Origin of the sequence: Actinoplanes sp. NPDC051494 (genome assembly GCF_044454705.1) — a bacterium.
In the GTDB taxonomy this organism is placed as follows: Bacteria; Actinomycetota; Actinomycetes; order Mycobacteriales; family Micromonosporaceae; genus Actinoplanes.
The window spans coordinates 114560-170932 of the sequence record NZ_JBITDZ010000007.1; the positions used below are offsets into that span (position 1 = coordinate 114560).

The 56373-nt window shown below is 71.8% G+C and carries 52 protein-coding genes and 1 pseudogene (2 of these 53 only partly in view); 25 read left to right on the forward strand and 28 right to left on the reverse strand.

Going from position 1 to position 56373, the window contains the following annotated elements; genetic code table 11:
* Positions 1 to 169, forward strand: partial view of a hypothetical protein gene (locus ACIA6A_RS24040; RefSeq protein WP_396100077.1) — the 3' portion only. The gene continues 74 nt to the left of window position 1, outside the view; only the last 169 of its 243 coding nucleotides appear in the window; its start codon lies beyond the left edge, outside the window; the stop codon is at positions 167 to 169.
* Between the two features lie 118 nt (positions 170 to 287).
* Positions 288 to 887: a hypothetical protein gene (locus ACIA6A_RS24045; protein WP_396100078.1), complete on the forward strand. Its 600-nt coding sequence runs from the start codon at positions 288 to 290 to the stop codon at positions 885 to 887.
* A 3-nt stretch (positions 888 to 890) separates the two neighbouring features.
* On the opposite strand, the gene ACIA6A_RS24050 is transcribed toward ACIA6A_RS24045, so the two are convergent.
* A complete protein-coding gene (locus ACIA6A_RS24050; RefSeq protein ID WP_396100079.1) occupies positions 891 to 1988 on the reverse strand; it encodes a ScyD/ScyE family protein in 1098 nt (365 codons plus the stop codon).
* A gap of 33 nt (positions 1989 to 2021) precedes the next feature.
* Here ACIA6A_RS24050 and ACIA6A_RS24055 point away from each other — a divergent pair, with 33 nt between their 5' ends.
* Positions 2022 to 2717: a nucleoside/nucleotide kinase family protein gene (locus ACIA6A_RS24055; RefSeq protein WP_396100356.1), complete on the forward strand. Its 696-nt coding sequence runs from the start codon at positions 2022 to 2024 to the stop codon at positions 2715 to 2717.
* On the opposite strand, the gene ACIA6A_RS24060 is transcribed toward ACIA6A_RS24055, so the two are convergent.
* Positions 2698 to 3195 carry a hypothetical protein gene (locus ACIA6A_RS24060; RefSeq protein ID WP_396100080.1) on the reverse strand — a complete coding sequence of 166 codons (498 nt, stop codon included), beginning with the start codon at positions 3193 to 3195 and terminating at the stop codon, positions 2698 to 2700. The genes ACIA6A_RS24055 and ACIA6A_RS24060 overlap by 20 nt on opposite strands.
* A gap of 106 nt (positions 3196 to 3301) precedes the next feature.
* On the opposite strand from ACIA6A_RS24060, the gene ACIA6A_RS24065 reads away from it, so the two are divergent.
* The gene (locus ACIA6A_RS24065; protein ID WP_396100081.1) at positions 3302 to 4489 is read left to right on the forward strand and encodes a metallophosphoesterase; all 1188 of its coding nucleotides are present in this window, start codon (positions 3302 to 3304) and stop codon (positions 4487 to 4489) included.
* Here the strand turns inward: ACIA6A_RS24065 and ACIA6A_RS24070 are convergent.
* Entirely contained in the window at positions 4486 to 5061 is a 576-nt protein-coding gene (locus ACIA6A_RS24070) for an acetoacetate decarboxylase family protein (RefSeq protein ID WP_396100082.1), read from the reverse strand. The two genes, ACIA6A_RS24065 and ACIA6A_RS24070, sit on opposite strands and share 4 nt — an antisense overlap.
* Before the next feature lie 27 nt (positions 5062 to 5088).
* Complete coding sequence (locus ACIA6A_RS24075) at positions 5089 to 7017, reverse strand: substrate-binding domain-containing protein (RefSeq protein ID WP_396100083.1); 1929 nt, start codon at positions 7015 to 7017, stop codon at positions 5089 to 5091.
* A gap of 167 nt (positions 7018 to 7184) precedes the next feature.
* On the opposite strand from ACIA6A_RS24075, the gene ACIA6A_RS24080 reads away from it, so the two are divergent.
* A complete protein-coding gene (locus ACIA6A_RS24080) occupies positions 7185 to 8255 on the forward strand; it encodes a serine/threonine-protein kinase (RefSeq protein ID WP_396100084.1) in 1071 nt (356 codons plus the stop codon).
* Between the two features lie 2 nt (positions 8256 to 8257).
* On the opposite strand, the gene ACIA6A_RS24085 is transcribed toward ACIA6A_RS24080, so the two are convergent.
* Both ACIA6A_RS24085 and ACIA6A_RS24090 read right to left on the reverse strand, forming a co-directional pair.
* Positions 8258 to 8563 (reverse strand): hypothetical protein, encoded by a 306-nt coding sequence (locus ACIA6A_RS24085; protein ID WP_396100085.1) that lies wholly within the window; start codon positions 8561 to 8563, stop codon positions 8258 to 8260.
* A 22-nt stretch (positions 8564 to 8585) separates the two neighbouring features.
* On the reverse strand, positions 8586 to 9464 hold the full coding sequence (locus tag ACIA6A_RS24090) for a S1C family serine protease (RefSeq protein ID WP_396100086.1): 879 nt from the start codon (positions 9462 to 9464) through the stop codon (positions 8586 to 8588).
* Positions 9465 to 9675: 211 nt separating this feature from the next.
* On the opposite strand from ACIA6A_RS24090, the gene ACIA6A_RS24095 reads away from it, so the two are divergent.
* Positions 9676 to 9969: a peptidoglycan-binding protein gene (locus ACIA6A_RS24095; protein WP_396100087.1), complete on the forward strand. Its 294-nt coding sequence runs from the start codon at positions 9676 to 9678 to the stop codon at positions 9967 to 9969.
* Between the two features lie 161 nt (positions 9970 to 10130).
* Positions 10131 to 10259, forward strand: a pseudogene (locus ACIA6A_RS24100) (carboxylesterase family protein); the annotation flags it as partial.
* A 134-nt stretch (positions 10260 to 10393) separates the two neighbouring features.
* Here the strand turns inward: ACIA6A_RS24100 and ACIA6A_RS24105 are convergent.
* The 3 genes from ACIA6A_RS24105 to ACIA6A_RS24115 all read right to left on the reverse strand — a co-directional run bounded on the left by ACIA6A_RS24105 (position 10394) and on the right by ACIA6A_RS24115 (position 15240).
* Positions 10394 to 13852: an ATP-binding cassette domain-containing protein gene (locus tag ACIA6A_RS24105; protein ID WP_396100088.1), complete on the reverse strand. Its 3459-nt coding sequence runs from the start codon at positions 13850 to 13852 to the stop codon at positions 10394 to 10396.
* Between the two features lie 114 nt (positions 13853 to 13966).
* Positions 13967 to 14890 (reverse strand): DUF1648 domain-containing protein, encoded by a 924-nt coding sequence (locus tag ACIA6A_RS24110; protein WP_396100089.1) that lies wholly within the window; start codon positions 14888 to 14890, stop codon positions 13967 to 13969.
* A complete protein-coding gene (locus ACIA6A_RS24115; RefSeq protein WP_396100090.1) occupies positions 14887 to 15240 on the reverse strand; it encodes a GntR family transcriptional regulator in 354 nt (117 codons plus the stop codon). Before ACIA6A_RS24115 ends, ACIA6A_RS24110 begins: the two co-directional genes overlap by 4 nt.
* 93 nt (positions 15241 to 15333) lie before the next feature.
* On the opposite strand from ACIA6A_RS24115, the gene ACIA6A_RS24120 reads away from it, so the two are divergent.
* Positions 15334 to 16242, forward strand: a complete 909-nt coding sequence (locus ACIA6A_RS24120; RefSeq protein ID WP_396100091.1) for a TIGR03619 family F420-dependent LLM class oxidoreductase — start codon at positions 15334 to 15336, stop codon at positions 16240 to 16242.
* Between the two features lie 41 nt (positions 16243 to 16283).
* Here ACIA6A_RS24120 and ACIA6A_RS24125 read toward each other — a convergent pair whose 3' ends face one another.
* Positions 16284 to 17186 carry a lytic polysaccharide monooxygenase gene (locus tag ACIA6A_RS24125; RefSeq protein ID WP_396100092.1) on the reverse strand — a complete coding sequence of 301 codons (903 nt, stop codon included), beginning with the start codon at positions 17184 to 17186 and terminating at the stop codon, positions 16284 to 16286.
* Between the two features lie 124 nt (positions 17187 to 17310).
* On the opposite strand from ACIA6A_RS24125, the gene ACIA6A_RS24130 reads away from it, so the two are divergent.
* Positions 17311 to 17679 (forward strand): FKBP-type peptidyl-prolyl cis-trans isomerase, encoded by a 369-nt coding sequence (locus ACIA6A_RS24130; RefSeq protein WP_396100093.1) that lies wholly within the window; start codon positions 17311 to 17313, stop codon positions 17677 to 17679.
* 108 nt (positions 17680 to 17787) lie between these two features.
* Here ACIA6A_RS24130 and ACIA6A_RS24135 read toward each other — a convergent pair whose 3' ends face one another.
* Positions 17788 to 18654, reverse strand: coding sequence for a hypothetical protein (locus ACIA6A_RS24135; protein WP_396100094.1), 867 nt, complete (start codon positions 18652 to 18654; stop codon positions 17788 to 17790).
* An 81-nt stretch (positions 18655 to 18735) separates the two neighbouring features.
* A complete protein-coding gene (locus tag ACIA6A_RS24140; RefSeq protein WP_396100095.1) occupies positions 18736 to 18948 on the reverse strand; it encodes an RNA-binding S4 domain-containing protein in 213 nt (70 codons plus the stop codon).
* A gap of 80 nt (positions 18949 to 19028) precedes the next feature.
* Here ACIA6A_RS24140 and ACIA6A_RS24145 point away from each other — a divergent pair, with 80 nt between their 5' ends.
* On the forward strand, positions 19029 to 19838 hold the full coding sequence (locus tag ACIA6A_RS24145) for a DUF1775 domain-containing protein (RefSeq protein ID WP_396100096.1): 810 nt from the start codon (positions 19029 to 19031) through the stop codon (positions 19836 to 19838).
* Between the two features lie 120 nt (positions 19839 to 19958).
* On the opposite strand, the gene ACIA6A_RS24150 is transcribed toward ACIA6A_RS24145, so the two are convergent.
* A complete protein-coding gene (locus tag ACIA6A_RS24150; protein ID WP_396100097.1) occupies positions 19959 to 20897 on the reverse strand; it encodes an exopolyphosphatase in 939 nt (312 codons plus the stop codon).
* A 155-nt stretch (positions 20898 to 21052) separates the two neighbouring features.
* On the opposite strand from ACIA6A_RS24150, the gene zwf reads away from it, so the two are divergent.
* The gene (zwf, locus tag ACIA6A_RS24155; RefSeq protein ID WP_396100098.1) at positions 21053 to 22546 is read left to right on the forward strand and encodes a glucose-6-phosphate dehydrogenase; all 1494 of its coding nucleotides are present in this window, start codon (positions 21053 to 21055) and stop codon (positions 22544 to 22546) included.
* A 3-nt stretch (positions 22547 to 22549) separates the two neighbouring features.
* Here zwf and ACIA6A_RS24160 read toward each other — a convergent pair whose 3' ends face one another.
* A complete protein-coding gene (locus ACIA6A_RS24160) occupies positions 22550 to 23023 on the reverse strand; it encodes a peroxiredoxin (RefSeq protein ID WP_396100099.1) in 474 nt (157 codons plus the stop codon).
* Positions 23024 to 23150: 127 nt separating this feature from the next.
* Between ACIA6A_RS24160 and ACIA6A_RS24165 the strand changes: the two genes are divergently transcribed.
* From ACIA6A_RS24165 to ACIA6A_RS24175, 3 genes are all read left to right on the forward strand, one after another.
* Entirely contained in the window at positions 23151 to 23483 is a 333-nt protein-coding gene (locus tag ACIA6A_RS24165) for an STAS domain-containing protein (protein WP_396100100.1), read from the forward strand.
* 71 nt (positions 23484 to 23554) lie between these two features.
* Complete coding sequence (locus ACIA6A_RS24170; RefSeq protein ID WP_396100101.1) at positions 23555 to 24451, forward strand: serine hydrolase domain-containing protein; 897 nt, start codon at positions 23555 to 23557, stop codon at positions 24449 to 24451.
* Positions 24452 to 24504: 53 nt separating this feature from the next.
* Positions 24505 to 24762: a hypothetical protein gene (locus ACIA6A_RS24175; protein ID WP_396100102.1), complete on the forward strand. Its 258-nt coding sequence runs from the start codon at positions 24505 to 24507 to the stop codon at positions 24760 to 24762.
* Positions 24763 to 24881: 119 nt separating this feature from the next.
* Here the strand turns inward: ACIA6A_RS24175 and ACIA6A_RS24180 are convergent, their stop codons facing one another.
* The gene (locus tag ACIA6A_RS24180) at positions 24882 to 25922 is read right to left on the reverse strand and encodes an ROK family protein (protein ID WP_396100103.1); all 1041 of its coding nucleotides are present in this window, start codon (positions 25920 to 25922) and stop codon (positions 24882 to 24884) included.
* Between the two features lie 115 nt (positions 25923 to 26037).
* Here ACIA6A_RS24180 and ACIA6A_RS24185 point away from each other — a divergent pair, with 115 nt between their 5' ends.
* The 4 genes from ACIA6A_RS24185 to ACIA6A_RS24200 are packed head-to-tail and all read left to right on the forward strand — an operon-like array spanning position 26038 to position 32237.
* Positions 26038 to 27558, forward strand: a complete 1521-nt coding sequence (locus tag ACIA6A_RS24185) for a DUF1800 domain-containing protein (protein WP_396100104.1) — start codon at positions 26038 to 26040, stop codon at positions 27556 to 27558.
* Positions 27559 to 27563: 5 nt separating this feature from the next.
* Positions 27564 to 28829 (forward strand): DUF1501 domain-containing protein, encoded by a 1266-nt coding sequence (locus tag ACIA6A_RS24190; protein ID WP_396100105.1) that lies wholly within the window; start codon positions 27564 to 27566, stop codon positions 28827 to 28829.
* Between the two features lie 58 nt (positions 28830 to 28887).
* On the forward strand, positions 28888 to 30747 hold the full coding sequence (locus tag ACIA6A_RS24195) for a hypothetical protein (RefSeq protein WP_396100106.1): 1860 nt from the start codon (positions 28888 to 28890) through the stop codon (positions 30745 to 30747).
* Entirely contained in the window at positions 30744 to 32237 is a 1494-nt protein-coding gene (locus tag ACIA6A_RS24200) for a hypothetical protein (RefSeq protein WP_396100107.1), read from the forward strand. Before ACIA6A_RS24195 ends, ACIA6A_RS24200 begins: the two co-directional genes overlap by 4 nt.
* Before the next feature lie 36 nt (positions 32238 to 32273).
* On the opposite strand, the gene ACIA6A_RS24205 is transcribed toward ACIA6A_RS24200, so the two are convergent.
* The 7 genes from ACIA6A_RS24205 to ACIA6A_RS24235 all read right to left on the reverse strand — a co-directional run bounded on the left by ACIA6A_RS24205 (position 32274) and on the right by ACIA6A_RS24235 (position 42698).
* Entirely contained in the window at positions 32274 to 34544 is a 2271-nt protein-coding gene (locus tag ACIA6A_RS24205) for a hypothetical protein (protein WP_396100108.1), read from the reverse strand.
* Positions 34545 to 34862: 318 nt separating this feature from the next.
* Entirely contained in the window at positions 34863 to 36113 is a 1251-nt protein-coding gene (gene mmsB / locus ACIA6A_RS24210; protein WP_396100109.1) for a multiple monosaccharide ABC transporter permease, read from the reverse strand.
* The gene (mmsA, locus tag ACIA6A_RS24215; RefSeq protein WP_396100357.1) at positions 36110 to 37630 is read right to left on the reverse strand and encodes a multiple monosaccharide ABC transporter ATP-binding protein; all 1521 of its coding nucleotides are present in this window, start codon (positions 37628 to 37630) and stop codon (positions 36110 to 36112) included. Before mmsA ends, mmsB begins: the two co-directional genes overlap by 4 nt.
* A gap of 23 nt (positions 37631 to 37653) precedes the next feature.
* A complete protein-coding gene (chvE, locus tag ACIA6A_RS24220) occupies positions 37654 to 38781 on the reverse strand; it encodes a multiple monosaccharide ABC transporter substrate-binding protein (protein WP_396100110.1) in 1128 nt (375 codons plus the stop codon).
* 130 nt (positions 38782 to 38911) lie between these two features.
* Entirely contained in the window at positions 38912 to 40396 is a 1485-nt protein-coding gene (gene araA, locus ACIA6A_RS24225) for an L-arabinose isomerase (RefSeq protein WP_396100111.1), read from the reverse strand.
* The gene (locus ACIA6A_RS24230) at positions 40393 to 40593 is read right to left on the reverse strand and encodes a hypothetical protein (RefSeq protein ID WP_396100112.1); all 201 of its coding nucleotides are present in this window, start codon (positions 40591 to 40593) and stop codon (positions 40393 to 40395) included. Before ACIA6A_RS24230 ends, araA begins: the two co-directional genes overlap by 4 nt.
* Before the next feature lie 1073 nt (positions 40594 to 41666).
* Entirely contained in the window at positions 41667 to 42698 is a 1032-nt protein-coding gene (locus ACIA6A_RS24235; RefSeq protein WP_396100113.1) for a LacI family DNA-binding transcriptional regulator, read from the reverse strand.
* A gap of 157 nt (positions 42699 to 42855) precedes the next feature.
* On the opposite strand from ACIA6A_RS24235, the gene ACIA6A_RS24240 reads away from it, so the two are divergent.
* Both ACIA6A_RS24240 and ACIA6A_RS24245 read left to right on the forward strand, forming a co-directional pair.
* Positions 42856 to 44286 (forward strand): DUF2252 domain-containing protein, encoded by a 1431-nt coding sequence (locus tag ACIA6A_RS24240; protein ID WP_396100114.1) that lies wholly within the window; start codon positions 42856 to 42858, stop codon positions 44284 to 44286.
* Entirely contained in the window at positions 44283 to 44693 is a 411-nt protein-coding gene (locus tag ACIA6A_RS24245) for a pyridoxamine 5'-phosphate oxidase family protein (protein WP_396100115.1), read from the forward strand. The genes ACIA6A_RS24240 and ACIA6A_RS24245 overlap by 4 nt, the downstream gene beginning before the upstream one ends.
* On the opposite strand, the gene ACIA6A_RS24250 is transcribed toward ACIA6A_RS24245, so the two are convergent.
* From ACIA6A_RS24250 to ACIA6A_RS24265, 4 genes are read right to left on the reverse strand one after another with little or no spacing between them, the layout of a single operon-like run.
* Positions 44667 to 45434 carry a heme ABC transporter ATP-binding protein gene (locus ACIA6A_RS24250; RefSeq protein ID WP_396100116.1) on the reverse strand — a complete coding sequence of 256 codons (768 nt, stop codon included), beginning with the start codon at positions 45432 to 45434 and terminating at the stop codon, positions 44667 to 44669. The genes ACIA6A_RS24245 and ACIA6A_RS24250 overlap by 27 nt on opposite strands.
* Positions 45431 to 46471 carry a FecCD family ABC transporter permease gene (locus tag ACIA6A_RS24255; protein WP_396100117.1) on the reverse strand — a complete coding sequence of 347 codons (1041 nt, stop codon included), beginning with the start codon at positions 46469 to 46471 and terminating at the stop codon, positions 45431 to 45433. The genes ACIA6A_RS24250 and ACIA6A_RS24255 overlap by 4 nt, the downstream gene beginning before the upstream one ends.
* Positions 46465 to 47463 (reverse strand): hemin ABC transporter substrate-binding protein, encoded by a 999-nt coding sequence (locus ACIA6A_RS24260; RefSeq protein ID WP_396100118.1) that lies wholly within the window; start codon positions 47461 to 47463, stop codon positions 46465 to 46467. Before ACIA6A_RS24260 ends, ACIA6A_RS24255 begins: the two co-directional genes overlap by 7 nt.
* Positions 47460 to 48221: a hypothetical protein gene (locus ACIA6A_RS24265; protein WP_396100119.1), complete on the reverse strand. Its 762-nt coding sequence runs from the start codon at positions 48219 to 48221 to the stop codon at positions 47460 to 47462. Before ACIA6A_RS24265 ends, ACIA6A_RS24260 begins: the two co-directional genes overlap by 4 nt.
* A 76-nt stretch (positions 48222 to 48297) precedes the next feature.
* Between ACIA6A_RS24265 and ACIA6A_RS24270 the strand changes: the two genes are divergently transcribed.
* The 3 genes from ACIA6A_RS24270 (at position 48298) to ACIA6A_RS24280 (ending at position 51760) form a co-directional block, all read left to right on the forward strand.
* Positions 48298 to 49476: an HtaA domain-containing protein gene (locus ACIA6A_RS24270; protein WP_396100120.1), complete on the forward strand. Its 1179-nt coding sequence runs from the start codon at positions 48298 to 48300 to the stop codon at positions 49474 to 49476.
* A gap of 78 nt (positions 49477 to 49554) precedes the next feature.
* On the forward strand, positions 49555 to 50538 hold the full coding sequence (locus tag ACIA6A_RS24275) for a WxL protein peptidoglycan domain-containing protein (RefSeq protein ID WP_396100121.1): 984 nt from the start codon (positions 49555 to 49557) through the stop codon (positions 50536 to 50538).
* A 151-nt stretch (positions 50539 to 50689) separates the two neighbouring features.
* Entirely contained in the window at positions 50690 to 51760 is a 1071-nt protein-coding gene (locus tag ACIA6A_RS24280) for a glycoside hydrolase family 43 protein (RefSeq protein ID WP_396100122.1), read from the forward strand.
* A 114-nt stretch (positions 51761 to 51874) separates the two neighbouring features.
* On the opposite strand, the gene ACIA6A_RS24285 is transcribed toward ACIA6A_RS24280, so the two are convergent.
* Together ACIA6A_RS24285 and ACIA6A_RS24290 are read right to left on the reverse strand one after the other, a co-directional pair.
* Complete coding sequence (locus ACIA6A_RS24285) at positions 51875 to 53107, reverse strand: cytochrome P450 (protein WP_396100123.1); 1233 nt, start codon at positions 53105 to 53107, stop codon at positions 51875 to 51877.
* Positions 53108 to 53127: 20 nt separating this feature from the next.
* On the reverse strand, positions 53128 to 54120 hold the full coding sequence (locus ACIA6A_RS24290) for a hypothetical protein (RefSeq protein ID WP_396100124.1): 993 nt from the start codon (positions 54118 to 54120) through the stop codon (positions 53128 to 53130).
* A 127-nt stretch (positions 54121 to 54247) separates the two neighbouring features.
* On the opposite strand from ACIA6A_RS24290, the gene ACIA6A_RS24295 reads away from it, so the two are divergent.
* Together ACIA6A_RS24295 and ACIA6A_RS24300 are read left to right on the forward strand one after the other, a co-directional pair.
* Positions 54248 to 55546, forward strand: coding sequence for an acyltransferase (locus ACIA6A_RS24295; protein ID WP_396100125.1), 1299 nt, complete (start codon positions 54248 to 54250; stop codon positions 55544 to 55546).
* 10 nt (positions 55547 to 55556) lie between these two features.
* A protein-coding gene (locus ACIA6A_RS24300; RefSeq protein WP_396100126.1) for a pirin family protein crosses the window boundary here: on the forward strand, positions 55557 to 56373 show its 5' portion. The gene runs 107 nt beyond the window's last position; 817 of the gene's 924 nt are visible here — the first part of the coding sequence; it begins with the start codon at positions 55557 to 55559; the stop codon falls past the right edge of the window.

A 56373-nucleotide genomic window follows, 5' to 3' on the forward strand; every position in this document is an offset into this window, starting at 1 on the left:
GCCGGTGGCCTGGCGCTCGCTCGACGCCGGGCTCACCGTGGTGCTCCTCGGCATGTTCGCCGTCCTGACCGCCGCGACGTATGCATTACACGCAGTGACGTTCGACCTTCTTCGCTTGACGTCTGAACAGGGAAAGGGCAGATTCTCTTACACGCAAAGTAAGGAATGAACTGAGCGGCGCTCTCGCCCGTACCCCGGGACGCACCCGTTCCACAACACCCCCGGGAGTGACCAGGATGTTCCGACTCATCCAGCTCCACGCTCAGCACGGCATACCCCGTATCGGCGTGGACCCTGACGGCTACGGCAGTGAACGCGCGGCGCTCACCCGGTACCGCGAGGCGCCGGCCACCTATTTCGGTGTCGGCCACTTCGACGAGGCGGGCCGGCTCGCGGAGATAATCATGGACAGCGAATGCGCTCCGGCCAGCGGCTGCCCGCACCCGGCCGTGGTGGTGCACGCCGAGACGTTCCAGCCGCTCTGCGACACCTGCTCGTTCGGCCTCGAGGTGCTCACCGTCCCCGAGCTCGCGGTCCGGCTCGGCGTCGCGGTGCGGCTCGCGCCGGTGCTGGCCCCGTCCGGGCGGCACGCGGCACCGGACGAGACCTGCACGACCACCAACCGGATCGCCCGGGAGCTGCAGTCCGGCGTCGAGGACCCGGTCTGGCGCATGCAGCTGTGCACCGAGCTCGCGCGCACGCCCGGCGCGGTCAACGGACTGCTGATCGGCGTCGGCGCGCTGAGCCACCGCGACGTCCTGGACCTGTACCCGGCGCTGTGCGCGCTCGGCACCCAGCTGCCGGTGAGCATCTACGAGGATCTGCAGCGGGCCACCGGCCGGCCGCTGTCACCGGCCGGTGTCGCCGCCCTCAGGCTGGGGATCTGAGCCTCACAGCCGGATCCTGACGACCGCCCCGGTGCCCGCACAGGTGGTGCAGGTCGTGACGTACGCGTCCCGGCCCCGGATCGCGACGCCGCCCGGAGCCCTCAACCCGGCGGACGCGACGACCTCGTGCGCGCCGCGGCGGTCGACCCGGACCAGCGCGCCGACCCCGTCGCCGGCGAGCAGGCCGTTCGTCGCGAGCTCCAGCGCGTACAGCCGCCCGCGCGGGCCGAAGGCGAGGTCCATGACGTTGGTCAGGCCGGTCGCGTACACCTGCGGCTTGCGGCCCGGCAGCACCCGGTAGATCCGCGCGCCGCCCTTGGGGAACGGGAAACCGGTCAGCTCGGCGACGTAGAACGCGCCGTCGGGGCCCTGGACCACCGAGGTCGGCACGCTCTGCATCGCGACGGTCCCGCCCGATGGCGACGGCGCGGTGCGCGGCCCGAGAACCGCGACGGTCGAGATCCGGCCCCGGGCGTCGACCTTCAGCAGCGTGTTGCCGCCGCTGTCGACCACATACCGCGCGGTGCGGGTCACCGCGAGGCCGTTCGGGTTGGTGTCCGGTGCCGCGACACCGTCCGGGTTCGCCTTCTTCTCGTACGCCCCCAGGTCGGCGACCGCCTTCGGCCTCTTGCGGGCCAGCTCGTACAGCGTCGCGGTGCCGGCCAGCTCCGGTGCCGTCGCGCGGACGTCCGGGTCCGCGCCGAGCCCGACGGTCCAGGACAGCGTGCCCCGCGGGTCCACGCCGACGTCCGCCGGTCCGGAGGCCTGGTTGCCGCCCTCCCTGGCGAGCGAGGGCAGACCGGTGAGGACGCGTTTCTGACGGCCGGACCGGATCCGGGTAAGCGCGCCGGTCGCGCCGAAACAGACCCGTCCCTCCGCACCGGTCAGGCACGGCCCGGCGCCACCGGTGCCGGCCTCGGCGACGTACAGCGTGCCGTCCGGGGCGAAGCTCAGGCCGCGCGGATTGTCGAGACCGTCGGCGACGACGACCAGCTGCGGTGCGGGGACGGCCGCGGCGGGCAGCGCGGGGACCAGGGCCGCCGCGGGGACCAGGGCCGCCGCGACGACCGCGGAGGCGAGAAGGGGACCAGAAGCTCTCATGCCTTGATCAACGAGCTTCCGGTGGACCGGGACATCGGGTACACAGAACCGGTGACCTTCGACGATCTCGTACGCCGGGCCGTGGCGCTGGTGACCGGTGAGCGCCGGGCGGTGCTCGGCATCGTCGGCCCGCCCGCGGCCGGCAAGACCACGCTCGCCGAGGAACTCGTCGCGGCGGTCGCCGCACGGACCCCGCCGGGCTGGGTCGCGCACGTCCCCATGGACGGTTACCACCTGGCCGACGCCGAGCTCGACCGCCTCGGCAACCGCGACCGCAAGGGCGCCCCGGACACGTTCGACGCGTACGGGTACGCGGCCCTGCTGCGCCGCCTGCTCGACGACTCCGGCGAGATCGTCTACGCCCCCGGCTTCGAGCGCACCATCGAGCAGCCGGTCGCCGGCGCGATCCCGGTGCACCCCGAGGCCCGTCTCATCGTCTCCGAGGGCAACTACCTGCTGGTCGACGACGACCGCTGGACCCGGGCCCGCCCGCTGCTCGCCGAGATCTGGTACGCCGACCTGGACCGGGGATCCCGCCTCGAGCGCCTGATCGCCCGGCACGTCCGTTTCGGCAAGCCCGAGCCGGAGGCGGTCGCGTGGGCCACCGGCACCGACGAGGCCAACGCGGCCGTCATCGCGGCCACCCGGGACCGGGCCGATCTGATCGTCCCGGCCGCGCTGATCCACACGATCGGCACCCCGCCGGACGTCAGATCTTCTTCTTCGTGACCTCGCCCTTGCCGAACGACTCCCCGGTGTACGTGTAGGTCTGGGTGATCCGCAGGTCGGGGCAGCAGCGGGAGGCGTCCTCGCTCAGCGCGTCGGAGACGACCGTCAGGGTGCGGCCCGCGGTGGTGACGTCGGCGGACTGCAGGTAGTCGTCCTTGCCGATGGTCAGGATCGGGTCCCTCGGCGCGGTCTCGTAGACGAGGACCCGGACCGGGTTGGTGGCCGTCGTCGACGGGCAGGACGCCGCCACGACCGCCTCCTTGGCGCCGTCACCGGTGAGGTCGGCGTAGCGGATCTGGTGCACCTCCGCCTTGTCCGGCACCTGCGGGCTGGTCTCGCAGCCCAGCGCCGCGAACATCGTGGTCTCCCAGCCGACCCCGGTCCAGTCCACCGCGGGTGGCGCCGGGGCGGCCGGGGTCGCGGTGTCCGCGCAGGCCGAGAGCGTGACGACGGCGGCGAGGGCGAGCAGGTATCGCATGTGGATCTCACTTCTCCGAGGGGTGGTGACGAGCCCCACGCTATTGACGGCGCAGCGATCGCGAATCACCGATTCGTGCCGACGACCGCCGTGGCAGACTTGCCCCGTGTCTGTGGGCGAAACAGTTGAGACCGAGCCTTCCGAGCCGCGACGGTCCGGGCGGGCGGCGCGCTTCGCGTTGCTCGTGACCGTCGTCATGCTGCTGCTCTGGGGTGTGCCCTGGTGGACCCTGCTGTGGTCGGGCAACGACTGGCCGCGCGGGGTGTTGCCGGCCGGCACCGCCGTCTTCGTGGCCGCGGCCGTCGCCCTGCCGCTGCTGATGGTCGCCGGGCACGGCGGGCGCCACGACGACCGGGCCGCCCGCATCTCCGACACCCTGCTCGGGGTCGTCTGGGTGCTGTTCGTGTGGTCGCTGCTCGGCACCGTGCTGCGTCTGGTCCTGGCGCTCGCCGGGGTCGACGGCCCGGCCCGCTCCCGGATCGTCACCGTCGCCGTCGTGGCCGTCTCGCTGGTGCTGCTGCTCTGGGGGCACCGCGAGGCCATGCGGGTCTCCCGGGTGCGCCGCGTCGACGTGGTCCTGCCCCGGCTCGGGGCCGGGCTCGACGGTCTGCGCGTGGTCCTGCTGACCGACACGCACTACGGCCCGATCAACCGGGCCCGCTGGTCGCGCGGCGTGGTGGAGGTCGTCAACTCCCTCGACCCGGACGTCGTCGCGCACACCGGCGACATCGCGGACGGCGAGGTGGACCGGCGCCGCGAGCAGGCGGCCCCGCTCGGGGACGTCCGCGCGGGCCTGGCCCGGGTCTACGTGACCGGCAACCACGAGTACTTCTCCGGCGCCCAGGGCTGGGTCGACCACATGGCGTCGCTGGGCTGGGAAGCCCTGCACAACCGGCACATGGTCGTCTCCCGGGGCGGCGACAGCCTGGTCGTCGCCGGCGTCGACGACCGCACCGCGGCCGGGTCCGGCGTGCCCGGGCACCACATGGACCACGAGGCGGCCCTGAGCGGCGCCGACCCGGAGCTGCCGGTGCTGTTGCTCGCCCACCAGCCGCAGCAGGTCACCGACGCGGTCGCCCACGGGGTGGACCTGCAGATCTCCGGTCACACCCACGGCGGCCAGATGTGGCCGTTCCACTACCTCGTCCGCCTCGACCAGCCGGTCCTGCAGGGCCTGAGCCGACACGGCGAGCGCACCCAGCTGTACACCTCGCGGGGCACCGGTTTCTGGGGCCCGCCGTTCCGCATCTTCGCCCCCAGCGAGATCACCCTGCTGACGCTGCGCGCCGGCTAGCCGAAACGCATCCGGAAGGCGGCCAGCACCAGGGAGAACACCGGGCGCCGGCCGGACAGCCAGCCGAGTGCGCCGGCCGGGTCCAGGTGCCAGGTGAGCCGGGCCGGGCGCAGCGCCGCGGTGCCGCGTACCCGGGTGGTGATGCCGTCCTGGGCCAGTGTCATCGGGGTGGGCCAGCGGCCCGGCAGGGTCCGTCCCCGGACCGCGATGTCCGCGGTGCCGATCCCGGCGGCCCCGGCCGACGGCGGGCTGATCGCCAGCGTCGCGAGTTCCTTGGGGATGGCCCACAGCTCGCGGCCGCCGTCGCGGGACGCGGGGCTGTCCACCCAGATGTCGGTGATCGTCACCCGGGGCCGCAGCGCGGCCCGGGTCAGGACCGCGGCCAGCAGCTCGCGGTAATCGAGGCTGCCGCCGGGCTCGTAGTCGACCCAGGCGGCACCGACCGGGACCCGGCCCGCGATCGACAGCGGGCGCACCCCCGGCGGCAGGGGTGGCAGGTCCGCGGTCCGCACGAGGAACACGGAGAGATACATCTGGCCACGCAGGTGCCACGGCGCCGGTGGGTACATCATCGAAGGCTATCCCCCGGCCGTCCCTGATCAGAAGTTGCTGATCACGTCCCCGATCGCCCTCTCGAGACCGTCCGCGTCCCGGCCCGCGTCGTACGCGTTGCCGCCGGCGGCCAGCGCGACCCGGCCGAGCTCCGCCGCCGCGGCGTCCGCGTACGCGACGGTGAAGACCCGCACCGGCCGGGCGTCGTCGAACGTCACCGCGGTGACCAGGTCCCTGAGCTCCTTCGCCGGGTCGCACGTGGCACCGGCCGGGCAGATGTCGTCCTTGCCGTCGGAGAGGACCACGACCGCGGAGATGTGCCCGGCCGACCCGGGACCGAGCTGGTCGTGGGCGGCCCGGACCGCGTCGTACAGCGCGGTGTCGAAGCGCCGCTCGGGCCGCAGCGAGTCGAGGGCATCGAGGATCCGCGCACGGTCCAGGGTCGGCGCGACCACGACCGAGTGCCTCGGCAGCGAGGCGTCCTTCTTGGACCCGGAGAACGACCACAACCCGATCTCGGTACGCCCGGCGATCGTGGGGACGACCTCACGCAGCGCCCGGCGCACCTCGGCGATCCGGGTCCGTCCCGGCGCCGCTCGCGCGAGCATCGAACCGGACACGTCGATGAGGAAGATGATCCGCGCGGGTTTGCGCACCTCCTGCCACGATTCCCGGACCCGGTCGAGGACGTCGGGCTCCGGGACGCCGATCGCGGTCAGCTCCGGGCGGGGGCGCAGGCCACCGGCGCCCGCCGCGGCCACCGGGTACAGCTCGAGCCGCGCCTCGTCGCGGAACCCGTCGGCCTGGAACGTGGTCTGCGGGTGTTCGTCGCCCGGGGCGAGATCCTGGTCGTGCAGGTAGCGCAGGAAGTTGCCCGCGAGCCGGTGCTGGGCCGGCGTGGCCGTGTTCAGGATCGCGTACGGCGAGTCCGACCAGACCGTCCCGTCGGTGGGGTACACCGGGACGAGCGGCACCTGCGGATGGGTCGACTCGCAGTCGCTCTGCCGGCCCATGTTGTACAGATAGACCGACTGCTCCTCGACCGGGACGGCGCTGACGTACGCCGCGACCCGCTGCTCGGCCAGCTCCGCGTCGCCGCCGGCACCGGCGTCGACGGCGGCGAGGTGACACAGGTACGTCAGCGTCGTGTCGCCGTAGTGCATCGCGGCGCGCTCGACGTCGCTGACCTTCGCCCGTACCCGCCGGTCCGTCAGATCGGTGGCGCCCACCGGATGCCCGGCGGCCGCGGTGTATGTCGCGAGCAGCGAGGACAGCCCGGACGTCGACCGGGTGGGGTCGGTCTTGCCGAGCTTGAAGTCGCCGAACGCACCCCCGGTCGCCAGCCGCCACCGCTGCGGATCGCCGGCCCAGCCGACCACGGACTCCCAGCTCACCGCGCCGATCCGCTCGGCGATCGGTTTCGGCATGGCCAGGACCAGCGGGGTACGGGTCACCGCCGGCAGGTTCCCGTCCCGGTCGACGTTGACGACCTCCAGGTCCGGGTCGGCGACCTGTCCCCGGGTGATGCGGTGCCGGAGCAGGCTCGTCCATCCCGACGCGGCCGGTGACCAGACCTGGATGTCGCCCGCGGTACCGGTGGTCAGTGCCTCGAACATGTCGCCGGAACTGGCCTTGACGACACGTACCTGCCCACAGTGCTCCCCCGCCGACGTGCGATGGAACCGGGCGGCGATGTCCGCCATCGCGGGGTACTTCTCGGGTGACGCCGCGACGGTGATCCGGACGCCGCACGCGACCGGGAGCCGGGGCGGGTCCGGGACGTGGGCCACCCGGGGCGGCCAGCCGGCCGCCGGATCCGCCTGGGCTGGGTCCGCCTGGGCTGGATTCGCCTGAGCCGGATCCGTCCGGGCCGGGCCGGGCGGTGCCAGCAGGAATGCCGAGCCGGCGAAGACCACCGCTCCCGCGAGCAGGCCGGCCAGCAGCGAGCGGGGCCGCGGCGGTGGGTTCAGGCGCAAAGGAAACCGTCCGGGAAATAGTTCGGGCCGTCGGGGAATATACCGATCGAACGGCAACCCCAGCCATTACCTGAACGGTGGTCACCATTCAGGTGACATATCCGATGTGACCTCCGTACCGTTTAGTGTGGACCACTGGTAAGTCCGCAGCAGCGACAGGGAGCCCGATGGAACCGACCCGCGTCGGCCCGTTCACCGTGCAGAAAAGACTCGGCGCGGGCGGGATGGGCACCGTCCACCTGGCGCGCACCGGCGGCGGGTACCTCATCGCGGTGAAGACCATCCACCGGCACCTCGCCGATCAGCCGCAATTCCGGGAACGTTTTGCCCGCGAGATCGACTGCATCAGAAAGGTGCAGAGTCTTTACACTGCCACGTTCGTGGACGCGGATCCGGATCCGGTCGACGGCGAGCCGTGGCTGGCCACCGAATACGTCGACGGCCCGTCGCTGGCCCGCCGGCTCGACGAGGGGCCGCTGCCGCCGGACCGGCTCTGGGACCTGGCGGCCGGGCTCGCGGAGGCGCTGGACAGCATCCACCGGGGTGGCACGGTGCACCGCGACCTCAAACCGCCGAACGTGCTGCACTCCGGCAGCGGCCCCAAGGTCATCGATTTCGGCATCGCGCGCGCGGTCGAGGACCGGGGCTCCACCGGGCTGGTCGGCACCCCGGCGTACGTGTCCCCGGAACGCATCCTCGGCAAGCCCGGTGAACGGCCGTGCGACCTGTTCTCCCTGGGGGTCGTCCTGGCCCAGGCGGCGACCGGGCACCTGCCGTTCGGCCGGCCCGGTCAGGAACCGCACGGCGTGGCCTATCAGATCGTGACCGCCCAGCCGGCCCTGTCCGGGGTGCCCGGGTGGCTGGTCGAGCTGGTGGAGGCCTGCCTGGCGAAGGATCCGGCGGACCGGCCGACCGCGGCGGAATTCCTCGCCGGCCTCGGACCCCGGCCCACCTCCCCGGCGGCCGCGCCACCACCGGTGCCGCCGGTGCCGGTTCCCCGCTCCGTGCCGGTTCCCCGCCCGGCGCCGGTCACGTTCCGCGACCATCTGGCCGAGCCGTGGGGTGTCGTGCTCGCGGTGACCTCGGGGGTGCTGGCCACCGCCCTTTTCCCGCTGGTCGGCACCGCGTCCTGGACCGGCCGGACCGGGCTCGGTGCCCTGGTGGCCACGTCGTGCTACCTGGTGACGGCCGCGATCGCCGCGGTGGAGAGCAGGTTCTCCGCCGCGGGGACCGGGTGAGGTCAGCGGGCCGGGCGACGGTCCGCCACGGCGTACGAGACCGCCGCGGTCAGCGCCGACACCGCCAGCACCGACGGCCAGGCACCGATCCGTTTCGCCAGCGGATGCGACAGGCCGAACGCTCCTGCGTACGTGATGACGAGCGCACCGGTCACCGCCGGGCTCGTGTGCCGGGCCCACTCCCGCCCGGCGACCACCCCGCCGGCCGCGAGGACCGCACCGCCGAGCGGCCGGTTGCCGGTCCGGCGGGCGAGCTGCCACCCGCCGATGAGAGAACCCGCGGTGATCGCCGCTGTGGAAAGACGCATCCCGTGACCGTACCCGGCCCGGTCAGCTGATCCGGGTCTCGAGCTGCTGGACGACCTGGGTGACGGTGTCGGCCGGGATCGCGAAGCCGAGGCCGACGCTGCCGGTGCTGGACTCGTCGGCGGTGGCGATGGCGACGTTGATACCGATGACGTGGCCCGACGCGTCGACCAGGGCACCGCCGGAGTTGCCCTCGTTGATGGCGGCGTCGGTCTGCAGCAGGCCGGTGAGCTTCTCCGTACCGGTGCTGACCTCGCGGTCGAACGCCGAGACGATGCCCGAGGTGACCGTGCCCTCGAGGCCGAGCGGCGCGCCGAACGCCAGCACCGTGTCGCCGACGGCCACCGAGTCGTCGGTGCCGAACGTGACCGGGGTCAGACCGGTCACGCCGGTCGCCTGCACCAGCGCCAGGTCATGGGTGGGGTCGGCGGCGACCACCTCGGCCGGCACCGTACGGCCGTCGGACAGCCGGACGCTGACCGTGCCGCCGGAGGAGATCACGTGGTTGTTGGTGAGGATCAGCCCGTCGGAGCGCAGCACCACGCCGGACCCGAGCGCCGACTCGTCGCGGCCGTCGATCAGCACGGTGACGATGCTCGGCGACACCTTCGCGGCGACCGCGGCCAGGCCGGCGTCCTCGGTGACCGCCGAGGTCGCGATGGTGCTGGTCGCCGTGGTCGCGGTGGCGGCCGGGGCGTCGGTGCCGTAGTGCTCGGCGACGACCGCGCCGGTCACCCCGCCGCCGGCGATCAGGGCGAGCAGCGCGGCTCCCCCGGCGACCCGGCGCGGCCACCGGCGGTCACGCTCGTCACGGTGGCTGGTCACGTACGGCGGGAGCGGCGGGAACGGCGGCGGCGCGTAGGAGGAAGAGGTGTACTGGGGGCGGTTCAACAGATCCGTCATGACGCCTGCCTTCGTTCAGCGGTGATGGAACCACTGTTGCCCGGCAGGTTGTCAGCTCCCGGTGAGACATCTGTGGGTTGGCTGTACGCCGCACCGGTCGGCCGAAAGTAATAGCGGATTCACAGCAGGTCGGGCCCGTGGTCAGAGGCCGGGCACAGGCGGGATCCGGATCCTGGAGGTAACCCGTCCAGGAACTCATCAGGAGGTCGCGATGTCGGCACGAGGAATGCTCAGCGTGGTGGGAACAGCCGTCGGCGGCCTCATCGGCTGGAGCGACGATCCCGCCCCGGCCGCGGACCCGGCGGTGCTGCGCGACCTGTTCGCCACGCTGGGCCTGCCGGTCGGCCGGCAGGACGAGGACCTGACGGACGCCGTACGCGGTTTCCAGGAGTACGCGGGCCTGGAACCGGACGGCGTGGCCGGACCGCGCACGGTGCACGTCCTGGCCCGGTACGTCCAGGACCTCCAGGATCTGCGCACCTTCGAGCACTCCGTCGCCGCCTGAGCCACCGCGGCGACGGCTGCTCCCACGATCCGTCAACCGGTGGATGAGCCGGGACCACGGTCCGGCGAGGCTGGACCCACGTCGCTCGCAACGATCATCGTCGTGGTCACGCTCCTCGCACCCACCGCCGCTGCCGCCGTCGCACCGGACTTCCGCACCGCCTGGCCGCCCGGGGTGACGTGATCGTCATTACGGTCAACTACCGGCTCGGTGTCCTCGGCTGTCACGGCCTGCCAGGGCTCCCGGGCTCCGGCACATTCGGGCTCCAGGACCAGCAGGCCGCGCTGCGCTGGGTGCACCGCCCCGGTGGACTGCATGCGCGCCCGGAGCCCGCAGGCCCTGCTCGAGGCCACCCGGGGCAGGCGTTCGGGGACCAGGGCCCGCCCGACGTCGCGGCGGACCAGCACCGCGACCTGTGGGCGGGTCAGCCGGCCAGGTGGCCGTACCTGTCCTCGAGCTCCGGCCAGGTGCCCTGGGCGACCGCCCGGCCGCCGATCATGACGACCACCCGGTCGGCGCGGGAGAGCGCCGCCCGTTTGGAGGTCGAGCCGACCACCGTGACGCCGTGGGCGCGCAGGGCCCGCCACAGCTCGAGCTCGGTGGTGACGTCCAGGGCCGAGGAGACGTCGTCCGCGACCAGGAGTTCGGTGCGCGGGGCCAGGGCCCGGGCCAGGGCGAGACGCTGGAGCTGACCGCCGGACAGGCGGGTGCCCTTGTGCCCGATCAGCAGCTGGAGGCCGCCGCCGGCCACCGCCAGGTCGTGTTCGAGCTGGGCGGTGCTCACCGCGTCGGCGGCGTCGACCCGGTGGCCGAGCTCGATGTTGTCGGCGACCGTGCCGGACAGGACCCGGGGCAGCTGGGCCACGTACCCGACCTGGTTGGGGCGCAGGAACGTCTCGGGCTCGTCGACCGGCCGGCCGTTCCAGCTCAGCCCGCCGGTGTGGTGCACGATGCCGGCCAGCGCGCGCAGCAGCGACGACTTCCCGGCGCCGACCGGGCCGACGACCAGGACCAGCTCGCCGCGGTCGACGACGAGGTCGATGTCCTCGGCGCCGACCGTGCCGTTCTCGTGGATCGCGCTGAAACCGGTGAGCTCGAGGCGGCGCAACGCCTCCCGGGGCGCCTCGGGCGGGGCCTGGGCCGTGCCCGCGTCGAGGTCGACGCCCGGCACCGGGCTGGAGTACTCCGCCACGCCGGTCATGGCCACGGTCCGGCGGGTCCACACCCGGGCCGACGGGAAGTTCGACACCAGCGACGCGGTGGTCCAGGCGAACCAGCGGGCCGCGCCGAGCACCGCCACCGCGATCAGGGTGGCCGCCGCCGACAGGTTGCCGGCGAGGTACATCGCCCAGGCCGCGATCGGGAGCAGGCCGCTGAGCACCGACGGGGTGGAGCGGGCCCAGACCTGGATCGCGATCTCGTGGCGCTGGCGTTCGCTGCGGATCTCGTCGAGGCCGGCGAGGTGGCGCAGCACCGGCGCGGTCGCGCCGGCCAGTTTCACCGTGCGCGCCGCCGACAGCGACGAGACCAGGGCGGTCGCGAACGAGGCCCGCGCCGCCACGGTGTGCCGGGCGGCCCGTTCGAGCCGCGGGCCGAACAGCGTCGCGGCCAGCCCGGACACCGCCATCGTGCCGACGAAGAACAGGGCCGGCACGTACGACTGCGACGCCCAGGTCATCGCGACGATCATCACGACGCTGGTCACGTTGTCGATGACGTTGTCGGCCAGCATGACGACGCGTTCGGTGTCGCCGCCCTGGGCGACCACCTCGGCCGGGGTGTACTTGGTGATCCGGCGCGGGCCGATCTGCCCGTGCACGAGGCGCTGGCTGATCCGCAGCATCTGCCGCACCCACCACTCGGGGAACCAGGCCCCGGTGTAGTACAGCGTCGGGATCGCCACGATCAGCGCGGACGCGATGCCGATCGCCGGCCACAGCGGGTCACCGACGCCGTCGACGACGTCCGCCCAGAACAGCGGCAGGATCGCGCCGTCCAGGCCGAGCAGCACCAGGACCGCGAACAGGCTCACCGCGGCCAGGCCGTAGCGCGGGTCGTTGGTGGTCAGCCGGAAGATCTCCCGGAACGTGCCGACCGGCGGCGGCTCCGGCAGCGGCGGCGGGTCCTGCTTCGGCAGCGTGTTGCCGAGCTCGGTGCGCACCGGTTCCGGGTCGCGTTCCAGCAGTGCCACCCCGCCGCCGGAGCGGGCCGGGGCGACCATGTTGCTGCTGGCCAGCAGCTCGGCGAAGCGCTGCGACTCGGCCATCGGGCCGGCCTCCAGCACCCGGCCGTCGGCGAGCACCACGACCTCGTCGCAGCGCTGCACCGAGGAGAGCCGGTGCGCGACGATGACGCCGATCCGGCCGCGCAGCAGCCGGTCGGTGGCGCGTTGCACCCAGGCCTCGGTGACCGGGTCCATCCGGGCGGTGGCCTCGTCGAGGATCACCACCTTCGGGTCGCGGACCAGGATCCGGGCGAACGCGACGAGCTGTTCCTGCCCGGCCGAGAGCACGTAGCCGCCCTCGCCGAGCTTGGTGTCGACGCCGTCGGGCAGCCCGGCCGTCCAGGCGGTCAGGCCCAGCTCCTCCAGCGCGGTGCCGGCGCCGGCGAGCAGGTCCGGGTCGAACAGGGCGATGTTCTCGGCGAGCGTGCCGGACAGGATCTCGGTGCGCTGCGGGACGATCGCCGTCCACCGGCGCAGCCCCTCGACATCGAGGTCGACCAGGTCGGTCCCGCCGAGGAAGACGGTGCCGCGCGGCACGTCGACGGCCCGGGTCAGCACCTTGGCGAGCGTGGACTTACCCGATCCGGTGCGGCCGATCAGCGCGTACGACCGGCCGGGCGCGAACGTCAGGCTCACGTCGCTGAGCGCCGCCGGGCGTCCGGCGTCGGCCTCGCCGTACCGGAAGGTCAGGTCGCGGACCTCGAGGACCCCGTCGGTGGGGGCCAGCCCGCCGGCCGGCTCCTGCGGCACGTCGCGCAGCAACATGACCCGGCCCCACGCGCCGAGGGCGTTCTGCAGCTCGGGGACCATCCGGGTGACGTGCTCGAGGGTGCCACCGAAGCCCAGCGCGAGCAGCCACACCGCGGTCAGCCGGGCGCCGTCGATGTGGCCCGCGGTCAGCGCCCACGCGCCGGCCACGACCAGCACGGCGATGAGGGCGCGGGTGATCGCACCCGCGCCCATCGTGATCCGCGACGACTTGCGCCACACCAACCGGCCCCGGCGCAGCACCTCGCGGGCCCGCCGGGCGTAGAGGCCACGGACGTAGGGTGCGGCGAGGCTGGTGCGGACGTCGTCCTGGCCGTGGATCGCCTCCTCCATGACCGCGGCCAGGTCGGACCAGGCCTCCTCCTCGCTGAGCCGCAACGGGGAGATCCGCTGGATCGGCTTGTTCATCACCAGCACCAGCACGATCGACACGAGCACCATGCCGATGCCGGCCGGCCACCAGGCGAAGAACGCGGTGACGATCGACAGCGCGGCCACCGCGAGGGACTGGGCCAGCCGCACGCCACTGCCCCGCAGCTCGGAACCGACCTGGTAGACGTCGCTGTCGATGCGGTCGAGCAGCTCACCGACCGGGGTGGTCTCCAGCGTGGGCACGTCCTGGCCGAACGCCACCTGACACAGCCCCCGGCGGGCGGCGGCGGCCCAGTCGGCGGTGAGCCGGGCGGCGACCAGCCCGACCATGACGTCGCTGATCACGGACACCACCAGCGCGGCGGAGAGCACCCCGAAAAGCGGCATCGACCGGTGCACCAGCACCGCCCCGGCCAGACCGAGGGCGCCGGCCTGCCCCGCCGCCCCGAACACGATGAGCACGGCGATGAAGGCGGTGCGACGGGGCGAAGTCACCCATAAGTCGCGAATGAGGCGCATCAGGAGTCCTTGGTGAGCAGGGGCGGCGGTACCCCCCATCCTCCGTTCCCACGACTCCCGGCTCAACGCATTTACCGGGCAACCCGGACGTCACCACCATCACATCTGTGCCGGTCACCGCCCCGGCGACCGGGCCAGCAACGCGTTGAGCAGGGCCGCGGGTGTCGCCGGGTCGTCCAGGGTGACCGCGAAGCGACGGCCGTCGCGCAGCACCAGCACCAGCCCGGGACCGCCGCGCAGCACGAGCGCGGACGCGCCGGGCGTCACCCGGTATCCCCAGCCGCCCCACTGCGACGGCCGGATCTCCGCCGCCTCGGCGCTGGCGATGTCGTCCAGCGCCACGCGTTTCACGGGGATGCCGGCCAGCCCGGCCACCACACGCAGCCCCCGGCGGTCGGCCGAGACCCGCAACCGGCCGAACACCACACCCGCCGCGACCGGCAGCACCAGAACCGGCCAGAGCACGGGCGCGACGGTCGCCGCGACCACCGCGACCACGATCCCGGCGGCCAGGGTGACCCCGGCCAGCAACGGTGAGCTCAGCGTCGTGAGGTAGGCGGCCCGCTCGGTCGGCCCCAGGTCGAGGACGTCGACGGCCACCGCGGGGGCGGGCTCCGGCCGCGGCGGTCGCCCGGCCGCCGCCAGCACCACGAATCCCCAGGCCACCCCGGCCAGGAGGAGGCCGATCCGCCAGCCCAGCCGGGGGTCGGCCGGGTCGGCCAGGGCGGCCAGGGTGGCGGCCGCTCCGGTTCCGGCCGCTCCCCCGGCTGTCGTCCCGGCCGTGGTGAGCCAGAACCGGGCCGCCGCGCCGTTCCGCGTGACCGGCACGGCGACGGTGGCGGCCACGGCCGCGGCCACCGCGACCAGCAGCAGGGTCACACCGAACCCGGTTGCCGAACTGAAGCCGTCCGCCTGACCCGATCCGCCCCAGTGGGTGGCGATCCGCGACGGCAGCCGGCCGGACCACGCCGGCCAGGCCACCCCGAGCACCACCACCGGCAGCCACACCAGCGCCACCGCCGTCCACAGTCGTCTCATGACTGGACCTCCCTCACCATCGCGAGCATCTCGGACTCGGCCAGGCCGTACCGCCGGGCCTCGGTGACGAATCCCCGGGCCATCTCGACCAGGCGCAGCCGGGACACGTCGGTGTCGTCGCGGACCACCGCGCCGCGCCCCCGGCGCAGCTCGATCAGGCCCTCGTCGCGGACCTTCGCGTAGGCCCGCAACACGGTGTGCAGGTTGACGTCGAGGACCTCGGCCAGCTCCCGCGCCGAGGGCAGACGCTCCCCCGGCGACAGGTCCCCGCGCATCACCCCGCCGCGCACCTGCGCCGCGATCTGATCGGCCAGCGGCTCGGCCGCCGCCACGTCCACCCGGAACAACATGTTTGCATACTACTATAACAATCGTTTTTTTCAACGGCCGGAACCGCTGGGTAAGGTGTCCGTCCACAGTGCAGCTCGCCCGGAGGGACCTCCATGCGCATCGGCGTCAACCTGCCCCACTACGGCACGCTCACCGGCCCCGACGACGTGCTCGAGGTGAGCCGGGCGGTCGAGGCGATGGGCTACGACAGCCTGTGGACCGGCGACCGGCTGCTCTCCCCGCTGGAACCGAGCGACCGCTACCCCGGCGGCGACGGCACGATGCCGGCGGAGATGGGCGTCTACCTCGACCCGCTGACCACACTGACGTTCGCGGCGGCGGCCACGACCCGGCTACGGCTGGGCACCAGCACCCTCAACGCGACGTGGCACCCACCGGTCCTGCTGGCCCGCACGCTCACCACCCTCGACGTGCTCAGCCGCGGCCGCCTCGACGTCGGGCTCGGCCTCGGCTGGCTCCAGGACGAGTACACCGCCACCGGCGTCGCCTGGGACCGCCGGGGCGAACGGCTCGACGAGATCATCGACGTGCTCGAGAAGATCTGGGGCGAGGAGGTGGTCGCGCACGACGGGGCCCGGTACCGCGTACCCGCCAGTCGTATCCTGCCGAAACCGGTGCAGCGACCGCGACCACCGATCCTGCTCGCGGGCCTCACCCCGGCGGCCCTGACCCGCGTCGCCCGGCGCGGCGACGGCTGGCTCGCGGTCGGCATGCCGCTGCCCTATCTCGGGTCGTTGTGGGACAAACTCAAGGCCGAGACGCAGCGGTACGGACGGGATCCCGGCACCCTGCGGATGGTCCTGCGCCTCAACCCCAGGATCACCACCGAGCCGGCCGACCCGTCCCAGGTCCCGGCCCGCGGCACCCTGGAGCAGATCGCGGCCTACGCCAAGGACTCCGGTGCCGACGAGGTCTTCGTGGACCTCACCCTGACCGTCCGCAGCCGCGAGCAGATGCTCGACCTCGCCGGCCGTTTCCTGGACCTCATGCGGGCCGGCTGACCGGTCGATCCCGCCGCGTCGCTCCCTGACCGGTCCGACCGTCAGCGGGCCGTTCTCCGGCGGCTCACCAGGGCCGTGCCACCGGCCGCCACGATCACGGCGAGCGCTCCGCCGATGATCCAGTGACCGAGCTGGGCGCGGCTGTCGTCGACCTGGGAGGCGACCGGGGTCAGTTCGGGGGCCTCGGTCGCCGGCGGCGTCGTCCGGCGGGCCAGCTGGGCCGCGGGAGAAGCCGCCTTCGAGGCCTTGACGGAGCGTGAAGGCGAAGGCGAAGGGGACTTCGACCGGGTGGGCGCGGTCGTCGCCACGGCCGGGGCCGCCTTCGCCTTGACCCGCAGATCGGAGCAGGAGTAATAGGTGTCCGGCGTGCTGGAGGTCTCCCAGACCACATAGAGCAGCTGCGGGCCGGAGCGGTCCCTCGGGATCGTGACGCTCATCCGGTAGGAGCCGTCCCGCAGCGGTGGGTCGGTGACCGTGGCCAGCGGCGAGCCGCTCAGGTCGGCCCAGGCCAGTGCCTTCTGCGGGTCGTATCCCGGCTTGGTCAGGTACAGCCGGAACTCGCCCCGGTGCGGGATCGTGCCCGCGTACTTCACGTTCAGGGTCTTCCCGGCGGTGACCTCGGTGGTCGGCCAGTCGTCGCGGGCGAGGTCGAGACCCCGGTAGCGGTCCAGGCCACCGCTGCACAGGTGGCCGTCCGGCACGACCGCCTTGTCCCTGCCGTTCACGTTCGCGATCCGCAGGTTGTCGAACGAGCCGATGGCGCCGCCGTTCGTCCTGGTGGCCGCCTTGCACACGGCGAGATCGGGCTCCTCGCCGTTCGGGGCGCACGCCGCGGTGCGGCTCAGTGGCGTGGTCGGCGCACCGTGGGCCAGCGCCGGGACCGACGGCAGCACGGTCGCGGCCGCCGCGACCCCGAGCGCGGCAAGACTTCGTACGGCTCTCATGTGAAACCTCCCCGCACGAGTACGGGGCGGGCCGCCGGATCGTTCACTACCGAGAGTGGCAGTGCTCGTAACCGCAGGGCCCTGTGGTTGCATGAAGAAGCAGGCAATCGACACAGGAGGACACATGGAGAAGCCCGACGTCGGCCCCATCACCGGTGAGCCGCCCGCCGAGCTGGTCGTGGAAGACCTCGTCGTCGGCGACGGCGACGAGGCGAAGCCCGGACACCAGGTCAGCGTCCACTACGTGGGCGTGGCGTTCTCCTCGGGCAAGGAGTTCGACGCTTCCTACAACCGTGGCGAGGCGTTCGACTTCGGTCTGGGCGCCCAGCAGGTCATCAGCGGGTGGGACCAGGGGGTGGCCGGCATGAAGGTCGGCGGTCGCCGCAAGCTGACCATCCCCCCGCACCTGGGTTACGGCGCGCGTGGCGCCGGTGGCGTCATCAAGCCCAACGAGACGCTCATCTTCGTGGTGGACCTGCTCGGCGTGAGCTGAGCTGCGGCCGGCAGTACGCACGGGCCGGGACGGGCACTGCCTGTCCCGGCTCGTTCGTGTCCTGGCCCTCCGAGCGGTCCGGGAACTCGAACGGCTCGGAGAACGGGGTCACCGGGTGGCCTTGAGGTCGGCGCAGCCCGTCTCGTCCGGGAGCAGCGGCCGGAACCGCAGCGACCAGGCGTTGCCGCCGTACGTCCAGGAGGTGTTGGACTTCGCCTTCTCAGCCGCCGCGAGGACCGGGGCGAGCTGCTCGCCGGTGACGGTCACACAGGTCAGGTCCAGGCCCTCGGCGAGGGGCTCGCCGGGCAGGACCGGGCCGGGCCACTCGGTGGTCTGCGGGCGCACGGTGTCGTCGGTGACCACGTAGGGGCCCGCCACCGCGGCGAGGATCTCCGGCTTGTACCCGACCGGCTTGATCGCCGGGTCCGCGGTGAGCTTGTCGACCTCGTCGAGGAACGTACGCAGCTTCGCGCGGGCCTGCTTCTGGGCGTCGGTCAGCGCCGGGTCGTCGGCCCGGGCCTCACCGAGCGCCTCGGCGGCCACGGTCTGCGCACCGGACGCCGTCACCGCGGTCACCTCGGTGGCCGGGGCGTCGGCCACTCCGGGCGTACCGAAATCGGTGCCGGTGGTGACACCGGCCGCGGTGGCCTTGTTCGCCAGGGCGACGGCCTGTTCGGGTGAGATCGAGACCACCTGCAGGTTCGGCAGGGCCGGGCCGGGGAACTCCATCGTCGTCGGGCCCTCGGTGATCACCCGGCCGTCGGCGTAGACACTCACCTTGGGCAACCGCCCGGCGCGCATGTCGGGGGTGACGAAACCGCCGGAGTACGCGACCCGGAGCACCAGGCCGTCAGCGCTGATCTTGCCCTGCGGGGGTGCCGAGGACGTCCCGGCGGCTCCGGCCACGCTCTCGGCGGCGGGCTGGGCACACGCGCTGATCAGGAACAACGTGGCGGCGGCAGTGGCCGTCCACAAACCGCGAAATGTCGTCATACCGGCTCTGACGCAGCACCCCCGCGACCGGTTCCCCGTCCGGCGGAATTTTGCTCCCGCCGGCTACACGACGATCTTCACCGCCTTCTTGCCGTTCACCACCACCACGTCGCCGGGACGCAGCTGCCGCCCGCGACGGGTGTCGACCTCACCGTTGACCGTCACTTCGCCGACGGCGATCATGACCTTCGCCTCGCCACCTGTTTCGATCAGGTCGGCGAGCTTGAGGAACTGTCCGAGTCTGATCATGTCGTCGCCGATGGCTACCTCTCGCATGTCTCCATCATCCGGCATGGCCCGCGAAGATTTTTTCCGAGGCGTTGAACCATTCACCGATGTGATCCGAACTACCCCCTGTGAGTCGACTCGAGAAGCACCGCCGGGCGGGCGTCCTGGCCGCCACCGTCGCCGCTGGTGTCCTCGGCCTCGCGGCCCCCGCCGCGGCCGACGTGGCGGTCAGCCCGTCCAGTGCGCCGCAGGGCAGCGCCCAGAATTTCTCGTTCACGCTGACCAACACCGGCCGGAGCCCGATCAAGCAGCTCAAGGTCGTGCTGCCGGCCGCGCAGCCGATCGCCGAGGTGTACCCGCTGTCGGTCGACGACTGGGCGCCGCGGCTCGAGCACCGGACCCTCGACACGCCGCTGGCCGTGCCGAACGGTGAGCCGCTGACCCAGGTGGTCGGGGCGATCACCTGGATCGCGATGCCGGGCAAGGAACTGGCGCCGGGCGCGTCGGCGCACCTCGACGTCGCGATCGGGCCGGTCCCGACCGCCGGTGAGCAGATGACGTTCACGGTGGAGCCGGCGTACGTGGATCCGGCCAAGGGCGACGCCATGCCGCCCGTCTCGCTGACGCTGACCCCCGCGGTCGCCGGTGAGACCTACAGCGGTCACGCGGCGCACACCGGTGGGGACGCCGCCACCGGGGACACCAGCGCCACCGACGAGCAGATGTTCGAGGCGCTCGCCGAGGCGGCCGACGACGGCCCGAGCTTCTGGACGATCGCCGGGTGGGTGCTGGCCGGCCTGCTCGCGGTGACCGCCGCGGTGACCACGCTGCGCGGCCGTCGCCGTCCCACGGACGAGCCCGCGTCCGACGCCGGTGACGAGCAGCCCGAGCTGGTCGCCGCGGGCCCGGACCGGAGCAAGTGGAGCTACAAGGGCTGAGGAACTTGTCGTGAGAAAGCGCGTGGGGCGCGGATCACGACATGCGGGTGGGGTCCAGGGCAAGACCCACGACCTGCGGCCGGCGGGGTGGAGAGGTTCGGCTCTCCACCCCGCCAACATCTAGACCGTGACGGTACGCGGCGTCTGCAGCGCCGTGATGATCTCCCGTTCCACCCGTTCGGAGTCCTCGTGCGGGACCTGGCAGGTGCCCGCCGCGAGGTGCCCGCCGCCGCCGTAGCGCAGCATGACCTCGCCGACGTCGACCGGCGACGTGCGGTCGAGGATCGACTTGCCGCACGCGAACACGGTGTTGAGCTTCTGCCGGCCCCAGATCACGTGGACGGACACCCGGGACTCCGGGTACATCGCGTACACCATGAACCTGTTCCCGGCCATGATCGTGTCCTCCTCGCGCAGGTCGACGATCACCACGTCGCCCTCCACCCGGCTCACCCGGCGCAGCTGTTCCTCGAACATCGCCGAGCAGTCCCGGTACAGGTCGGCGCGTTCGGAGACGTCGCGCAGCTCCAGGATCTCCTCGACCGACGTCATCTGCAGGCACGCGTCGATCAGCAGCATCATCAGCTGGTAGTTGGAGATCCGGAACTCCCGGAACCGGCCCAGCCCGGTGCGGCTGTCCATCAGGAAGTTGAGCAGCGTCCAGCCCTGCGGGTCGAGGATGTCGTGCATCTCGTAGTCGGCCGAGTCGGCCTGGTCCACCGCCCGCATGAGATCGTCCGGGACCTCCGGGAAGCGCTCGGCACCCCCGTAGTAGTCGTAGATGACCCGGGCGGCGGACGGCGCCTCGGGATCGATGATGTGGTTGTCGAGGTTGCCCTCGTTACGCAGCGTCTCCGAATGATGATGGTCGAAGATCATGTGCGCACCGGGGGCGTACGGCAGGTTGGTCAGAATGTCACGTTCAGTAATCTCGACCACGCCGTCCTGGACATCCTTCGGGTGCACGAAGGTGATGTCGTCGATCATGTCGAGGACGCGCAGCAGGACGGCACAGACCAAACCATCGAAATCGCTGCGGGTCACGAGCCGATACTTCACGAGATCTCCTCTGCCGGTTGGCGGCTTACACACCAGTTTGCCACTTTTACGGCTATGTACCTGGTCGCATCGGCGTACACGTTTGATCCGATCACCACCTCCACTGCGTAAAGTCAGACGCAATCTCACGTACGCGGTGGAGGAAGAACCTGACGATGGACACCATTCCGCAGCTCGCGCAGGACCGTAACGCCCCACCGGCCACGCTGGTGATCTTCGGCGCGTCCGGCGACCTGACCCGCCGCAAGCTCCTGCCGGCCGTCGAGAGCCTGGCCCGCCACAACCGGCTCCCCGCCGAATTCGCCCTGGTCGGCGTCGCCAGAACCCCGATGGAGGACCACCAGTTCGCCGAGAGCTCCCTCGGCAACCGGAGCCTCGCGGACAAACCCCAGCTCCAGGGCGGCATCAGGTACGTATCGGGCGGTTACGACGACCCGGCCACCTACAAGCGCCTGGCCGAGACGCTGGACGAGCTCGACGCCACCCGGGGCACCTCGGGCAACCGGATCTTCTACCTCTCCACCCCCGCCGAGGCGTTCGAGCCGGTGATCAACGGCCTCGCCGGCGCCGGGCTCAACCACTCCCGCGAGGGCTCGTTCTCCCGGCTGGTGATCGAGAAGCCCTACGGCAACGACCTGCGCACCGCCCGCGAGCTCGACGGCATCGTGCACGCCGCGTTCGAGGAGCCCCAGGTCTTCCGGATCGACCACTACCTGGGCAAGGACACCGTCCAGAACGTGCTCGCGCTGCGCTTCGCCAACGCGATCTTCCAGCCCATCTGGAACCGCTCCTGGGTCGACCACGTCCAGATCACCGTCGCCGAGACGCTCGGCGTCGGCACCCGCGGCGGGTTCTACGAGCACGCCGGCGCGATGCGCGACATCGTGCAGAACCACGTGCTGCAGGTCCTGGCGCTCGCCCTCATGGAGCCGCCCGCCTCGTTCGACGCCGAAGGGCTGCGCAACGAGAAGGTCAAACTGCTCCAGGCGATCCGGCTGCCCACCGACCGCGACATCGCCGACCTCGCGGTGCGCGGTCAGTACACCCGCGGCGGCACCCGCGAGGACCTGATGGCCGGCTACCGCGAGGAGGTCGGCGTCGACCCGCTGTCGCGTACCGAGACGTACGCGGCCATGCGGCTCAACGTCGACAACTGGCGCTGGGCGGGCGTGCCCTTCTACGTCCGCACCGGCAAGCGGCTGCCGCACCGGGTCACCGAGGTCGCCCTGCAGTTCCAGCGGCCGCCGCACCTGCCGATCCCGACCAACCAGCTCACCGAGCTGGACGCGGACGCCCTGATCCTGCGGATCCAGCCCAACGAGGGCATCTCGCTGCGCTTCGGGGCCAAGGTGCCGGGCCACTCGTTCCGGGTGCGCACGGCCAGCATGGACTTCTCGTACGAGCAGACGTTCCGCGAGGAGTCGCCGGAGGCCTACGAGCGCTTGCTGCTCGACGCCCTGCTCGGCGACCCCACGCTGTTCATCCGCACCGACGAGGTCGAGCAGTGCTGGCGCATCGTCGACCCGATCATCGAGCACTGGGCGAACGACCAGTCCCCGATCCCGACGTACGAAGCGGCCTCCTGGGGCCCCACCGACGCCGACCGCCTCATCGGCCGCAGCAGCCGTAAGTGGCGTAACGAGCTGTAGTGGCTAGGACCCCGACCGCGCCTTGGTGACCGCTTCCAGGGCGCGGTCGGCGTGCTGGTTCATGTCCATCTCGCTGTGGATCACGTCGATGATCCGGCCGTCGGTGCCGATCGCGAACGTCATCCGCTTCGTGCTCAACGGACCCAGCGGAAGCCGGCGCTTCACGCCGTACGCCGCGGCGACCGTGCTGTCCGGATCGGACAGCAACGGATAGTCGAAGCCGTTCACGTCGGCGAACTGCTTCTGCTTGGCGACCGTGTCGCGGCTGATGCCGACCCGCTGCACGCCGGCGTCGGCGAACTCGGTGGCGAGGTCCCGGAAGTTGCAGGCCTCGGCGGTGCAGCCGCTGCTGAGCGCGGCCGGATAGAAGAAGAGGACCACGGGGCCCGAGGCGAGCAGCTCACTGAGCCGCCGCGGGTTGCCGTCCTGGTCGGGCAGGTCGAACTCGGGCGCTTGATCGCCCTTACCGATGCTCACGGAGTCAACCCTACGCGTCCGAATTCGCCCGCGAGTGTTCCCTCGCCTAGGGTAGGGATACCACCGGGTTACACCATCGTCACCCACGGCTGACCCCTGCCCACCCCTGCGAGAAAGCGACACCCCCATGCAGGTCTCGGTCGCACACCATCCCCCGAACACCGCCGTCCTCACCCTGCGCGGCTCCCTGGACATCGACACCGCCCCGGCACTCAAGGCCAACCTGGGCCGCCTCGTCGAGAAGTCCACCCCGCACATCGTGGTCGACCTCTCCGGCCTCGACTTCTGCGACTCCATGGGCGTGGGCGTCCTGGTCACCGCCCACGGCCGGGCCATGGAGAAAGGTGGCTGGGTCCGCCTCGCCGCCCCGTCCGGCTTCCTGCGCCGCCTGCTCGACACGCTCGGCCTGACCAGTTACCTCTCCCTGCACCCCGACGTGGAGACCGCCCTCAAGGAGTGACCACCGGCGTCCGGGCTGGAGCAGACCCTTGGCGCGATGCTCCAGTTCGGACCGGCGATATCCTGTTCGGCGTGAGTGACGATCTTCTGCAAGCGTTCATCGCCGCCGATCGCGAGCGGGAGCTGGAGACGTACGGCATCCATGTGCACCGGGAGGGCCACGAGCCGGTGACGCACCGGTTCCGGGCCGACGACCGGGTCAACCTGTACTCCGTGTCGAAGACGTTCACCTCGGTGGCGATGGGCCTGGCCGAGGCCGAGGGGCACCTGAGCCTCGACGACCGGCTGCTGGACCACCTGCCCGAGCTGCGGCCGATCGCCGCCGACGGGTTCGGTGACGTCACCCTGCGGCAGCTGCTGACGATGACCAGCGGCACCAGCCACAAGTGGTTCGCCCACGAACGGATCGACGCCGCCGACCTGTTGCACGAGATCGTGGCCGCGCCGCTGGTCGCCGGGCAGGGCTTCGCGTACACCGGCTCCGGCCCGTACGCGCTCGGCCGGGTGCTGGCCCGGGTCACCGGGGCCGACCTGCGCGCGTACCTGATGCCCCGGCTCTTCCGCCCGCTGGACCTGCACAACCCGGCGTGGCACACCTGCCCGCTGGGTTTCCCATTCGCGGAGAGCGACCTGTTCCTGCGCACCGGCGAGCTGGCCCGGTTCGGGCGGTTGCTGCTGCAGGACGGCGAGTGGGAGGGCCGGCAGATCGTCCCGGCGGACTACGTGCGGCGGATGGCCGCGGAGGCGGTCAGCACCGGGGACAACGGTCACGGCGGACAGTTCACCCGCGGGTACGGCCTCGGCGTCTGGCTGGACCGGGACGACACCTACCGGATGGACGGCAAGTACGGCCAGTACGTCGTCATCAGCCCGGACCGGCGCGCGGTCGTGACGGTGACCGCCCACTCCGAGCGCGACGACGAGCTGCTCGACGCCGTGCACGAGCTCGTGCTGACGCGCCTTCAGTAAACCCACAGCTCAGGCCCAGGCCGGTCCCGGTCCGGTCTCGTAGCCTGGAGCGCGTGATCAAGAGATTCGTGTTGTCCATGGTGGCCTCGAAACTCGAGCGCAAGCTGCGCCACGGCCACAACCCGGTAGCCGCGCACATGCTGCGCGAGGTCAACCGCCGACTGGGCCGGCCCGCCCATTACGGCCATTTCCCGCCGCAATACGGTCATTACCCACCGCAGTACGGGCACGGGCCCGGCCGCCATCACGGCCATTACCGCCACCACGGGCACTACCGGCAGCACCACGGCCACTACCGCCGGCGCTGGTAAAAATTCTCGTAGGCGGCGGGCAACCTTTTCGCCGGAGGGGCACACCTAGGGTCAAGGTCCGGCCGGTCGGTCTCAGTGGAGCAGGTCGGTCGGGCCACCCCCATCCGCCCAGCGGCCGGTCAGGCCGGGACGGTGTCCAGGGCGGCTACCGCGGCTCCGCGGGCGCCGGCCATGTCGAGGTCGGGGACGAGGGCGAAGGTGGCCGCTTCCTGCTGTTCGCGGCGGAGCTGGGTGTTCTCGCGGACCGTGTTGAGGAACCATTGGCGAAAGCGCGGGTCGGCCTCCACCACTCCCCCGCCCAGAAAATATGCCGCCGGGTCGGTGAAGTTGGCGGCGATGGTGAACAGTTTGCCGATGGCCCGGGCCTGCTGACCGAAGACCGCGAGGGCGAGCGGGTCCTGCTTCTCGCCGTATCCGCGCAGCAGTTTCGCCGCCCGGGCGATCGGCTCGGCCGCCAGCGGGTGGTCCGGGAAGCGGGTCAGCCAGTACGGCAGCAGGTTGTTGGCGATGCCGGTCAGTGACGCGATGCTCTCCACGTCGCCCTCGAAGCCGCAGTTGCAGACCGGGACCGGCTGGTCCTCCTTGAGGACGCCGTGCAGGGGGATCTGGACGTGGCCGAGCTCGCCGGCCATGCCCGCGGTGCCGCTGACGACCTTGCCGCCCTCGACCACGCCGCCGCCGAGGCCGGTGCCGACGATCGCCGCGACCGAGGATTTTTCCGTCGCCGTGGGGCCGAAATGCCGGTGGTGCGCGTACAACGCGGCCGCGTTCGCGTCGTTGGCGTAGACGACGGGCAGGCCGATGCGGTCCTCGAGGGCGCCGCGGATGTCGAAGCCGTGCCAGGAGACCTGGGAGAAGTTGGTCGAGCCCTTGGAGGAGATGACGCCGGTGGAGCTGGCCGGGCCGGGGGTGTCGAGGCCGACCGCGCGCACCAGGCTCAGCGGGGTGCTGGTCAGCTCGAGGATGGCGGTGAACGCGTCCGCGAGGGACTCGATCGCCGACTCGGGGCCGTCCTGGACCCGGCTGGGGTTCTCCACCAGCCGGTCGACCAGGAACTGGCCGGTGGCGTCCAGCACGGTCGCGTTGTTGCAGGTGCCGCCGTTGTCGAGACCTACCACGACCCAGGACGCGGGGGTCCGTACCGCATCGATGTGATCCACGGTTTCGAGCGTACGTCCGCGCGGGCCGCGAAGCGACGGGTGCGAGCGGATTGCACGTGGTGAGCATCGGGTTGCGGGACCGCGGCGACCCTCGCCACGCGCCGATGGGCTGGGCATGCAGACGACTCGACGTGCCTTGCTCGCCGGTGCCGCCGCCGTAGCCGTGACCGCCACCGGGGTCCTCGACGCCGCCCCCGCCCTCGCGGCGCCCGCGCCCACGCCGGCCGATCTGCTCTCGAACGACCCGATCGCGCACCTGCTGCGCCGGGCGACGTTCGGCCCGACCCCCGCCGCGCTCGCCGAGGCCACCCGGCTCGGCGCCGAGGGCTGGCTCGACCGCCAGCTCGCCCCCGCCACGATCGCCGACGGCGACCTGGACGCGCTGCTCACCCGCCTGCCGCTGGCCGGTGCCGACATCGCGACCGTACGGGCGAAGCTCCCGGTCCACTCCTACGACGCGTTCGGCCAGCTCGGCCGGGCCGCGGTGGCCCGGGCGATCTGGAGCAACCGGCAGCTGTTCGAGACGACGGTCGGGTTCTGGGCGAACCACCTGCACATCGCCGCCCCGTCGAGCGGCGTCTGGGACAGCCGGTCCGACTACGACACGACGGTGCTGCGCGCGCACGCGTTCGGGCGCTTCGCCGACATGCTGAAGGCGTCCGCGCGGCACCCGGCGATGCTCACGTACCTGGACAACCGGTCGTCGGCGAAGAACCTGCCGAACGAGAACTACGCGCGTGAGCTGATGGAGCTGCACACCGTCGGGATGATCTACTCCGAGGCGGACGTGAAGGCGGCCGCGAAGCTGCTCACCGGTCTCACCGTCGGCACCACCGGCACCTACACGTACACCGCGGCACGGCACGCCACGGGAGCGGTCAAAATCCTCGGTTTCGCGCACCCGAACGCGACCGCCGAGGGTGGTGAGGCCGCCGCCCTGGCGTTCCTCGACTACCTGGCCACCCACCCGGCGACCGCCGAGCGGATCGCCACCGACCTGTGCGTGCGCTTCGTCGCCGACGAGGCGCCGGCGACGCTGGTGGCCAGGCTCGCCACGGTCTACCTCGACCACGGTACGGCCATCGCGCCCGTGCTCCGCGCCCTGTTCACGTCGCCGGAGTTCGCCGCCTCGGTGGGCCACAAGGTGCGCACACCGTTCGAGGATCTCGCCGCCACCGTCCGTACCCTCGGCCTGGGTCCGGAGAAGTCCGGCGTGGCCGGCCTCGACGCGCTCTACAACGTCCTGGTCGGCGCCGGGAACGCGCCGTTCCGCTGGAGCCCGCCGAACGGCTTCCCGGACGTGGCCGCCGCCTGGGCGTCGCCGTCGGCGTTCCTCATCCGCTGCAACAGCCACCTGAACCTCGCGGCCGGCTGGTACCCCAAGCAGCTCACCCGCCCCGCCGATCTGCTGCGGTCCCTGGTGCCCGTGCTGCCCGCCACGTACGGCGCGCTGGCCGACGCGCTGGCCGTGCGGCTGACCGGTCAGAAACTCCCGGCCGCGCACACCGCCGCCGTGCTCAGTGTCGCGGGCAAGCTGCCGACCAGTCCTTTGACCAGCTCCGACAAGTCCCTCGCGGGGCACGCGCCGTACCTGGTCGCCCTGGTCCTCGACTCGCCGACCTTCCAGCTGAGGTGACATCCGTGCAGACCTGTTGCGAAGAGAACACCCGTCTCACCCGTCGTGGCGTGCTGGTCCGGGGTGCGGCCGCCGGCGGTGCCGCGGCGCTGACCGGGCTGGCCGGCCAGGGCCTGTCCACCCGCCTGGCGTTCGCCGCCGGCACCTACACCGGCGACACCGTGGTGGTGCTGTCGCTGCGCGGCGGTTTCGACGGCCTGTCCGCGATCGCCCCGATCGGCGACACCGACTACTACAAGGCCCGGCCGAGCATCGCGCTGCCGAAAAGTCAGGCCATCGCCGGCAACACCATGTTCGGCCTGCACCCGGCGCTCGCGCCGCTGCTGCCGCTGTGGAAGAACGGCAGCCTGGCCGCGGTGCACGCGGTCGGCCAGGCCAACCGGACCCGCTCGCACTTCGCCGCGATGGAGGAGATGGAACGGGCCGCCGCGGGTACGTCGCTGCGCAGCGGCTGGCTCGACCGGATGCTCGCCATGACCGGCGCGACCGGGCCGCTCGCCGGGGTCTCGCTGGGCAGCGCCATGCCCGCCCGGCTGTTCGGCGGGCCGACGGCCGACGTCTCCATGGCCTCGGTCGACGGCTTCACGCTGGCCGGGGAGAACGCCAAACGCCCGATGGCAGCGTCGCTGCGCGCCATGTACGCCTCCGCACCCGGCCTGCTCGCCGCGCCCGCCCTCGCCGCGGACGCCGCCCTCACCGCCACCACATCGGTACGGGGTACGGCGTACACGCCGGCCAACGGTGCCGCGTACCCGAAAACGCCCTTGGGGGACGCCCTGCGCGACGTCGCCCGCCTGATCACGTCGAAGTCGGGCCTGGTCGCGGCCGCCGTCGACTCCGGCGACTGGGACATGCACGAGGGCCTGGGCACCGCGGTCAAGGGCCAGCGCATGTACGACAACCTGTACGACGTGTCCCTGGCCCTCGCGGCGTTCACGGCCGACCTCGGCCCGGCCGGCATGGCCGGCGTCACCCTCGTCACGGTCAGCGAGTTCGGCCGCCGTGTCGCCGAGAACGCCTCCCGGGGCGCCGACCACGGCCACGGCAACGCCATGCTCCTGCTCGGCGGCGGCATCCGCGGCGGCACCGTGTACGCCGACTGGCCCACCCTGGCCCCCGCGGCGCTCGCCGACGGTGATCTCGCGGCGACCACGGACTACCGCTCGGTGATCGCCGAGATCCTGCAGAAGCGCTGCGGCATCGGCTCGGTGAACGACGTCTTCCCGGGCATCACCGCGTCGTCGTTCGGACTCGCCACCGCGCGGGGGTGATTCGGCACCACGCGGTCACGTACTAGGCAGCGCCCGCCCCGGTGACCACACTGGAGCGATGGGGGAACAGCCTCGTGCTGTCGTACGCGAAGACCTTGATCAGTTACTGAAGGCCCGGATGCTCTGGCCGCCCGCCGACGACCAGCTCGTCACGCTGTTGCGCGGACCGGCCGGCAGCGGCAAGACCACGCTGCTCGCCGATCTCGAGGAGGCCGGCGGGCAGCTCCACCTGACCCGGGCCGACCTCGGCGCCGGCGCCCCGGACGCCGGGCACCCGCCGCCGGTGAGCCCGGTCGGCGCACTGCTGGCGACGCTCGTCCTCGGGCTGATGACCCGGCGGCACCGGGTGCTGCGGCTCAGCTTCCCGCGCTGCGTGCTGGGCCTGCTCGCGATCCAGATCGACCCGGGCCCGCCGCACGACGCCACCCGGCGCGACATCCAGCGGCTGCTCACCGACCAGAAACGGCTGCGGCTGCCGCAGGACGTCCACGACCTGGCGGTCAAGGTGGCCGACGCCGCCATGGCCGGGACCACCGGCACCGCCGCCCCCGGCATGGGCGAGGTGCTGGTGTCGGCGCTGACCGCCGGCCTCGCCCGCCGGCGGACCGCCGGGGAACGCTGGTGGACCCAGGTCCGCGGCACCACGGCCGTGGACACCCTGCTGGAGCTGAACACCTGGATCCGCGACGAGCACGGCACCGACCGCTGGGAACGCTCGCACCGCTGGCTGATCGAAGCGTTCCTGGCCGACCTGCGCGCGTCGTTCCCGGCGCCCCGCCCGGCCCGCCCCGGGGTCCGGGAACGCGACTTCCGGGCCGTCGTCCTGCTCGACAACGCCGAGCGGGGCGCCGGTCCCGACCTGCTGCGCCTGCTCTGCCTGATCCGTACGGACGCCCCTCCGGTGACGGTGATAGCCACGACCGGCCGGCGCCTGGACCCGTTCAAGGACGACGATCCCGCCTCCGCCCGGGAGCGGTGCGACGCGCGGGTGCTGAGCCGCCTGACCCGGACCGAGACGCACGAGCTGGCCGAGCTGCACGGCCACGGCGGCGGGCCGGCCGGCCCGCTGCACGAGTTCACCCACGGGCATCCCGGCGGGCTCGACTGGCTGCTCACCGACCCCGACCGGCTGCGGCACCTGCGCACCGCCTGGCCGCCCACGCTCCCCCTGCTCGCGCGCCTGCTGCCGGACCTCGTCCCGGGCCGGCAGACCGGCACCGCCCGGGAACGCCCCGCGGACACCAACGCCCTGCGCCGGCTGGTCCGGGCCGCCGCCGCGGAGCAGCTGACCAGCACGATCGAGCGACGGGCCACGATGAGCGCCCAGCTCGAGACGCTCCACCCGGACCTGCACACCCGGCTGGTCGGCAACCTCTGGGCCGACGACCGGCCCGGCACCGAGGAGGCCCGCCTCGACCCGTTCCTGCGGCGCCTGCTGCTGGTGCGGCTCGCCGAGGACCCCCGGGCCTGGGACCAGGCGCACCGCAACCTGGAGACCTACTTCGCGGCGGCCGACCCCGACGATGCCCGGTCGCTCTACCACGCGCTCGCCCGCAACCGGATCAAGGAGGTCGCCGGCGACCTCGGCAGCCGCCTGGACGCCGACGACGCGACGACCTGGCTGGCCCGGTTCGACGCGACGGCCGGGGCGCCCAACGCGCATCTGGGCCCGGAGGCCGTACCCGTCGATGCCCTGGTCCTGCGGTTCTGCGGGGTGATGCCACCGGGCCTGCCCTACGAACTCACCCGGCTCCTGACCGGCGAATGGCTGCGCCGTGATCCGCTGCGCGCCGACACCGGGCCGCTCACCGAGTACGCGAGCTTCCGGCACGAGGACGTGGCCCGGCTGCTGCCCCCGAAACACGCGGTCCTGTCCGATCTGCTGCTGGCCCGGGCGATGAGATTGAGGTCACGGTGAGCGACAAACGATTCCCGGTACGCCAGCAGCACTGGTGGCGGGCGCGCTGGGTCCGCCCGGCCTCGGCCGCCACCCTCGTCGTCGTGGCGGCGATCGTCGTGGCCGGCTACGTCATCCGGGACAACGGCCGGTGCGCCGACCACATCGCCCGTACCGGCGACGGCGAGTGCGTCGGCGTCTCCGACGGCGGCTTCCGGTTCACGTTCGACGACGACGAGGACACCCCCGGCCTCGACGAGGTGCAGCAACTGATCGCCAAGGCCAACGCGGACGTGGGCGACGCACCGTGGCGGGGCATCGCCTACGTCATGCCGATGCCGTGGAACGGGCAGCGCGTCCTCGGCGCGAGCGACGTCGTGCACCAGCTCTACGGGGCGTACGCGGCGCAGGCGCAGGCCAACGACGCCGACAACGGCCAGGGCACCCCGAAGATCAAACTGTTCGTCGCCAACGTCGGGCACGCCGGCGCGTCCTGGGAGACCGTCGCCACGGACCTGCTGGAACGCCGCGACCAGGACCGGATCACCGCGGTGGCCGGCATCGGCGCCAGCCTCGAGACCACCAAACGGTTCGCCGGGCGGCTGTCCGCGGCCGGCCTGCCGATGGTCGGCTCGACGATCACCGCCGACGACCTCAACGGCAAACAGTTCCCGCACCTGTACCGGGTCGGGCCCAACAACCTCGACGAGGTCAAGGTGCTGCTCGCCTACATGGCGGAGCAGCGCACCTCCCCGGCCGCGCCCTACCTCGCGGTGGCCGACGACCCGGAGGACGCATACGTCCGCCAGCTCGAGACCGCGTTCCAGACGGTCGTGGCGTCCGGAGCCACGGTGCGCCCGTTCACCCCCAACACGCTCGGCTGGACCGAGGCGGTCGACTCCATAGCGCGCGAGGTCTGCCGCCGCCCCGGCAAGGTCACCGTCTACTTCGCGGCCCGCAGCGCCGAGGTCCGCACGTTCCTCATCAAGGTGGCCGCCGCCTGCACCGAGAAGGACAAAATCACCGTCCTGACCGGCGACGACGCCACCGACCTCATCGACAGTACGGACCAGGCGCTGCTGGACGCCCTGAAGGACCAGGAGTTCGCGCTGTTCATGACCGGGCTGGCCCACCCGGACGAATGGGGCGCCGAGCCCACCACCGGCCTGACCCAGCTCCAGAGATGGATCACCGAGCGCACCGGCGGCATCGATTACCGCGACGGCAGCGCCATGATGGCCTTCGACGCGGTCTCGGTCACCGTCCGGGCCATCAGATCCCTGGCCGCCGACGCCGGCGACCGGAGCATGAACACCATGATCAACGGCTTCAACCAGATCACCGAGGGCGACGTCCATTGCGGAGCATCCGGCCCGATCGCCTTCCACACCGAGGCGGACAGCCGCGGCGACACGGTCAACAAGGCCATCCCGATCATCACCCTGGCCGCCGACGCCTCAGCCACCTTCAAACAACGGCGCTACCCCGACGGTACGGGCGGCAGCTGCTGAGCCCCGCCCCCCACCTTCCCGCCGCGCCGGCTGTCGTCAATCCTGGCGGAACTCGCTGCGGCGGCGGAGCTGCAACCGCCAGTGCCGGGCCGCGGTGAGATCCCCGGCGTCCTCCTCCACCCGGGCCAGCCCCAGCAGGGCCGCCATCGCCACGTCGGCATGCCCGGTCCCCAGCGCCCGGTGATACCAGTACCGGGCCAGGTCCCACTCCCGCATCTGATGATCCATGTGCCCGAGCGCCTGCATCGCCGGCGGCGCACTCTCCGGATGATCGGTGTCCACGGTCCGCCGCCACCACCGCCGGGCCTCCTCGCTGTCACCCTCGTCCAGCGCCAGACTGCCCAGCAGGAGCATCACGGGAGCAAGCGCGGGATCCCCGGTATCGGCCAGCTGCGCACACCACCGCCGGCTCTCGGCGACCTCACCCCGGTCGTAAGCGCTCAGCGCCACCCGCAATCGCGCGGGCCCGTCCAACGTCCGGCAGGCATACCGCCACACCGCGTCACAGATCCCCTCGCCCGCCGCGAGTGCCAGCAACGGGTGGGGCCGCAGATGCCCACCAGGCACCTCCTCCACCAGCCGGGGCCGGGTCTCCTTCGCCCACGCGAGAGCCCGGGCGAACCCAGGTCCGTTGGCCCGGGAATCCCCCGCTCCCCGCCCACCGACCAGCCGCCGGGCCGCACCCGGCCAGCGCCCGACCACACCCTCCGGCTCGGTCCAGCCCTTCCGCCCGGCCAGGCTCTCCCGCTCAGCCCAATCCTCCCGCTCAGCCCATCCCGCACGCTCAGGCCGGCTCTCCCGCTCAGCCCAATCCTCCCGCTCAGCCCGGCCCTCCCGATCAGCCTGGCCCGCACGCTCAGCCCGGCTCTCCCGCTCAGCCCGGCTCCGCCACCATGCTGAGCCCTCGCGCCGGGCAGGATCATCCGGGCGGAGGCGACCACTCTGACCGACGGGACCGCTGCCACCAGGATTCGCGGCATCGGCACGTCCCGGCCAACCGTCCCTTTCGGACTCGGACAGCCAGCCTTTATGCCAGGAAGAACCTGCTTCGGGGTTTTTGTGCGTCGGAGCCTCAGCGCTGTCCGCGGCGAGGTCCCCCGCCCCGGCCTCACTGACCCCGGCCTCACTGACCCCGGCCTCACTGACCCCGGCCTCACTGACCCCGGCCTCACTGACCCCGGCCTCACTGACCCCGAGCTGATTGGCCCCGATCTCCCCAGCCTTGATATCCCCCCACTCGGTCCCCATGGAGGCAGTCTCCCGGGCAGCAGTCTCCCGGGCGGCAGCTTCCCGGGCGGCAGCTTCCCGGGCGGCAGCTTCCTGGGCGGTGACCGACCGGGCCGCATCCGGCTGGGTCGCATCCGACCGGGCCGCATCCGACCGGGCCGCATCCGACCGGGCCGCATCCGACCGGGCCGCATCCGACCGGGCCGCATCCGACCGGGCCGCATCCGACCGGGCCCCATCCGACCGGGCCGCATCCGACCGGGCCCCATCCGACCGGGCCGCATCCGACCGGGCCCCATCCGACCGGGTCGCATCCTTCCCCGCCGCATCCTCCCTGGCAGCAGCCTCCCGGGCCGTGATCTCCCGGGCGGTGGCGAGTTCCTGGTCGTAGAGGCGGCGGAGCAGGGTGCGGTCGAGGCGGCCCGGCATACCGATGCGGGACCAGCCGGTGACGATGCGGAGCAGGGTGCGGCGTTCGAGGGACTCGCGGGTGAGTGCCTGGGTGACCTGGTCCCATTCGGCGAGGCCGGCGCGGCCCCGGCGGGTGGCGCCGAGCGCGATCACCTCCGCGTACCGGGAGAAGGCGCTCACCACCTGTGCCGGGACGTGGGAGCCGGTGATGGTGCCGGTTTCGGCGGTGACGCAGACGCGGAGACCGTCCGGCAGCGTACGGAGCAGGTGGCCGTCGAACTGTTCCAGCTGGACCGGGGTGAGCGCGTCGAGCCAGAGGATGGCCTCGCCGCCGTGCCGCAGCCAGGGGGCCGCCGCCGCGATGAGCTGGTGCAGGGTGAGGGCCGGGTCGGGGACCGGCAGGAGCAGCGTGTGGCCCGGGAGGTGGCGCCGGGCGTTCTCGGCCAGGGCCCGGGTGGAGCCGGCGAGGCGTGGGCCGTGCACGACGGTGACCCGGCGGTTGTCGCGGGTCAGGGCGCGGGTGATGGCCGCGTCGCCGTCGAGGGCGCGATATCCGGCGGCGTCACGGTGACCGGCCGGGCCGGGGTGGACGCCGAGGGCGGCCAGGGGTATCTCGGTGATCGGGGCAGGGGGCAGATTCCAGGGTCGACGCCTGATCCTGAGCCGCATCCGCCACCGCCGTCCTCGATGATCACTGAGGTAACGACCCGGGACCGGTCCTGACGCGGAAGCGGAGGATATTTCCGCCCGAGATCGGCCGTGTTACCGACCGTCGTTCGATTCCGCTCAATGTACTCCAGAGACGACACAGAGCAAGCCCCGCGGAGGCCCGCACAGCGAGAGGGCGGTGGCCGCTTTCGCGGCCACCGCCCTCATCCCCTTTTCACCCACCGCACCCGGGTCACCTCTCGATGACCCCTGAGCGGGAGACGGTCCGCGCCGGCACCGTCCAGTGTCCCGATACCGGCGCGGAGATCTGTGCCGTCGTCAGCGGGAGGCACCCGCACGACGCTTGGACCAGACGTCGAGCGCCACCGCGGCGAGCAGGACGATGCCCTTGACGAGCATGACCCGCTCGCTGGGGGCACCGATTAGGCTCATGCCGTTGTTGATGACACCCATGATCAGGCCACCGGTGATGGCGCCGACGACCTTGCCGACACCGCCCTGGACCGCCGCGCCGCCGATGAAGGCCGCCGCGATGGCGTCGAGCTCGAAGCTGTTACCGGCGGTCGGGTTCGCCTGGTTGAGGCGGCCCGCGAAGACGATGCCGGCGATGGAGGCCAGCACGCCCATGTTGACGAACAGCCAGAAGACCACGCTCTTGACCTTGACGCCGGAGAGCGTCGCGGCCTGCAGGTTGCCACCGACCGCGTAGATCTGGCGACCGAAGACGGCCCGGTTGGTGAGCACCGAGTAGCCGATGACCAGCGCGGCGAGCAGCACCAGCACCCAGGGCAGGTTGCGGAAGCGGGCCAGCTGCACGATGACGGCCAGCACCACGATCGAGGCGACGACGATCTTCGCGATGAAGATGCCGAACGGCTCGACCGCCTGCAGGTACTTCTGCCGGCCGACCCGGGTGCGCCACTGGGTCCAGACGATCGCGGCGACCGCGACGAAGCCGATCACGATGCTGAACAGGTCGGCGCCGCCGAGCCCGCCGAGCCCGATGTTGCCGAGGTAGCTGCCGGTGAAGCCGTTCGTGATGGTACGGACCTCGTCGGGGAACGGGCCGATGCCGCGGTTGCCGAGGATCATCAGGGTGACGGCCCGGAACAGCAGCATGCCGGCCAGCGTGACGATGAACGCGGGGATGCCGAAGTAGGCGACCCAGTAACCCTGCCACGCGCCGATGAGGCCACCGAACACGAGCGTGATCAGCAGCGCGAGCGGCCACGGGACATCCCAGTTGACCATCATGACGGCCGCGAACGCACCGGTCGCCGCGACCACCGAGCCGACCGAGAGGTCGATGTGCCCGGCGATGATGATCAGGATCATCCCGATCGCGAGGATCAGGATGTAGGAGTTCTGGATGACGATGTTGCTGATGTTCTGCGGCGCCAGCAGGTCACCGCCGGTAAGCACGGTGAACAGCAGCACGATCAGCGCGAACGCGATGTAGATGCCGCTCTGGCGCAGATTGATGTTGAACTTCGGCGACTTGTCGCCGGGCTGTGAGGCCGAGGGGGTGCCGAGCGCGAGATCCGCGTTCGTGGGTGCCACGCTTGTCACCGCGTGACCTCCTGTCCATGGGTCGTCATCAGGGTCATCAGACCCTCCTGGGTGGCTTCGGCGCGGACCATCTCACCGGTGATCCGGCCCTCCGCCAAGGTGTAGATGCGATCGCAGAGACCGAGCAGCTCCGGAAGCTCACTGGAGATCACCAGCACGCCTTTGCCCTCGTCCGCGAGGCGGTTGATGATCGTGTAGATCTCGTACTTGGCGCCGACGTCGATACCGCGGGTGGGCTCGTCGAGGATCAGCACCTCGGGATCGGTGTAGATCCACTTCGACAGCACAACCTTCTGCTGGTTGCCGCCGGAGAGCTTCCCGACGATGCTGCCGACGCTGGGCGCCTTGATGTTCATCGACTTGCGGTAGTCGTCGGCGACCTTGAATTCCTCGTTCTCGTCGACCCAGCCGCCCTTGGCCAGCTTCTTCAAGCCGGCCGCGGAGACGTTGCGCTTGATGTCCTCGATGAGGTTCAGGCCGTACCTCTTGCGGTCCTCGGTCGCGTACGCGATGCCGTGCTTGATCGCGTCCTGGACCGTCTTGAGATGGACCTCCTTGCCGTCCCGGAAGACCTTGCCGGAGATGTCCACGCCGTAGGAACGGCCGAACACGCTCATGGCCAGCTCGGTGCGACCGGCACCCATCAGACCGGCGAGACCGACGATCTCACCACGACGGACGGAAAGATTGGCTCCGCGTACGACGGTGCGGCCGCGCTGCGTCGGGCTGTGCACGGTCCAGTCCTCGATCCGCAGCACCTCCTCGCCGACGTGCGACTCGTGCGGGGGGAACCGGTTGTCCAGGTCACGGCCCACCATGTGCGAGATGATCTTGTCCTCGCTGACGTCGCCGTTCGCGACGTCCATGGTGGTGATGGTCTTGCCGTCCCGGATGATCGTGACCCGGTCCGAGATCGCCATGACCTCGTTGAGCTTGTGCGAGATGATGACGCAGGTGATGCCCTCGTTGCGCAGCCCGCGCAACAGGTCGAGCAGGTGGTCCGAGTCCTCGTCGTTGAGCGCCGCGGTGGGCTCGTCGAGGATCAGCAGCTTCACGTTCTTCGAGACCGCCTTCGCGATCTCGACCAGCTGCTGCTTGCCCACGCCGAGGTCGAGCACCGACGTGGTCGGGTTCTCACGCAGTCCGACGCGGCGCAGGAGCTCTCCCGCCGCCGCGTTCGTCTTGTTCCAGTCGATGAGCCCGCGCGTCGCCTGCTCGTTACCGAGGAAGATGTTCTCCGCGATCGAGAGATTCGGGGCCAGCGCCAACTCCTGGTGGATGATGACGATGCCGAGTTCCTCGCTGTCACGGATGCCGGCGAACCGGCACGGCTCGCCGTCGAAGAGGATCTCTCCGTCGTACGAGCCGTGCGGGTAAACGCCCGACAACACCTTCATCAGCGTGGACTTGCCGGCGCCGTTCTCCCCACAGATCGCGAGAATCTCGCCACGGCGCACGTCCAGGTTGACGTCCTGCAGGGCCTTGACGCCGGGGAACGTCTTGGTGATGCCCTGCATCCGAAGGATGATGTCGGTTTCGGTCACTTCAGGTCAGCCTCGGTGTAGTAGCCCGAGTCGACCAGTTCCTTCTTGTAGTTCGCCTTGTCGACGATCACCGAGTCGAGCAGCTGCGCCGGGACGACCTTGACACCGTTGTTGTAGTCGGTGGTGTTGTTGGTGGTCGGCGTGCCGCCCTTGAGGATCGCGTCGGCCATCTCGACGGTGGTCTTCGCCAGCGCGCGGGTGTCCTTGTAGATCGTGCTGTACTGCTCACCAGCGATGATCGACTTGACCGAGGCAGCCTCGGCGTCCTGGCCGGTGACGATCGGGTACGCCTGCGCGGCGGTGCCGTAACCGTTGCTCTTCAGCGCGGAGAGGATACCGATCGAGAGACCGTCGTACGGCGAGAGGACGCCGTCGACCTTGGCACCACTGCGGTAGGTCGAGGTCAGCAGGTTCTCCATGCGGTCCTGCGCGACCTTCGGCTGCCAGCGCAGCGTGGCGGCCTGCTCGAACTTGGTCTGGCCGCTCTTGACGGTCAGGACCTTCTTGTCGATGTACGGCTGCAGCACGCTCATCGCGCCGTTGAAGAAGAACGTCGCGTTGTTGTCGTCGGGCGAACCGGCGAAGAGCTCGATGTTGAACGGGCCCTTGGCGGAACCCTCGGAGCCGTCCGCGTTGAGCACCTTGAGACCGGTCAGCAGCGAGGTGGCCTGCTGGACGCCGACCTTGTTGTTGTCGAACGTGGCGTAGTAGTCCACGTTCGGGCTGTTACGGATCAGCCGGTCGTACGCGATGACCGGGATCTTCGCGGCGGCGGCGTTCTCCAGCTGCGTGGTGATCGCGGTGCCGTCGATCGACGCGATGATCAGGAGCTTGGCGCCCTTGGTGATCTGGTTGTCCAGCTGCTGGGTCTGCGTCGGGATGTCGTCCTCGGCGTACTGGAGGTCGACCTTGTAGCCGAGCGCCTCGAGCTGCTCCTGGACGTTCTTGCCGTCACCGATCCACCGCTCGGAGGACCGCGTCGGCATGGTCACGCCGATGAGCGCGCCCTTGGCGTCGGTCGTGCCGCCGCCCGAGTCGACCGTCTTCTCGCTGGAACCACAGGCGGCCATGGCCGCTGCAAGCGTCGTGGCCATGGCCACGGACGCGAGCCGGGTGAACTTCATTGTCTCTCCCTAGGAACTCTAAAAAGAACCTTCGTCGATCGGGTCGCACAGGGTGAGTGAACTTTCCCGCACGACCGATCAGAAGTGAACACTTCTCGACACGGTTGTTAGCTGTACGTTACTTTTGGGGCTACCTTGCGAACTGGCGGTAATACGCTTGGTTCCAGCGAACACGGTCGGCGAAGTCATGCGTGGTGGTGTGCTCGTCGATGACGAGCAACTCGGTGTGCAGCATGGTGGCGAAGTCGCGCAGCGGCTCCACCCCCACCGCCTGGGTCAGCACCGTGTGGTGCGGGCCGCCGGCGGTCAGCCACGACTCAGCGGACGTGGACAGCGAGGGCGCCGGCTTCCACACGGCGCGGGCCACCGGGAGCTTCGGCAGCGGTTCGTCCGGGGCGGTCACCTCGATGGTGTTCGCCACCAGACGGAAACGGTCGCCCATGTCGGCGATGCCGATGACCACACCGTCGCCGGCCTTCGCGTCGAAGACCAGGCGGACGGGGTCCTCACGGCCGCCGATGCCGAGCGGGTGGATCTCCAGGGACGGCTTGGCCGCGGCGATGGTCGGGCACACCTCGAGCATGTGCGCGCCGAGGATCTTCTGCTCACCCGGACCGAAGTGGTAGGTGTAGTCCTCCATGAAGGAGGTGCCGGCACCGGTGCCCGTACCCATCGCCTTCACGGCCGCGAGCAGCGCCGAGGTCTTCCAGTCGCCCTCACCGCCGAAGCCGTAGCCGTCGGCCATCAGCCGCTGCACGGCGAGGCCGGGCAGCTGGCGCAGCCCGCCCAGGTCCTCGAAGTTCGTGGTGAAGGCGCCGAAGTCGCCCTCGGTGAGGAACTGCCGCAGCCCGGCCTCGATCCGCGCCCCGTAGCGCAGCGACTCGTGCCGGTCACCGCCCTTGGCCAGGCCCGGGGCCAGCGTGAACAGGTCGGAGTACTCCTCGACCAGCGCGTCGATCGCCTTGTCCTCGACCGCGTCGACGACCTCCACCAGGTCGTTCACGCCGTACGTGTTGACCGAGACGCCGAAGACCAGCTCGGCCTCGACCTTGTCGCCCTCGGTGACCGCGACGTTGCGCATGTTGTCGCCGAACCGGGCGAGCCGCATCCCCTGCAGGTGGGCGACACCGGCGGCGGCACGGGCCCAGCCCTCGACGCGGGCCGCGACGGCCGGGTCGGAGGCGTGCCCGGCGATCGTCTTGCGGGCGACACCGATCCGGGTCTGGATGTAACCGAACTCCCGGTCGCCGTGCGCGGCCTGGTTCAGGTTCATGAAGTCCATGTCGATGGACGACCACGGCAGCGCCTGGTTGAGCTGCGTGTGCAGGTGCAGCAACGGCTTGCGCAGCAGGTCGAGACCGGTGATCCACATCTTCGCCGGCGAGAACGTGTGCATCCAGGCGATGACGCCGACGCAGTTCTTGTCGGCACTGGCGTCGATCATCACCTGGCGGATCGCGCCGCTGTCGGTGAGAACCGGCTTACCGATGATCTCGAACGAGACCCCGGCCGCCAGCATCTGCTGGATCTCCCGGGACTGGTCGGCAACCTGCTGCAGCGTCTCCGGTCCGTAGAGATGCTGACTGCCGGTCAGGAACCAGATCTGGGGCTTCACTTAGCGGGCTCCTGTCCATAGACGTTCTGACAGCGGGCGCCCACCGGATCGAGGCGCGCCCGCTCACTCGGCGACGACGCGCCGATCTGACGGAAAACAAGGGCTGCGCGTACGGGCTCGGCGCGCGGGTCCACCGAGATGCGCGGCGCACCCGGGGTGACCCGCGGCACGCGCTCCTCGACCGGATCGGTGACCATCACGCCGCGCCTACCGCCCCGCGGCGCGCGCACTCCCCGGCCACACCGGTCCGGTCAGCGACACGACCGGCAACGGCACGCCCGCACGGCGTGCCGGCGGCGACCCGGGCCACGAGCGACCCGGACGGTGCGACGGACATGGTGAACTACCTCCGCGAAGGGGGGAACCGGCGTGTCACAGACCACACGCAGGAGCGGCGTGGCTTGAGTGTGAGCGCTAACAAAAGGCGTGTCAACGGTTCGCCAGCAACAACCTGGCAATCTCAACGAAATGACCGGGCTCACAACCCTGATGGCCCAGCTCACACCCCCTCCGTGGCCCGCGCCACACCCCCGCATCCAGGCCCTTGCCATATCCCCCCAAGCCCACCACAAAGTGCGCGCTCGCACCCCCTGACCAGCAAACCCCACCCAAAAACATCCCCACCCACCCAGACCCCCACAGACGCTAAGGCCCGGTCCCAGACAGCCCTGGCAGCCAGGCAGGCAGGGAGGGCAGGCCGGGCGGACAGGCCGGGCCGGTAGGCCGGGCGGGCAGGGAGGGCGGGCAGGTAGGCCAGCCGGGCAGGCCGGGCAGGGCAGGCCGGGCAGGCCGGGCAGGCCGGGCAGGCCGGGCAGGCCGGGCGGGGCAGGCCGGGCGGGGCAGGCCGGGCGGGGCAGGCCGGGCGGGGCAGGCCGGGCGAGCAGGCAGGCCGGGCGGGCGGGCTGGCGGTCAAGGCGGGATGGGGTGGGCCGGCAGGAGCGGGCGGGCCCGGGCGTGGGCCGAGCCGACAGTTGCGGCGACCCGGTCAGGCGCTTCTCAGGCGATCACGGCCTTGACCTCGGGTCCACCCACGCCGGTCGAGGCCCGACCGAGACGGCCCGCAGGCTGATGACGGCTCGGACCCCGCGCCGGTGGAGGCATGACCACGACATGGTCGATCCGCAACCAGAGTCGCACTTCGCCCGCTTCGGTTGCGGGTGCCAAAACAGACAAGCGCCCTTTGCGTGGTCTGTTTTGGCACCCGCAACCGAAGCTCCCCGGGGCGAAGTGCCGCCGGAGCGAAGCGAAGGCCGGCAACACAAACCCACCATCAATCCCCCCGCCGCTGCCGAGGAGGCGCCACGCTGGCCCGCGACACCAGCGTAGGAGCGATGACCAGCTGCGAAGGCGTCACCGGCACCTCCTCCCCCAGCTGGGCCAGCAACAGATCCAGTCCCGCCCGCGCCACCGACCGGAAAGCCGGCCGCACGGTGGTCAGCGGTGGGATGAAGAAGGCCGCCTCCGGCACGTCGTCGAAGCCGACCACGCTCACGTCGTCGGGCACCCGCAGGCCGTGTTCGCTCAGTGCCCGCAGCAATCCCAGCGCCTGATGATCGTTTGCCGTGAACACCGCCGTGACCTCGGGCATCCGGGCCAGCATCCGGCCGGCGTCGTAGCCGGAGCGGGCCGACCATTCGCCGGCCACCAGCGGGGGGACCTCGGCCCCGGCGGCCACCAGGGCCGAGCGCCAGCCTTCGATGCGGCCGGCCGCGTCGTACCAGTCCGGGGGGCCGGAGACGTGCCAGACCGTGCGGTGGCCGGCCGCGAGCAGGCATTCGGTTGCCTGCCGGGCGCCGGCGGCCTGGTCGACGGTGACCAGGGCGTGGGAGCGGGCCGGGTCGCCGTCGATGGTGACGAGGGGGACCTCGGCGGGCATGTCCTCGAGGGCGTCGTCGGCCGAGGCCACCGGCGCGATGACGACGAGGCCGGCGACGCGCTGGTCGAGGTGGCGTTCGACGGCTCCGGCGATGGACTGCCGGTCGAGGCGGCCCACGCTGCCGACGCTGACCGCGAAGCCGGCTTCCGCGGCGGCCTGTTCGAGGGCGGCCAGCAGGGACGCCGGGCCGTACAGGGTGCTGTTCTGGGCGACGATGCCGATGAGCTGGGAGCGACCGGTGACCAGGGCGCGGGCGGCCCGGTTGGGGCGGTAGCCGAGTTCGGCGATGGCCGCGCGGACCCGCAGGCGGGTCTGTTCGCGGACGTTGGGGTGGTTGTTGAGGACCCGGGAGACGGTCTGATGGGAGACGCCCGCTAGTTTGGCGACGTCGGTCATGGCGGGGCTGCGCAATGCCCTGACGTCCATCCAGCCGCACCTCGTCCCGGTTCGGTGGGGCCGCCGGCCGCCCCGGGGCAACCGGGCGTCCCAGGATGCGGACCCAGCATGCATTGTTAGCGATAACAAGGACGGCGTCAACGGGCTGCCGTGTCGCGTTGTGGCGCCTTGCGTACGCTCGGCGGTGATGGACGACAGCCCGCTCCCCGCGCAGCCGACCAGTCACGTCGTGCTCGCCTCCGGCCATGATGACGGTTTCCACTCCCTGCGCCGCCCGGCCCGGCCCCGTGCGGAGCGCTACGAGCTGGGCCGGTCCCTGCGCGAGCGCTCGCCCCGGTCGGATCTCGCGCACTGGCGGCCCGCCGCGGACCGGGTGGATCCGATCGCCCAGGTGACCGACGCGCACCAGGGACGCCTGGACTGGCTCGTTCCCGTACGCGTGGGCCGGATGGTCGCTTCTCCCTATGCGTTCCTGCGGGGGTCGGCGAACATCATGGCCGACGATTTCGCCGGGTTGCCGGCCACCGGCATCACACCGGTGATCTGCGGGGACGCGCACCTCGGCAACTTCGGGTTCTACGCCTCCCCGGAACGGGAGCTGGTCTTCGACCTCAACGATTTCGACGAGGCCCATCCGGGCGCGTTCGAGTGGGACCTGCGCCGGCTGGTGACCAGTGTGTATGTCGCCGGGCGGCAGAACGGGTTCCGCGAGCACGACTGCGCCGACGCGGTCCAGCACTGCGTCAAGGAGTACCGCGAGCAGATCGGGCACCTGGCGGAGATGCCGTTGCTGGCCCGCTCGTTCGAGACCGTCGACGTCGACGACATGCGCAAGGCGGCCAGCAAGGCCAGTTTCAAGGACGAGATCGAAAGAGCGGCACGACGGGCCAGGAGGCGTACGAGCGACCGCGCGCTCCCCCGCTTCACCGAGCAGCGGGACGGGACCGCCCGGCTCGTGCAGGAGCCACCGCTGATCACCCGGCCCAGCGACGCCGATCTCGACGCGCTGGCCGAGGCGCTGGACGGCTACCTCAACACGTTGCCGCCGCACTGGGCCCGGATCCTCGCCGGTTACCGGATCGTGGACATCGCGCACAAGGTGGTCGGGGTCGGGTCGGTGGGGTTGCGCGCGTACGTGGCACTGTGCGAGGGCAGCAGCCCCGACGACGTGGTGTTCCTGCAGCTCAAGCAGGCCCGGCGCTCGGTGATCGCCAAGCATCAGCACGGTGCGGCGGCCTGGCACCGGCATCAGGGTCAGCGGGTCGTGGAGTATCAGCAGGCGTTGCAGACGGTCAGCGATCCGCTGCTCGGCTGGACCACGGTCGGTGACGTGCAGTACTACGTACGCCAGTTCCGCGACATGAAGGGTGCGATCGTGGTCGAGGACATCAACGCCTCGGCGCTGGAGGACTACGCCGGCATCTGCGGCTACCTGCTCGCCAAGAGTCATGCCCGCACGAGCGGCGCGTCGATGATCGCCGGTTACATCGGCAGCGGCGACAAGCTCGACGACATGCTGAGCACGTTCGCCCGGGCCTACGCCGACCAGGTGGAGTCCGATCACGACAAGCTCGTGCGGGCCGTACGCAATGGTCTGTTGCCGGCGGTGACCGCGTGAGTGGGCGACTGGATCTCGGCGCTCCCGCCGTGGTGGAGTTCTGGACCGAGCGGCATCTCTGCACGCTGACCACGTTGCGCAAGGACGGCTCGCCGCACGTGGTGCCGGTCGGGGCGACGATCGACCGGGAGGCCGGGCTGCTGCGGGTCATCTCGTCGGACACCTCGGCCCACGTGCGGCACGTGCTGGCCGGTGCCGAGCGGGTCGCGGTCTGTCAGGTCGACGGCGCGCGGTGGTCCACCGTGGAGGGCCGGGCCGTGGTCCGGGACGACCCGGACGCGGTGGCCGAGGCGGTCCGGCGGTACGCCGGGCGGTACCGCCAGCCGCGCCCCAACCCCCAGCGGGTGGTGATCGAGGTGACCATCACCAGGGTTCTCGGGTCAGCGAGCCTCGGGGCGCCGCGGTAACACCAGCGGGGCGCCGGTCCGCGGGTGGGCGAGCACCTCGATGTCGTGGCCGTACACGTCGCTCAGCAGGTCCTCGGTGAACACCCCGGCGGGGGTCCCGTGCCCGCGCACCCGGCCCGCGGCCAGCACGTAGACCCGGTCGGCGTACGCGGCGGCCAGCCCGAGGTCGTGCAGCACCACGACCACGGCGTCACCCTGCCCGGCCCGGGAGCGCACCGCGCCGAGCACCGCCTCCTGATGGTGCAGGTCGAGCGCGGCGGTCGGCTCGTCGAGCAGCAGCAGCCGGGTGCGCTGGGCCAGCACCCGGGCCAGCGCGACCCGGGCCTGTTCCCCACCGGAGAGGGCCGGCAACGGCCGATGGGCGAAAGCGGTCGTCCCGGTGCGCGCCATCGCGTCGGCGACGACCGTCTCGTCGTCGTCGCTCTCGGGCCGTCCGTGCCAGGGGGCGCGGCCCATCCGCACCACCTCCCCGGCGGTGAACGGGAACGACAGGGTGGCCCGTTGCGGCAGGACCGCGCGGTCCCGGGCCAGGTCGGCGGCCTTACGCCCACGGATGTCGCGCCCGCCGATCTCGATCGTCCCGGTGGCCGGCTCGTCCCCGGCCAGCGCGGCGAGCAGGGTGGACTTCCCGGCCCCGTTCGGCCCGACCAGCGCGACCACCTCACCGGCGGCCACGTCGAGATCGACCCCGTCGACCACCGGCCGGCCGCCGAGCCGGACCACGACGTCACGTGCTCTCATCCCCAGCCTCCCGCCCGGGACCGGGTGCGGCGCAGCAGCCAGAAGAAGGCCGGCCCGCCGACGACCGCGGTGAGCACGCCGAGGGGCAGTTCCTGGTAGTCGATCGCGGTGCGGGCGATCAGGTCACCGGTCACCACGACCAGGGCGCCGCCCAGGGCACTGGCCGGGAGCAGGACCCGGTGGCCCGGCCCGGCGACCATCCGGATCAGGTGCGGCACCACCAGGCCGACGAAGCTGATGATGCCGGTGAACGCCACCGCCGACGCGGTGAGCAGGGCGGTCACCACGATGGCGGTGATCCGCAGGCGTTCGGTGTCGACGCCGACGTGGCGGGCCGCCCGTTCGCCCAGGGCGAGCAGGTCCAGCCGCCGGGCCAGCACCGCGGCCACGGTCAGGCCGAGCACCGCGCCCGGCCCGGCCACCGCCACCGCCGCCCAGGTCGCCTGGGCCAGGCTGCCGAGCTGCCAGAACGCGATGGCCCGGACACCGTCGTCGTCGGTCAGGAACATCAGCAGGCCGAGCAGCGCGCCGGCGGTCGCGTTGACCGCCACCCCGGTCAGCACCAGCGTCACGACCTCGGTGCGGCCGTTCGCGCGCGACATCGCGTACACGAGGAAGGTCGTGAGGATGCCGCCCGCGAACGCCGCGCCGGCGGTGGTCCAGGCGCCCAGCACCGTGACGCCGCTGACGATGGCCGCCGCCGCGCCGACCGCCGCGCCCGCCGAGACCCCGATGACGCCGGGCTCCGCCAGCGGGTTGCCGAACACGCCCTGCATGAGCGCGCCGGCGCAGCCCAGCGACGCGCCGACCACGACCGCGAGCACGACCCGCGGGAACCGCACCAGCCAGAGCGCGTTCTCGCCCTGCGCGGCGGACGGCAGCGGACCGAGGTCCAGGCCGATCCGGTGCAGCAGCGATCCGGCGACCTCGGCGGGCGAGACCGGCACCTGCCCCGAGCCGGCCGCGAGCAGGCAGACCACCACCAGGGCCAGGGCCAGACCGACAATCAGAAACAGTCTTCGGTACGCGGTCAGCACGGTCCGTAGACCGCCTTGGCGAGCGCCTCGACGGCTTTGCCGGTGCGCGCGCCGAAATTGAGCAGGATCCCGTCGTCCATGTCGACGATCCGGCGGTTGACGCCCGCCGGGGTCTGGGCGACACCGGGTAGTTTCAGCAGCCCGTCGACGCCGTCGACCGACCGGAGGCCCTCGGTCATCACGAGGATGACGTCCGGGGCGGCGTTGATCAGGCCCTCGCTGGTCAGTGGCCGGAACTTCTCCAGCCCGATCGCGCTGCCGGCGTCGGTGGCGCCGATCGCCTCGATCATCGCGTCCGATCCCGCTCCCTTGCCGCCGATGAGGAAGACGCCGGCCGTGCCCCGTACGTACAGGAAAGCGATCCTCACGGGTGTGCCGGTTGTGACCCGGGCCGTGTCGATCTCGGTCCGGACGCGGGTGACCAGGCGTTCCCCGGCCTCGGGGACGCCGAGGGCGGCGGCGACCGCGCGGATGTGCCGCGGCACCGCGTCGAGGGTCTGCTCGTCGTCGATCACCACGACCGGGATGCCGGCGGCGCGGACCTGGTCGAGCACGGTCGCCGGGCCGATGCTGTCGTCGACGAGCAGCACCGTGGGGTCGAGCTTCAACATCGCCTCGGCGGACAGGTCGTGGCCCTGCGGGGTGACCAGCGGCAGTTCCGCAGCGGACGGGAACGTGGTCGACGTGTCCCGGCCGACCACCCGGTCGCCGAGACCGAGGCTGAAGACGAGCTCGCCGAGGGAGCCGTACAGGTTGACCGCCAGGATGCGCTCGGCGCTGGTGACGGTGACCTTCCTGCCGTCCGCGGAGTCCACGGTGGCCGGCAGTTCCGGCTCGGGTGCGGGGTCGAGCGGGGTGACGTCCTCGGTGGCGAGCGTGGCGGTGGCGATGCCGCAGCCGTTGCCGGTCACCGGTTCGGGGCCGATCTCACTGACCGAGGTGCAGCCCGCGGCCAGCAGCAGGAACGCGGTGGCCGCCAGGGGGAACTTCATGCGTGGTTTCGCCTTCTGCGGATGCGGCCGGCCACGACGGCCGCGAGCAGGCCGGCGACGAACGCGCCGCCGATCGCCCACCAGTGGCCGAGCGGGGTGGCCCGGGTCGTGCGGTTCAGGGAGGCCTGCAGGTCCATCGCGACCGCGGCGGGCTCCTCGGTGGTCGGCGCCTGCGTGGCCAGGCGCCCGGTCGGCGGGCCCACCGGCTTCTTCGTCGCGGGCGCCTGCGTCTTCCCCGGCGCCGGCGCCTGCGCCCTCGCGGGGGCGCCTGCGGTCCTGGTGCCGGCGGGGGCTGCGAAACGGACCGGGACGCGGACGTCCTGGGAGCGGTCGCCCGTACGGGTGTGGTCGTTGCGGGTGACCACCGCGCAGCCCCGGACCACGCAGTCGATCTCGCCGATCATCTGACTCACCCGCAGCGTCACGGTGAACGAGCCGCCACCGCCGTAGGGCCGCGCCAGTTCCTCGCCGTAGGAGGGCGGGTTCGACGAGATCCACGCCGACGTGCCCGAGCCACCGGTCATGTCCGCGCCGCCGCCGCACGGCGACGGCATCACCCCGGCGCCGTTGTCCACACAGAACGCCACGTAGATGCCCTTGCTGACGTCGTACCCGCGGCCGGTGACGGTGACCGTCTGCCCGGCCCGGTCGAGGCCCTTGGTCGCCGAGACGCTGAGCCGTTTCGCGGCCTGTGCGGGGGTTCCGGACAGGGCGAGCATCCCGGCGATGGCCACTGCTGTCGCCGCTGAGGTGCGCAAGGTGACCCTCCCCTCTTTGATCTCTGCGGTTAGGTGAGGCTACCCTAACCGGCACCTCCACTGGAAAGGAACTCACATGGGCACATCACCCGGCTCGTATCGGGCCGCAATGCTGCTGGGCGCCGCCGGCCTGGGCGCCGCGGCTGTCCTGTTCGGAGCGTCGCCCGCCCTGGCCGCTCCCACCGAGGTGTCCGGCGGCAGCCTGGACTGGGGCTTCAAGTCCTCGTTCCGGGCGTACGTCTCCACCGGCAACGGCACCCCGCCGATCGCCACCAGCGGCGGGGCGACCCGCAACGCCGACGGGACGTTCGACTTCCCGGCGACCGGCGGCACGTACGACGTCGCCGCGGGCACCGCCAGCGTCAGCTACGGCGGCACCGTGGTGTTCTCGTACCCGGCGCACATGTTCGAGATCACCGTCGCCAACCCGACGGTGGTCGTGGACGGCGACGGAACCGGATCCCTGCTGGCCGACGTGGACCTCGTGGCCAACGGGGGCACCACCGAGCAGCACCTCGACCAGGCCGAGATCGCCACGCTGGTGACCACGGCACCGACGGTCACCGGCGGCGACGTCTCCTTCAACGGTCTGGCCGCAACCCTGACCGCTGACGGCGCGAGCGCGTTCGCCGGCTTCTACACCGCCGGCACCGCCCTCGACCCGGTGACCGCCTCGGCCTCGGCCGTGGCGGGACCGGCCGAGCCCGAGGAGCCGACCGAGCCGACCGACCCGGAAACCCCTGGCCCGGAAACCCCCGGCCCGGAAACCCCCGGCTCCGGTTCGGCGACCCAGAAGATCACGGCCGCGGTGACCGGCGGGGCGCTCACGCTCACGTCGGCCGGTGAGACGGTGGCCCTGTCCGCCGCGACGCCGGGACAGACCGCGACCGGCAACCTCAACGCGGTCACGGTCAGCGACCTGCGCGGCACCAACGCCGGATGGGACCTGGTCGGCCAGGTCACCGACTTCACGTCGGCGGCCGGGGGATCCGTACCCGCGGAGAACCTGGGCTGGACGCCCACCGCGACCGTCGCCGGCAGCAGCCTCAAGGCTGCCGACGGGGTCAGGAACGCGGTGGCGGCCGGTGGCCCGGTGGCCCCCGGCAGCGGGCTCGGCACCAGCCGGACCCTCTGCAGCGCCGAGACGGGGAGCAGCCTCGGCAGCTCCACCTGCGGCGCGGCGCTGAACCTCGGCATCCCCGAGTCCAGCGCGGCCGGCGAGTACAGCGCGGTGCTCACCCTCACGCTCGCCTGAGATCGCCCTCGGTGAGCGGAACCGGCCGGGGGTACCGCAACTACCCCCGGCCGGCCCACCGCCATAGTAAGGAGTTCCATGATCACCCGGCTCGTGCTGGCCGCCGTACTTGTGCCCTTTCTGGCCCCCACCCCGGCACCGACCGGCTCCGCGGCGCCGGCTGACGCCCCGGCGGCGGCCGGGTCCGACGCCCGCTGGTCGGTCCAGCCGTCCACCGCCGACGGGCCGGACGGCCGGGACTACGTCATCCGCCGGGCCGCCCCCGGCGAACGCGTCACCGACTTCGTCGCCATCACCAACCTGAGCACCGGACCTCAGAGCTTCACCGTGTACGGGACCGACGCGTACACCACCGACGACGGCTCGTTCGCCCTGCTCCCGGCCGCGCAGCAGGCCGTCGACATCGGATCGTGGATCAGTCTCGGGGCGACGTCGTACACGGTGCCGGCCAACACCCGCCTCGACGTGCCGTTCACGCTGACCGTGCCGCGCACGGCCACCCCGGGCGACCACGCGGGCGGCATCATCGCCTCGCTCACCGAGGAACAGACCGACGCGGCCGGGCAGAAGGTCCTGGTCGACCGGCGCGTCGCGGCCCGCGTCTACGTCACGGTCAGCGGTGACGTCACCCCGGGACTCACCATCGACACGGTTCGGCTGCGGTACACCCCGTCCACGAACCCGGCCACCGGCGGCGACATGCTGGTGACCTACCGCGTGCGGAACTCCGGCAACCTGCGGCTCAGCGGCGCCGGGACGGTGCGCGTGACCGGCCCGTTCGGCTGGGAGCTCGCCGGCACCGCCGCCCTGCCGATCCCCGAACTGCTGCCCGGTGCGGCCCTCACGGTCACCGAGCGCATCACCGGCGTCCAGCCCACGGTCCGGCTCGCGGCCCAGGTCACCGTCACCCCGGCCGGGCTGTCCCCCACCGAGCGGACCACGAGCGTCTGGGCCTGGCCGTGGCTGCTCGTCGGGCTCGCCGGCCTCGCGGTGCTCGTCCTCGCGTACCGGATGATCCGCCGCCGCCGTCAGGAAAGGGCGGGATCGCCCTCGACGCATTGACAACGCCGAGCCGGCGGCCGGAGGCTACGGACGGCAGGGTTGCTCCCCCTCGTGTCCGCCACGCGGCAGCCCGGTCCGGACGCCATCCCCAGGGCCGGCTCCCCCGCCGGCCCGGCGTCGAAAACGGCGGCCGACCCCCGGATCGTGACCCATGAGACTGTCCCGCACTCTCGCCGTCCTGACCGTCCTCGTCCTCACCGGCGTGCTCGGCGCCGCCCAGCTGGTGACGTCCGCCGAGCACGCCGACGCCGCCCAGACCAGCATCCGCGCGGCGGACCCGAGCGTGCTGCGCGTCGGCGGCACGTACATCTCGGTGCAGTCGCTCAACGGCGGCATCGCCGTGCGGCAGGCGACATCCCCCGCCGGCCTGGCCGCCGCCGCCACCCGCCAGGTCTTCACCGACACCCAGCGCCTCGGTGAGGTCTGGGCCCCGGAGATCCACGTCGACGGCGGCCGCTACTACATCTACTTCACCATGGGTACGGGCCCGGCCCACCGCATGTACGTGATCAGCTCGGCCACGGCCGACTCCGGTTACGGCGCCGCGACCAAACTCAACCTGCCGGACGACCGCTGGGCCATCGACGGCACGATGCTCGTCTTCAACGGACAGCGCTACGTCGTCTGGTCCGGCTGGGCGGGCACCACCAACGTCGAGCAGAACCTGTACATCGCGAGGATGAGCAGCCCCACGACGGCGACCGGCGACCGGGCGGTCATCTCCCAGCCGCGCGAGAGCTGGGAACGTGTCGTCGGCAACCCGTTCATCAACGAGGGCCCGGAGGCCGTCAAGGACCCCAACGGCCAGCTGCACGTGACCTACTCGGCGAACGGCAGCTGGAGCGACCAGTACTGCGTCGCGGACCTGCGCCTGCGAGCCGGCGGCGACCCCATGTACGTCTGGGACTGGTACAAGTCGAACGGCTGCCTGTTCGGCTCCAACCGCGCCACGATGATGGCCGGCTGGGACCCCACCCGCACCGTCAACGGCCCCGGCCACCACACGTTCGTCCTGCTCAACGGCGACATCAACACCAGTCCCCCGGCCGGCGCCCGCTTCCCGCTGATGTTCCACGCCGTCCCCGTGGGCACGGAGTACACCTGGGCCAACCGCTCCTGGTACACCGGCACGTTCAGCTGGTGGCCCACCGTCACCTACCGCCGCGCCAACGTCCCGGGCGCGCCCACGGACACCGGTTACAGCATCAAGTTCTTCGAATAGGACCCTGCACGGGCCCCCTTCGCGTACGCCGCCGAGCCGCTCGACGGCGGTCTGCGCCCGTCAGGGCTGCCGCCGCACCCGGCACCGGCCAGGACGGGCACGGCCTCCCTTCCGTCAGGCCGCACCTCCGGACGTCAGGTGCACGGCGGTGTACGCGCGCAGGACGAACGTGGGGCGGTGGACCGGCCCGGCGGCCAGCTCGAAGCCGGGTGCGTGGTCGAGCAGGGCGGTGAGGCCGGCCTGGAGCTCGATGCGGGCGAGCGGGGCGCCGAGGCAGAAGTGCAGGCCCGCGCCGAAGCCCAGGTGCGGGTTGGGATCGCGGCCGACGTCGAAGGTGTCCGGATCGGCGAACACCGCCGGATCCCGGTTGGCGGCACCGAGCAGGGCGGCGACCTGGCCACCGGCGGGGATGGTCACGCCGGCCAGCTCCACCGGCGCGGCCGCGGTGCGGACGAACAGGTGCAGCGGCGGGTCGTACCTGATCATCTCTTCCGCGGCGGTGGGGATCAGGCTCCGGTCGGCCCGCAGCCGGGCGAGCTGCTCCGGGTGTCGCAGCAGGGCGACCACGCCACCGCCGAGGGCGTTGACCGAGGCCTCGTGACCGGCGTTGAGCAGCAGGATCGCGGACGCGACCAGCTCGTCGCCGGAGAGCCGGTCGCCGGCGCGCTCCTGGCCACCGGCGCGCTCCTGGCCATCGGTGCGCTCCTGGCCATCGGTGCCCTCCTGCGCCACCAGGTGGCTGATGAGGTCGTCGCGCGGGTCGGCCCGGCGGCGGGCGGCCAGGTCGGCGAGGTAGGCGGCGAACTCGCGGCAGGCGTCGAGAGCCGCGGCTTCCTGCTCGGGGGTCCGGGACACCTCGTACATCCGGACGATCGCCGCGGACCAGGGGCGCAGCCGGTGGCGGTCGGCGACGGGGACACCGAGGAGCTCCGCGATGACCGTGACCGCGAGCGGCCCGGCGACGGCGGTGAGCAGGTCGAAGCGCGGGCCGGCGGCCCGGACCAGGGCGGCCGCCTCGGCGGCGACGGCGGGCCGGAGGCGTTCGACGTGACCCCGGGCGAAGGCCTTGGCGACCAGCGAGCGCAGCCGGGTGTGGACCGGTGGCTCGTTCTCCATCATCTGGTTGCGGTGCAGCCGGTTGAACGGCTCCCAGACGCCCGCCGGCTCCCGGTCCTGCCAGAACCGGCCCAGCCGCCTGTCCCGCAGGACCGCGCCGGCCGTCGCGTGATCGGCAGCCAGCCACCTGCCGGTCGGCTCGTGCCAGGTGACCGGGCCCTGGCGCCGGAGCAGGGCCAGCCCCGGATACGGATCCTGCAGGAACCCGGGCTCCGTGAAGTCGACCGTCACCGCGCTCCCCTCCTCATGACTCATTGGAAGCTGACCAGCTCGGGTACGTCCTTGAATCTCAGCAGATCGGCGGCGCTGTAACGCTTGATGTCCTCGTCGTAGAACAGCTTGTAGCCCAGGTGGAACTGCTGCGGCCGGCGCAGGCGCTCCCAGGTGGCGTCCTTCTCGGAGCGGGTGCCGAAGCCGTCGACATGCTGGACCATCGCCAGACCGGGTCGCTGCTGGATCTTGGCGATGTCGGGCAGCATCGACGTGCGGAACTGGTGCAGGACGAACAGCTTCTCGGGCAGGTTGTGGCGCTCCACCAGGCCGGACACGTAGTCGGACACCCGGTCGACCTCGGCCGCGCCGACCGTGCCGATGGTCCGGCCGGGAACCTTGCCCTTGGGCATCCGCCACTCCGGGTCCAGCGCGAGGCCGACGTGCGGCTGGACGAGGAACCGCTCCAGCTGCTCGGCCTGGGCCAGGAAGTCGCCCCGGCCCGGCTGCAGGTCGAGGATCACCAGGACCTTGTTGCGCCGGGCCTGGTCGACATACCGCTGGATCTTGTCCATGGAGATCATCCGGCTGTAGTCGCCGTCCTCGCCGGGGCTCGCCTGCGCCACGGACGCGATCAGCTCGTAGGCCGGCTGCACCTTCCGGTCGCCGGCGAACGGCTTGGCCGCCGCGCGCAGCCTCGGGAGCATCGCGTCGGCGCCGCCCTCGCCCAGCACACCGAGCGTCCCGCTGCCCGGAGTGCCGTAATAGGCCACCACCCGGTACGTCGGGAAGATCGTCGTACCGCCCTGCGGCAGTTCCTGGGCCGGCGCGGCGGGGGTCGAGGGTTCAGGTGCGGGTGCCGGACCGGCCGGGCTCGACGCTGTCGATCCGGACGCTGTCGATCCGGACGCTGTCGATCCGGACGCTGCCGGGCCGGACGGACCCGGGCCGGCGGCCTGCTCGGTGGGCCCGCCCCCGCACCCCGCGAGGGCGGCGACGAGCGTTAGCACGGCGAAAACAGGGCGAAGCGACACATCAACCTCCTTGTCGGCGAATCGGGCAACACTACGCCGGGTCATCGGGGCCTGCAGTGCGGCTACTCGGCACCGCTGGGTACGCGTGCTCATCCGCGCAGGTCAGCGTCTTGGCAGGGTCTTCGTCATGACCTCTGCCACGCTCGCGGCGCGCACCCCTGTCACCCGGGACCGCTACGCGGATCTGCTGCGGGTCGGCTCCCTGGGAGTCGTCATCGGCGGCCACTGGCTCATGGCGGTGCCCGAGAAGGACGGCACCGGGATCACCAACGTGCTCGCCGTCGTGCCCGTGCTGCAGCCCCTGACCTGGCTGCTGCAGGTGATGCCGATCTTCTTCCTGGTCGGCGGCTTCGCCCACGCGAGAGCCATCGCCTCGATCGAGCGGCGGGGTAATCGATACACCGACTTCGTGCGCTCGCGGGTCTCCCGGTTGCTGCGCCCGGCCGCGGTCTTCCTCGGCGTGTGGGTGCTGATCGCGATCGGTGCGGGCTTGGCGGGACAGGATGTGGGCATGGTGCGCCTCGCTCTGCGTACGGTGGTGCAGCCGTTGTGGTTTCTCGGTGTCTATCTGGGACTTGTCGCCCTCGCCCCGCTGATGGTGCGCCTGCACCGGCGGTGGGGGGTGCGGGTGCCGCTCGTGCTGCTCGGCGCGGCCGCCGTCGTCGATCTGCTGCGTCTGCACGACCACCCCGGGCCCGCCGTGCTGAACCTGTTCATCGTCTGGGCCGGGGTGCACCAGCTCGGGTTCCTGTATGCGGACAGCTTGCTCCAGCGGCACGGCCGGGCACTAGCCGCCATCGGTCTGGGTTCGCTGCTGCTTCTGACGACTTTCGGCCCGTACCCGGTATCGATGGTCGGTGTTCCTGGTCAACCTTTGTCGAACATGTCGCCGCCGACCGTCGCACTCGCCGCGCACGCGGTGTGGCTGACCGGCCTGGCGATGCTGCTGCGCGGCCCGGCGACGCGATGGCTGGCCCGGGCCCGGGTCTGGCGGGCGGTCGTGGCCGCGAACGGCCTGGCCATGACCGCGTTCCTGTGGCACCTGAGCGCGGCGTTCGTCCTGCTGGCGCTGTTCCGCACGGGCATCGGCGGCAGCGCCGGCACGACCGGCTGGTGGCTCACCCGGCCGATCTGGCTGGGGGCGGCGGCACTGCTGACGCTCGGTCTGGTCGCGGTGTTCCGGCGCTTCGACAACCCGCGGCCGATCCGTCCTTCGGCACCGGGAGAACGCCAGGTCACCGCCGCGATCGGAGCGGCGCTGTGCACGCTCGGCGTGATCGGTGTATCCATCGTCGGGCTGGGCGGTCTGATGGACGGGCGTACCTCGACTTTGGTAGGCCTCCCGGTGACCGCACCGCTCGCCCTGGCCATGATCGCCGTCGGGGCCGGGCTGGTGTCGCTGCGAGTTGTCGTACGGCAGCGGTAGCGTCTGTGCCATGGGCGACGTCGAGATGCTGGAAGGCATGCCGGTCGCGCTGGGCGGCCCGCGGGGCATGGGCGTCGTCCGGACGCTGCCGAACAAGGACCGGCGCATGGTGGGCGCGTGGTGCTTCCTGGACGCGTTCGGTCCGCACGAGCTCGCCGGGACGCCGGGCATGCGCGTCGGGCCGCACCCGCACATCGGGTTGCAGACGGTGACGTGGCTGCTCGAGGGCGAGGTGCTGCACCGCGACAGCCTCGGCAACCGGCAGGAGATCCGGCCGGGACAACTCAACCTGATGACAGCCGGGCGAGGCATCTCCCACTCCGAGGAGACCCCGGCGGAGCACGGGCCGGTGCTGAAAGGCGTACAGCTGTGGGTCGCCCTTCCGGACCGTGACCGCACCACGGCGCCGGCGTTCGCCCACCACGCCGACCTCCCGGTCGTCACCGGGGACGGCCTGAGGGTGACCGTCCTCATGGGAACACTGGCCGGTGCGACATCCCCCGCTCACTGCCACACCCCGCTGGTGGGCGCGGAGATCACCGTCGCCGCCGGCACCGACGCGACCATCAGGACCAGGACCGACTTCGAGTACGCCGTCCTGACACTCGACGGCGCAGCGACAGTGCAGGGTGTGCCCCTCGAACCGGGCCCGCTGCTCTACCTCGGCGCCGGGCACCACGAGATCAGCCTCGGGGCGGCCGCCGAGACGAAGGTCCTGCTGCTCGGCGGCGAGCCGTTCGAGGAGAAACTGGTGATGTGGTGGAACTACGTCGCCCGTACCCACGAGGAGGTGGTCGCGGCCCGGACGTCCTGGGTGAGCGGGGCGG

What these genes read in the sequence shown, in the direction of transcription:
- mmsA (WP_396100357.1), bottom strand. Translation starts at nt 37,630, where the DNA reads ATGCAGGGCATCACCAAGACGTTCCCCGGCGTCAAGGCCCTGCAGGAC.
- ACIA6A_RS24275 (WP_396100121.1), top strand. Translation starts at nt 49,555, where the DNA reads ATGATCACCCGGCTCGTGCTGGCCGCCGTACTTGTGCCCTTTCTGGCC.
- ACIA6A_RS24070 (WP_396100082.1), bottom strand. Translation starts at nt 5,061, where the DNA reads ATGATGTACCCACCGGCGCCGTGGCACCTGCGTGGCCAGATGTATCTC.
- ACIA6A_RS24270 (WP_396100120.1), top strand. Translation starts at nt 48,298, where the DNA reads ATGGGCACATCACCCGGCTCGTATCGGGCCGCAATGCTGCTGGGCGCC.
- ACIA6A_RS24140 (WP_396100095.1), bottom strand. Translation starts at nt 18,948, where the DNA reads ATGCGAGAGGTAGCCATCGGCGACGACATGATCAGACTCGGACAGTTC.
- ACIA6A_RS24130 (WP_396100093.1), top strand. Translation starts at nt 17,311, where the DNA reads ATGGAGAAGCCCGACGTCGGCCCCATCACCGGTGAGCCGCCCGCCGAG.
- ACIA6A_RS24205 (WP_396100108.1), bottom strand. Translation starts at nt 34,544, where the DNA reads ATGCGGCTCAGGATCAGGCGTCGACCCTGGAATCTGCCCCCTGCCCCG.
- chvE (WP_396100110.1), bottom strand. Translation starts at nt 38,781, where the DNA reads ATGAAGTTCACCCGGCTCGCGTCCGTGGCCATGGCCACGACGCTTGCA.
- ACIA6A_RS24230 (WP_396100112.1), bottom strand. Translation starts at nt 40,593, where the DNA reads ATGGTCACCGATCCGGTCGAGGAGCGCGTGCCGCGGGTCACCCCGGGT.
- ACIA6A_RS24280 (WP_396100122.1), top strand. Translation starts at nt 50,690, where the DNA reads ATGAGACTGTCCCGCACTCTCGCCGTCCTGACCGTCCTCGTCCTCACC.
- ACIA6A_RS24050 (WP_396100079.1), bottom strand. Translation starts at nt 1,988, where the DNA reads ATGAGAGCTTCTGGTCCCCTTCTCGCCTCCGCGGTCGTCGCGGCGGCC.
- ACIA6A_RS24110 (WP_396100089.1), bottom strand. Translation starts at nt 14,890, where the DNA reads ATGAGACGACTGTGGACGGCGGTGGCGCTGGTGTGGCTGCCGGTGGTG.
- ACIA6A_RS24080 (WP_396100084.1), top strand. Translation starts at nt 7,185, where the DNA reads ATGGAACCGACCCGCGTCGGCCCGTTCACCGTGCAGAAAAGACTCGGC.
- ACIA6A_RS24090 (WP_396100086.1), bottom strand. Translation starts at nt 9,464, where the DNA reads ATGACGGATCTGTTGAACCGCCCCCAGTACACCTCTTCCTCCTACGCG.
- ACIA6A_RS24120 (WP_396100091.1), top strand. Translation starts at nt 15,334, where the DNA reads ATGCGCATCGGCGTCAACCTGCCCCACTACGGCACGCTCACCGGCCCC.
- ACIA6A_RS24095 (WP_396100087.1), top strand. Translation starts at nt 9,676, where the DNA reads ATGTCGGCACGAGGAATGCTCAGCGTGGTGGGAACAGCCGTCGGCGGC.
- ACIA6A_RS24165 (WP_396100100.1), top strand. Translation starts at nt 23,151, where the DNA reads ATGCAGGTCTCGGTCGCACACCATCCCCCGAACACCGCCGTCCTCACC.
- ACIA6A_RS24195 (WP_396100106.1), top strand. Translation starts at nt 28,888, where the DNA reads ATGGGGGAACAGCCTCGTGCTGTCGTACGCGAAGACCTTGATCAGTTA.
- ACIA6A_RS24235 (WP_396100113.1), bottom strand. Translation starts at nt 42,698, where the DNA reads ATGGACGTCAGGGCATTGCGCAGCCCCGCCATGACCGACGTCGCCAAA.
- ACIA6A_RS24260 (WP_396100118.1), bottom strand. Translation starts at nt 47,463, where the DNA reads ATGAAGTTCCCCCTGGCGGCCACCGCGTTCCTGCTGCTGGCCGCGGGC.
- ACIA6A_RS24060 (WP_396100080.1), bottom strand. Translation starts at nt 3,195, where the DNA reads ATGCGATACCTGCTCGCCCTCGCCGCCGTCGTCACGCTCTCGGCCTGC.
- ACIA6A_RS24240 (WP_396100114.1), top strand. Translation starts at nt 42,856, where the DNA reads ATGGACGACAGCCCGCTCCCCGCGCAGCCGACCAGTCACGTCGTGCTC.
- ACIA6A_RS24115 (WP_396100090.1), bottom strand. Translation starts at nt 15,240, where the DNA reads ATGTTGTTCCGGGTGGACGTGGCGGCGGCCGAGCCGCTGGCCGATCAG.
- ACIA6A_RS24185 (WP_396100104.1), top strand. Translation starts at nt 26,038, where the DNA reads ATGCAGACGACTCGACGTGCCTTGCTCGCCGGTGCCGCCGCCGTAGCC.
- zwf (WP_396100098.1), top strand. Translation starts at nt 21,053, where the DNA reads ATGGACACCATTCCGCAGCTCGCGCAGGACCGTAACGCCCCACCGGCC.
- ACIA6A_RS24085 (WP_396100085.1), bottom strand. Translation starts at nt 8,563, where the DNA reads ATGCGTCTTTCCACAGCGGCGATCACCGCGGGTTCTCTCATCGGCGGG.
- ACIA6A_RS24295 (WP_396100125.1), top strand. Translation starts at nt 54,248, where the DNA reads ATGACCTCTGCCACGCTCGCGGCGCGCACCCCTGTCACCCGGGACCGC.
- ACIA6A_RS24105 (WP_396100088.1), bottom strand. Translation starts at nt 13,852, where the DNA reads ATGCGCCTCATTCGCGACTTATGGGTGACTTCGCCCCGTCGCACCGCC.
- ACIA6A_RS24250 (WP_396100116.1), bottom strand. Translation starts at nt 45,434, where the DNA reads ATGAGAGCACGTGACGTCGTGGTCCGGCTCGGCGGCCGGCCGGTGGTC.
- ACIA6A_RS24125 (WP_396100092.1), bottom strand. Translation starts at nt 17,186, where the DNA reads ATGAGAGCCGTACGAAGTCTTGCCGCGCTCGGGGTCGCGGCGGCCGCG.